This window comes from Rhizobium sp. Root1203, from assembly GCF_001424945.1.
Taxonomy (GTDB): Bacteria; Pseudomonadota; Alphaproteobacteria; order Rhizobiales; family Rhizobiaceae; genus Rhizobium.
On record NZ_LMCW01000009.1, the window covers coordinates 1 to 56,549 of the forward strand.

Genomic DNA, 56,549 nt, shown 5'->3' on the forward strand with positions numbered 1-56,549 from the left:
CCTTTGCCTTGAAAGCCGGGCTGTGGTTCCGGCGCGGTCGTCTCGTCATGGTATCTCCTGTTCCCGGCATCTAAGCCGAAGTCAGGCAGAAATTCCACTTATCCCCGCTGTCCAGATTTCCCGAGCCAGCTTTATCGTCGCATCGATTTGCGGAGGATTGAGCGATGATGGGATGTCAGACAGCTCCAGCGCAGCTTTTCTACGACTTCTGCCTTGATGATCACGTTCCGGGAGATCACCTGCTGCGCGGGATTGACCGCCATCTCCAACTCGACAGTGTCCGGGCACAGTTGAAGCCTTTCTACAGTGCCACTGGTCGCCCCTCCATTGATCCCGAGCTTATGATGCGAATGCTGATCATCGGCTATTCTATGGGTATCCGCTCGGAACGCCGACTGTGCGAGGAGGTCCATCTTAATCTCGCCTATCGCTGGTTCTGCCGCCTCGGTCTGGACGGCAAGGTCCCGGATCATTCCAGCTTCTCGAAGAACCGCCATGGCCGGTTCCGGCAAAGCGATATCCTGCGGCATATGTTCGAGACGGTAGTGGAACGCTGCCTCGCTCAAGGGTTGGTTGGCGCGGAAGGATTTGCAGTAGATGCCAGCTTGATCGCAGCGGATGCCAACAAGCAGCGTTCGGTACCAGGCGCTGAGTGGGAAGCAAAGGAAGACGCTGGCCGCTCCGTCCAAGAGTATCTGGCTGTTCTCGATGATGCCGCTTTCGGTGCTGCGTCGCCCGTTACACCGAAGTTCATCTCCCCGTCTGATCCGGCCGCCCAATGGACCGGCGCTCACAAAGGCCATGCCTTCTTCGCCTACGCGACCAACTATCTGATCGATACAGACCACGGCGTCATTCTGGATGTGGAGGCGACACGGGCAATCCGCCAGGCGGAGGTGGGTGCATCCCGCACAATGCTCGAAAGGACCGAGAGCCGCTTCGGCGTGCGGCCCGATTACCTCGCGGCCGACAGTGCATACGGTTCTGCCGACAACCTCGCCTGGCTGGTCAACGAGAAGGAGATCGCGCCGCACATTCCGGTCTTCGACAAGTCAAAGCGGACGGATGGCACCTTCTCTCGTTCCGACTTCACCTGGGAAGCCGAGAAGGGGCAATACCTCTGCCCTGCCGGAAAGGAACTGAAGCAATTCCACCGCACTTACGACCCACCCAGATCGGGGATCACGGCCGAGGGTACCCGGCTTTATCGTGCAAGCAAGAAGGACTGTGATCAGTGCGAGCTGAAGCCTCGCTGCTGCCCGAACATGCCTATGCGCAAAATACCGCGTGATCTCAACGAGGATGCACGCGATGTCGCTAGAGCAATTGCCAAGACACCGGAATATGAGCAGTCATGGCATCGTCGAAAGAAGGTCGAAATGCTCTTCGCCCACCTCAAGCGAATCCTGCGGATGGCCCGTTTAAGGCTTCGAGGGCCGTGTGGCGCGAGAGACGAATTCCTTCTTGCCGCAACGGCGCAGAACCTGAGGAGGCTGGCAAAGCTCAGGCCTCAGACGGTACCGTTACCGCCTGAGGCGGCATAAACTGATAACCTGCGCTGAGGCGCGGGGCAGAACGCGAAGTTGTGCAGCGCCCAGAACAACGAAAAGGGCGAATGGAAAACTAATCGGTCGAGTTTTTCAACGATATCCGCCAACAGCGGTCATGAGGAGCTTGCTGTCAGCGTCAGGAAGCGACAAACAAGCGGATCGGCTTCACCACAAGCTCTGAAAACTCTGTGCATGCGGCACGAAGATCATCGATGCTGAAAGAATGAAGTATGCCGTCAGGTGCTGCGCAGGCGATCACCGCGCTGCCCTTGGTCCATGGGTCTGCGTGCAACGAATAGCTGCTGTGTGCGAGAAAGTTTCGGACGCGAGCGACTTTTTCAACTGGTTCGAGAAGCTCGTGCGCTCGGTCTGGATAAGTAGCCTTTATATATGTCCGCCAGTGAGAAATCACGGGGCCCTTCAAAATCTGTTCTTGAAGTCCAGCTCGATTCAGGTGTTCTCTCATCGTATTTTCGAGAAACGACCAGCAGACCAGTACCTGTCCAATCTCGAACTTGAGATCGTTCAATGTAGGGTGGATGGGTTCTGAAGCGCTCATCTTGCCTTTCTAGCCGACATTCTGACCTCCGAAAAGTCGCCGGCGAAAAGCGGTTACAGAAATGCCAAAACCCTATTAAGCAGGGCTTTCAGATATGCAGCCGGTGTACGCACTGGGCCGTCTTCCGCTTCGCGCGAGCAGGAGACATGACCTCGACGCGGACATCTTGATTGGCGGAGCCGCAGAATCTGGAGGAAGTCGGCATGCGACGACATTTTTTCGCGGTTGCGTGTCGGACTCCGCCTCCGTCGAACGTCGTCATGACGGGGCCACAAAAAGCTCGCCCGCCACGCCGAGGAGTAACAAGATGAAGCAAGTCACTAATGCAGACGGCACCCAGAACCGCACGTCGGTCGAGCGTAGAGGAGACCGCGAACTCGTAGTGGAACGGACATTCAACACGCCTCCGACCATCGTATTCAGGGCGTGGAGCGAACCTGAGCTTTTCCAGCGCTGGTGGGTGCCTAAGTCAGCAACTGGTGTCGTGCTCGTGTCGTGTCAAATGGACGTCCGTACCGACGGTAAGTATCGGCTGGAGTTCGGTGCCGGTGGTTCGGCAACGATGGCCTTTTACGGCAAGTATCTCGAGGTCGTGTCAAATGAGCGCATTGTCTGGACCAATGACGAAGGGGAAGAGGGCGCGGTCACGACCGTGACGTTCGAGGATCAGGCCGGAAAGACGCTGTTGACCTTCCACGAAATCTATCCGTCGACGGAAGCGCTTGAGGAAGCACTGCAGGGCAGTGCGGTGGCATTGCCAGAACAGTTGGAGCAGCTAGACGAATTGTTCACCCCCGAGACCCATCTTAGCGTGCAATGATGGAGATGGCTTGATCGTACCAACGGCGAGATCGATGTGTCGAGGAACCTATATGAGTAGAGAACAATGAAGTTCACTCCGCCCGCAATATGCTACTGAGTGACATACCGGTTTCTACATTAGAACAGTGATGAGATGGGTTTGGGCCGAGCCGCCGAAACGTCTCGCCGGATTTCGCCAAAGTGGCCGTAGATGGTGACAACGCTTCTGGTCATGTTATCCTTGTCACCTGATTTTGTCGGTGTTTTGAGGAATGTCATGGCAACAGATTCTGTAAAGGGTCCTGCTTCTTATTTTCCATCTATCGAGGCCAAGTACGGTCATCCAATCGGCTATTGGAAAGACCTCATTAGCGGCCAAAGCGGGAAAAAGCATATGGAACTCGTCACTTGGTTGAAGCAGGAGCAGCTGGATCAGGCCACTGGACCTAGGGAAATTCCTCAACGGCCGGACATATGGGCGCGGCAGTCGAGTAGTATTCCAAGTCACAGACCCGATCGTTCCCGACAACTCCGGGGTTTGGTCCTTGTCGGGTGACGGCGCTGTGCGTTGCAAGCAGACGCCTACATTCCAATTGTCACTGCAGACGATCACGGAGCTCAGCTTCGGCGCGCAGTCCGCGGCCGTTCTGGCCGCCGCGGGTCGTATCGACGCGGAGAACCGGGACATTGATGCCCTGGATGAAGCCTTTGCTACGGCCGCCGTGAGGCTACACTCCGGCATTTCGTTCTAGCTTAAAACGCTTTCGGTGCGTTTGTAGACCGCTTGCCCGTAGCCCTCCGCCCTGGTTGGCGGACCCGCGGATTTTTTTCTGTCATCACTGAGAAACTGGCAACGGCTTTCTCGATAAACTCTATCTTTTTATAGGCTTCGTGGCAGACGCTGACATTGGAAGGCCGAACCAAACGGCATCTGGTCCGTTGAATGTAAGGTTTGCGCAGTATGTCCTCGGAGGCGAAATGGAAGTCCAGCACGTGATCTTCGAAAAAAGCGATTGGGTACCGAATAACCCCTCGCTGCCGGTTCTGCTATATAAGTCCGTATTCATCACGAAGAACGGCTCAGAGGAATTTGCACGTCTGTTTACATCACACGGCTGGCAAGGCGTCTGGCGAAACGGCGTTTTCGACTATCAGCACTATCACTCCGGTGCTCACGAGGTCCTTGGAGTCGGAAAAGGCCAAGCGCGACTGTTGATCGGTGGGCCAACGGGTAGTGTGTTCGAAGTGAGCGCCGGAGATTGTATCCTTCTTCCTGCCGGAACGGGCCACATGAACCTCGGCGCAAGCGGCGACTTTGAAGTGGTCGGCGCTTATCCCAATGGCCAACATGCCGACATTCAAACCAACGCCCCGTCCAAGGAAGCTTCAGCAACGATTGTTTCGCTTCCCGTCCCCGAAACCGACCCGGTCCAAGGCGCGGCGGGCGCGATGATGACGGCCTGGCGGCGGGAGATTTGAGTAGCGCTAGCCCAGGGGTATTCTAGCCGCACCATGTCCTGGGGGTTGGCGGGCATCCAGAGCCGCCGCAGATGAAGGGGACTGCTAATCCTTCCTTGATCAACGTTTGACCAACATCGCGACCGTCAACCGTCAATTTCCCACAGCTCCTGCCGTAGTTGCACTTCCTGGTGCCTTCGGTACCTGCCTTACAAGAGCAACAACCAAGGCCACGCTCGTTGAGGTTGCTGTTGCCACCAGCTCCTTTAGTCTCGCTGAGGCGCGATTGCCCAAATCAGCTTCCCGCGAGCATTTTGGTTCGAATTTTTCTGGCGTGTTAAAGCCGACCAGTCTGACCCGCGTTCCATCGTTCAATTGGATAGTGTCACCGCGGGCCGAGGAAGGTGATTATCCCGACTTCCTCAACGAGCCTTCAAAGGTCCAACCCAGCTGAGGTCGACGCACCAGGCTCGGGCGGCTGTCTCCAAGCGTCTGAATCTCTCGACATGAATGCCTGCTACGATATATAATAAAAACCTCGTGATGAACAAATTCGCCCGTTCGGTGGGCGCTTGGTATGAGCCGACTACGATAAGCATCGTCCACCCATACCAACTTGCTGCGAAGCTGGCCTTGACGCATTCGCCTGAAACTTTGCGCTGGTTCCGGGCCGATCACCACACCGGACTATCCGGCACGCCTCCGTAGGATTTGCAGCGCGGCCGCGAAGGCCGATGTAGGTTGAAGGACGATGAGAAAGTTGAATCTGATCCTACACGGCCGTGGCCACCTTATATCAATGGAAAGCTGGTTGCTCGATGGGCCAGACTGACCCTCCCGCCGCAGTCCTGCGAAACCTCGAAGCCCAAGCCGCCATATGCGATGCGCTCGGTTCGCCCTTCTCTGCCAAGGTCTGCCGCGCGCTTGCTGCGGGATTGGATCACTCGACCGCTACCGGCCGGCGCGCGCTCGGCTGGCCTGGCAACGCGACGGCCGACGCACTGGCGCTGAGGCTGCTGGGTGCCTTGCATGGACTCGTGTTGCGCGGCGCTGACGAAGCACTCGTTGCAGTGTATCCGCCGCGAGAGGTTGCCGATTCCAGGCTTCGGGAGGCGGTCACTACTGCGATACGACAGCACGACGAAGGATTGTGTCGGGCACTCGACAGCGTGCCGCAGACCAACGAGGTCGCTCGGTCGGCAATGCTGTTGCCGGGCTTCCTCTCGATAGCGCGAGAGACCGGTGTGCCGCTGGAAATTGCCGAAATCGGCGCAAGCGCCGGGCTGAACCTCAACTTCGACCGTTTCCACTATCGTTACGGCACTGCCCAATGGGGCAGCTCCACTTCGCCGGTTCGCCTCGCACCGGAGCTCCGCGGCAATGTTCCACCGCTCGATGGAGCGCTGACGGTTTCGGCGCGCTCTGGTTGTGACATCGCGCCGGTTGATCTCTCGAACGAGGCTGCACGGCTTCGCCTCAGATCGTTTATCTGGGCCGACCAGGCCTCTCGACTTCAGCGACTGGACGCAGCGACCGGGCTGGCAGTGGCAGCACCCGTCACGCTGGTTCAAGCCGACGCGGCCGATTTCTTGCTGCAAAAACTGGCTGCGCGGTCAGAAGGTTCGGTTTTCGTGATGTTTCATTCGGCTGTGTGGGACTACATGCCCCACCCAACGCGGGATGCAATCGAGGTGGCCATACGCCAAGCCGGCACTGTAGCCACGGAACGATCTCCGCTCGCCTGGCTTTCCGTAGAACCGCTCGCCGCCGGCGCGCCACATGCGGTGCTGCGGCTAACAATTTGGCCGCGAGGCGAAACCAGGCAACTCGCTGCCTGCGACCACCATGGTCGCTGGATCGAGTGGCTATAGGAACTGAGCGCCAGCGACCCGCGGCTGCTCCGCTATTGGGTCGCCCGGACGGCCCGCTGTCGGCAAAGCTCTTCGGCGATGTTGCGCGCCTCACAGGCGGGCTGCGAAGATACGACCTCGCACCACTCTCACACTGCGATGTTGGCGCAAAGCAGCCTCGGCCACCACATTTGTAATGTCCGCTTTCAGGCAATGGCGGCTACGAACTCAACGGCCGACGTGAGGGCGCAAAGCAGATCGAATCCTGTGAGAAGGTCTAGCAGCGAAAGGGCGCGGCCCCACGATGCGCAGGGCCGTTCCCCTTCAGATTTCAGTCCGCTCTGCCAGTTCCAGTGCATCCTCAATATCGACGCCGAGATACCTGACTGTGTTCTCAATCTTGGTATGGCCAAGCAGGATCTGGATCGCTCGAAGGTTACCAGTTGCCTTATAGATCATGGCAGCCTTCGTTCGCCGAAGGGAATGCGTCCCGTAGTCCTCCCAACGCAACCCAATAGCAGTGACCCACTCATCGACCAGTCGGGCGTATTGCCGAGTGCTGAGATGATCTGTGTAGTCTACTCGACTGGGAAAGGCATAGTCATCGACTGTTCCTCCTCTTCGCTGAAGCCATGCAAGCAGATTAGCTCTGACCTCGGTCGTAATCTCGAACTGCACGGGGCGTCCAGTCTTCTGCTGGACGACCATCGCACGAGTTCGAATTTCGTGGCCCGTGACGAGGGTCCCGATTTTCATTTTTACCAAATCGCAGCCGCGGAGCTTGCTGTCGATGGCAAGATCGAACAGTGCACATCTCTCATCCTTCCCTCTCGGTCGAGAAAGAAGCGGACGGCCCAAATCTGGCGCTGCTTCAGGGGCTTCTTGACGTCAACTTGCTTGCCTGCGTTCCAAGCCGGTCGATCCAGCGCAGCAGGATCATATTGTGAGATACCCATTTCAGTTCTCCTATGGCCACCATTCGCCGGAGGGAGAACGCACTGCTCTCGGTTCTATGACGGGGCCGGGAGGGGACTGTGCGCTGTTGGCATACGCAACGGGAAAGCGGACGCTTCGGCCCTCGGCGCCAAGGTCTTGGCTTAGCCGGAACGGATATCGTCACAAAATCCCATACCGTTTGAGTAGGATGTCTCTTAACCTGCACTTCAAGCTTGGCGTTGATCCTTATTTTCTCGCCAGGCTGAACACGAAGTGGCTGCCTCGGTGATAATCAATCGCGTAGATCACCGGTATGCCGGCAGCATTGAAGCAGGTTTCGGTGATCAGGAGAGCCGGGCCGAAGTCCCTTAGATCGTTGCGCTCGACAACGTCGTTCGGCAGCACGACGGCGGATACGCTCGCTGCCGACATTCGTGGCTTGTTCTTGTGCTCCTCGAGCAGCGTGAGCAGCGAACCGTTCCAGTCGATGTCGTAGAGACGGGCGGAAATGAGGCTGCGCGGCACGTAATCGACGCAGTACATGATCGGCTCATCGCGGTGGAGCCGTAGGCGTTCGATGCGGATCACGCGATCCGAGACCCGCATCTGCAATTGCCTTGCGACGAGCTCATCCGGCGCTTCTTCGGCAATGGACAGCACCTTGTTGACTATCTCATAGCCATAGTGCCGGACCATGTCGGTCACGCTCTCAAACACCGTAATCGGCCGATCGACTCGCACCGCGGACATCGGCGAGACGAAGCGGCCGCGGCCATGTTCGGCATAAATCAGGTTGTCTTGTTCGAGGAGTTTTAGAGCCTCGCGGACGACGGGACGGGAAATCCTGAAGCGCTGGGTAAGTTCGGCCTCGGTTGGCAGCTTGTCACCGGGCTTGAGGCTCGCGTCGCGGATGAGATCTAGGATCCTGTCGCGCAGCTTGATCACAAGGGTCTGTTTATCACGCAAGGGCTCGTCCAAGACCGCAATCCTCTCTACCGCCGTCGTAATGTGCTTGTCTGACATTGGCGGCGTGGTCAACAAATTTCTGGTGTCCCAACGGCGTTACATCAACCAAGGGTATTGCTAATGCCAGTGCAAATTCACGGTCCAGTTATTGACACATCTAAATCGAGATGTCAGTTGTCTTACAACATTGTCGGTGTTAGTCGCTGACACTAACGGAGGCTTGCATGCTGAATTTTGACGAACAGAGGTTTCTCCGCATCCAGTCCGGCGCGGTGGCCCTGCGCGAACGGTTGGACCGGGTGATCGTCGATTGCCTGGCCGCCGGTGCCGAAAACATCCATTTCCTTGGAACGGGCGGCGCGGCGATCCTAATGCAGCCGGCAGCCCAATTGCTGCTACGCCAGTCGCGGTTTCCCGTCTTTATCGACATGCCGGCCGAGCTGGTCCTGACCGGATCGGCAAACCTGAATGGCAAATCGATCGTCGTCATACCCTCGCTGTCGGGCACAACGAGGGAAAGCGTGGCACTCCTCGCCAAGGCGAAGGAAGCCGGCGCTACGGTGATCACTCTGGTCGGCCATGAGGAAACGCCGATCGGCAAGGGTGGCGATCATGTCTTCGTGAACTTCGCCGAGGACGATACGTCCTGCGAATCCTTCTATCTGCAATCGCTGTTCATCGCGCTTTCGATCATGCGCCATCGCGGGGAGATCGGGAACTACAATCAGATTGCGGGTGAACTCGACAGGTTGCCGGCGCTGCTACTCGAAGTGAAGCGCGCTTACGAGCCGAAGGCCGAGGCTTTTGCGAGGGTGCTGGCCGGAGCCGAATATCACATCATCACCGGTGCCGGGAATGTCTGGCCGCAAGCCTTCTATTACGGCATGTGCATTCTCGAGGAGATGCAGTGGATCCGTACTCGGCCGGTGCATGCATCCGATTTCTTCCACGGCACGCTGGAACTGGTCGAGGAGGGCGTTTCCGTCCTCCTGTTCAAGGGCGAGGATGCCTTGCGTCCACTGGCGGACCGGGTGGAGAATTTCGCACCTGAATATACCGACCGGTTGACCGTGCTCGATACGGCCGAATTAACGCTGCCCGGCATTTCACCCGAGGTCCGCGGGCTGGTCTCGCCAGCGTTGCTCGCCACGGTGCTCGAACGCATCAGCGCGCATCTCGAAGTCATGCGAAATCATCCGCTGACAACGCGACGCTATTATAAGCGGGTCAACTATTGATGCGAGTTTGACAGGGCGCCGCGAATACTCCTAGAGGCAGGCGCGGCATTGTCGGGGAAGACCTGTATGAAGAGACTTCGCATTGCAGCGGTTGGCGACAATTGCATCGACAAGTTCCTGTCGCCGTCGATCGGCGAGGCACTTGTTGGCGGCAATGCGGTAAATGTCGCAGTACATCTCGCGAAGCTTGGCCATGAGGCATTCTATCTCGGAGCCGTCGGCCCTGATGTCGATGGCCGGCGGACGCGAACTGCCCTGATCGAGAACGCCGTTGCTGTTGCGCATATGCAGGAACGGCTAGGCAAGACTGCCCATACGGACATCGAGGTCCTGCCGTCGGGCGAGCGCGTGTTTCTGTTTGAGGATTTCGGCGTCTGCGCTGGCTACCGGCCATCGGAAGAAGATATCGCCGCGCTGAAGACCATGGACCACGTCCATATCGGTTGGCTGGATGATGGCGGTGCTCTGAGACACACGCTCGCTGCAGCCGGTGTCAGTGTCTCGCAAGATGTCTCCGTCAACGCCGACCCGGCCAGTCTCGGCATTGAGGGCCTGACGATCGCCTTTGGCTCGGCGGGCGAGGACGACACGGCGGTCGAGGCGATGATCGACCGCTTTCTTTGCGCTGGTGTTCGGGTAGCAGTGGTTACGCGGGGCTCGAAGGGGTCGGTGGCGGCGACGCTTGAAGAGCGGGCCGAAACGGGCATCATGCAGGTCGAGGTCGTAGACACCACCGGCGCTGGCGATAGCTTCATCGCGGGATTTCTGTCCGTGCATGTTGGCGGTGGATCGTTGCAGGAAGCGGTCGAGGCGGGACGAGAACGGGCAGCGCTCACCTGCTGCCACGTCGGCGGCTTTCCACAGAAGCCGACGGCGCTGTGATGCCTATTTCAGTACCAGCCAGCCGGACAGAATGATGATCAGCGCGCCAGCGATCGTGTAGGGGTTGACCGGTGCCGCAAAAAGCAGCGCGCCATAGAGGCACCCCCAGATGATCTGGCTGTACTGAAACGGCGCCACGACCGATGCCTCGCCGCAAGCAGCAACATCAGCCCGACAATCGTGGTGATCAGCGTGATCTGCGGCGCCGGCAGATCGATCGCCAGCAGCTTGATCAGCGCATCGGCACCGGAAAACACCGCGAAGGCAAGAACGGCGATACCGGCGGCACGCCTATTGGAGCGTCCTGACGAAGGTGTAGCCGAGAGTTCCGGTAAGGTCTCAGCGGACATTGAAACGGCCGAACCGCTCTTCGATGCGGGATTGGGTATATTCCAGCCCAATGGAAAGCAGCCAATAGATCATGGAAGCGGTGATCAGCATTTCAATATGGCGGAACTCGGTCTGTCCCTGGGTGCGGGCGAGATACATGATCTCCCATACGCCAACGACCGACACAAGCGAGGAATCCTTCAGCATGGCAATAAACTGGTTGCCGGTCGGCGGGATGATGATGCGCATGGCTTGTGGCAGAATCACCAGGGCCATGGTCTGGCTGGGCTTGAGACCGAGCGCGGTCGCCGCTTCCGACTGGCCCCTGTCGATGCTTTCGATGCCGGCGCGGAAAATCTCGGTCATATAGGCGCCATAACAGAGCGACAGGGCAAGGATGCCCGCCGGTATCGCGCCGATGACATAGCCGACCTGCGGCAGGCCGAGATAGATGATGTAGATCTGCATGAGCAGCGGCAGGCCGCGAAAGAGCGAAGTGTAAAAGGTCGCAAGCCCATAGATCACGCCGTTGCGCGAGAGCTTGGCAATAGCACCGGCCAGCGCGATTACGGTGGCGACCGCGATTGAGATCGCCGAAATGAACAGCGTCGTTGTGACGCCCTGGGTGATGAGGAAGCCGATTTTCTTGGCGATGAAGGCGAAGGAAAGATTGAACGAATAGAAGAAGAGCATTAGCAGGACGAAGAGTTCGATCCACACGCCGATGATCTGCCAGCGGCGCGGCAGGAGCCGCAGCAGCGTCCAATTGGCTGCGAGAATCAGGGCGATCAGCAACGAGGACATAAGGCGGCTGGCGAGCGGATTATCGGTCACCCATGGCGCACTCGACGGCAGCATATACCCGAGCCAATGCGAACTGACACCAAGCTGGAACAGGCCGAGCGTAATCACCAGGATAATCAGCGCCACGCCGAGGCGCCTCACGGCATCAGGATAGGTGAGAATGAGTCGAGCCAGCATGCGCTGCGTCCCTTGGTTCAGGCAGTGCGTTCGCGCCACCAGTCCTGTGCTTGAAGTTTCCAGTAGGTGAGCTGCGCCACGGCAAGGCCGGCTACGCCTCCTGCCCAGACCAGGCCGAATGGCGCAAACAGCTTGTAACGATCGCTCTGGCCGAGGATGGCCTCGGCCACGAGTTTGCCGCCGATCGCGGTCGTATTGAGCCCGTGGCCGCCGAAGGCCGTGCAGTGCCAGACACCGGGCTCGACCTCGCCGATCTGTGGCATCAGGTGGCGGGCATAGGACATCAGGCCCGACCAGGCGAGTTCTGTCTTGAGACCCGAGAGCTGCGGATAGGTGCCGGTCATCTCGCGGCGGAGTTCAGCAACGACGCCGGCCGTGGAGGCAGCGCGTGTGGTGATCCGGCCGCCCCAGAGGATGCGTTTTCCATTGTCCACAAGGCGGTAGTAATCGCCGGCGCGGCGGTTGTCGCCGATCGCGTCGCGGGTCGCGATCGCGTTGGCGATCAGATCAGGCGCCTCCTCGCTGACCATCACATAGGTCGCGATCGGCAGGAAAGCGCGCTGGAGCCGCGGCTCCAGGCTGCCGGTGTAGCCGCCTGTCGTGAAGACCATGTGCCGGGCTCGGACTTCGCCACTGGCGGTGCGCACGCGTTTCTCCGCGCCCGAAAGGCTGGTCGAGATCGCCGCCGAACCCTCGAAGATCTTGCCGCCGAGCCGTTCGATTTCGGCCGCGATGGCGCGGAGATAATTCAGCGGATGCATGTGAAAGGCTTTGGGATTGCGGAGCGCCTGAAAATATCGTTGCGACTTCAGCACCGCCCGCACCTGCTCGGTGTCGAGATAGTCAAGTTCGTAGTCGTAGTCCTTGAGCAACTGCTCGCGGTAGGTCTTGAGCGACGCGGCATCATCATGGCGCAACACACTGGTGATGCCGGGCTGCGGCGCTGCACTCTCGATATTGAGATCGCGGATGGTGTCGCGGATGAAATCGACGCCCTCCGTCGAGAGATGGAAGAGCTTTTTGGCATCATCCTTGCCCGCCGTCCGCGCGATGTCATCGCTGCCGGTGGCGAAGCCGGGGGCTACGAAACCACCGTTGCGGCCGGACGCGCCGAAGCCCACGATCTCGGCTTCCAGCACGACCACTTTCTGGCCGGCGCGGACGAGTTGCAGCGCAGTTGTCAGACCAGCCAGCCCTGCGCCGATCACGACCGCGTCGCAATCCTCCGGCCCAGAGAGTGAAGACCGCGACCGATCTTCGGCAATAGTTCGCTTGTAATAGGTATCGGGGTAGGACATTGCACGCTCTTCGAAATGGAAAGGCACGGGCGGGCAAACCGCCCGTGCGACGCCGCAAATCAATCTGCGCTATAATCCTTGCCGTACCACTTGGTGGTCAGCGTGGCGAGCGTGCCATCCTTCTTCATCTCGGCGATGATGCCGCCGACCTTCGCGGTCCAGTCCGGGTCGACCTTTTCGGCGATCACGACGAGCGGCTCGCGGAAGGCATACTCGCCTTCGATAACGCGGACCGGATAGCCGTTCTTGATCGCGTTCTTGGCCGTCTGTTCCGGCGCGATAACGGCGGACAGGCGAACGCCGTCACCGAGGCGAAGGTCGTCGAAGGGCAGCATGGAATCGGCGAACGTGCGCACTTCACCGGGCTCGAGCTTGTATTCGATCGGTGGAACGCCCGGCGCGTCTATCTCCAGGCGCCGATTGATGAAATCCTCCGAGGTCGTCGCGGTCTCGACGCCGATCACCTTGCCGTTGAGGTCGGTGACGGTCTTGGCGGTATTGTCCTTGTGCACGACATAGACATAGGGGCTGTAGTAATAGACGCCGACGAAATCAATCACTTGCGCACGCGGTTTGGTCGGTGTCACTGAGCCGACGCCGAGATCGTAGCGGCCCTGCCAGCGACCGCCGGTGAGCGTCGCCCAATCCGGCGTTTCGAAGGTGATTTCGACGCCAAGACGCTTGGCGATCTCGCGGGAAACATCGATATCGAAGCCGACCATCTGGTTGCTGTCGTCAAGATAGCTCTGGGGCGGCCAACCACTGTTGGTGGCGACGACCATTGCCTTCTTTTCCATCACGCGATCGAGCGTCGCCCCAGCTTGAGCCTGCGTCGAAAGCGTCATTGCGGCCGCACCAAGTGCCAGCCATGTCAAAAGTCTCCTCATCGAGATCCTCCCTTTCCATCACATGAAGTATGTAAGATGTCTGACAACGTAGATGAAAGGAATGTTATGGCGCTGTCAATAGCCACTCTGCGCCACTGATACGCCAAGCAGTAATGCACGCGCTTGCCCCACTATTCCTTTCACAAGAAGCGTTACGTCGGATCGCCAGGGGCTGGCAGACAGGATGGAAGAAACGCCATGCTTAGAAATTGCGACGGAACATCGCATTCGAGGATCGACGATGGTCTGCTTTCGGTAAAAGCCCAGAAAACCTCAACGACCGATATGAGGGCGCAAAGCGGTCATTCGCGCCAAGATCGTCAAGTGGCAGCTTTGGGGCCGACAGCAGACCAATGCCCTCGGCAGCATCGCGCTAGTTTCGGTCCTTCGCCTCCAGGTAAGCTCGCAGTCGGAGGATCGAAGGCTCCGGTACTCACGGAGGACAGGAGGCATCATGGCGGCGCGTTTACGCAAGATCGCCGGCTGGTCATCGGGTCTTCGCCTCAGAACGCCCTGGTGAGTGGCGCGGGGGACTGATGTGCTCCTACCACATAAGCAGGAACTTAGCACGGCCACCTATTTCATCAGGCTGCGGGCGATCTGCACAACGGCTCCATCGCTGGCATCTGCCCCCTTCGTCTGCTTCCCAGCTTGCAACCACGACGCAGTCATGACCTCCCGGACATCTTCGTCGCATGGAGGGATGCCGGCCTCATGGAAATCCCGACGGATCGCCGCGAGTATGTCGTTGCGGTGGACGTCGAGTGCATCCCTTGCGAGACTATCAGAGTAGGCTTTCGCCTCTTCGCGACCAAGGCCCATCTTGCTGGCGGCCCACATGCCGATCAACTTGTTGCGCCGAACCATTCTCATGGCATCTGTGCCCATCGCAGCCATCGAAATCTCCTCACTTGGCCTCTAAGTAGACTAGCACAAATCTCAAGCACGGATTGCTCTTAATCGCTCCCTGGTTCCGAACTATCCGACCGCTTCGGGCCCGACAGCCGCCAACGCGTCTCGGACGGAAAGCGCCAAATGTAGTCGTCAGGATAAGCTTTCGTGTGTGGCAGCTCTCGACCCCATTTCGGTCATTTGTCGTCCAGAAGGAACGTCTACTTCGAGCCCCATACCTTCCGGCTGGCGATTTGCTAAACTGTTCGAATGATGACACCCAATCAATACAGTTTTCGCAAGGTGACGCCGGATGATCTCAATATGCTCACGGGATGGCGATCGAACGCACATGTCCGTGAATGGTGGGATTCAGATGAGCCATACGACGAAGCGGACTTGGCTGATCCCCGGGTAACGCGCTGGATTGTTTCGAATGCCGGACGCCCGTTTGCGTTCATGCAGGACTACGCAGTTCACGGGTGGGAAGAACACCATTTTGCCCATCTTCCCAAGGGCTCGCGGGGAATTGACCAATTCATCGGAGACCCCGAAATGATCGGCGTTGGGCATGGATCAGCCTTTATCACTATGAGAATGCAGGCACTCTTTGATCGGGGGACACCTGTGATCGCCACGGATCCGCATCCAAAGAACTCACGGGCGATAGCCGTTTACAAGAAGCTGGGTTTCGAGCCGTTTGGACCACCGCAGAAAACACAATGGGGTCTGATCTTGCCCATGTGCGCTAAGAAATAACCCTCGCGCAGGACACGGCAGCTCCGTCCGCAAAGCAGCCGTCCGAAAAACTGAATTACCACGGCAGCTTCCATCCCTTTTCCGATCACGCGCCCTTCCTCAGCAAAGCGAAGCAGGATGACGGCCTGGCGGCGGGAGATTTGAGTGAGCGCTAGGTCGGGGGTATACTAGCCACACCATGGCCTGGGGGTTGGTCGTGCTCGAACGGCTCTCTCCGCCAGAGCGAGTGGCGTTCGTGCTCCACGATTTGTTCAACCTTCCGTTTGAAGACATCGGGCCAATCATCGCCCGAACACCCCCCGCCGCGAGGCAGCTTGCGAGCCGGGCGCGTCGGCGCGTTCAAGGCAAACCTGAGGCCACAGCGGCAGATCGGTGCGGCATGGCGAAATTGTGGGTGCCTTTTTGGTGGCGTCACGCGACGGCGATTTCGCCGCCCTGTTAGCCATGCTCAACCCTCACGTCGGACTGAGCGCTGACACCGCGGCCATAACGGCGAGCCGTGAGCGCGTCAGCACAGCGAGGGAATACTGGCGCCCGAGATCCGAGGTTACGAACGCGTGGCGAGGTTATTTCACAAGCAAGCGCGCGCCTCGCCAAACCACGGAGCAAGCTGGTTTTCACCAATTTCCTGGATCCGCAGTGTGATCGCTTGCCGCAAACTCATCCGCCTGGCTTTGATCCAGCCTCACGTCTAGCGTCGAGTTAGTGTCATCGCGCACCGAGAAGGTAAGCGGCGCCGGCCCAATGGTGAGGCTTTGATACATTAAAAGCGCGGCCTCTTCTGGAGTATCCGCTTCGATTTCCTGCACTACAGTTACGACAAATTTGCGCATCGATTTCGGCTCTCTTCTGGTAGGTCCCGGTTCTCGATCAGCAGCCCTTTTGAAGGACTCAAGATGTCCGGCGTCGGTCCGACAGAGCATCCGGAAGGGCTCGATGCGTTCCTCGAAACAACTCCGTCATTCTTCCCGCGAGTCGACACCGCTTTGTAGTCGCGTCAACCTTGGGAACAGGCCGCTAGATTGTCATCTTGCGGCCTTGCTTGTCTAGTTAAGAACCCTTCCTAAGCGGCGGTTGCCTTAGCGCCGGTAAGGAGCTTGACGAGCGCCTGCGCTCCCGCGGTAGAAGATGCCGGGTTTTGCCCCGTGATCAACCTGCCGTCGGTAATTGCGAAGCTCTCCCAGTTTGCCTTCTTCTCATAAAGACCGCCCAGACGTTTGAGCTCGTCTTCAACGAGGAAAGGCACCACCTTCGTCAGTTGCACCTCCTCCTCCTCGCCGTTGGTGAAGCCTGTCACCCGCTTACCCTTAACGATCGGCGCGCCTTTATAGGTTACGCGATGAAACACCGCCGGCGCGTGGCAGACTGCCGCCACCGGTTTGCCGGAGTTGTAGAAGGACTCGATCAGTTTGATGGATTCCGGATTATCCACGAGGTCCCACATAGGACCATGGCCACCAGGATAGAAGACGGCGTCGAAGTCTTCGGACCGGACTTCGCTCAGCTTCCTGGTGGTCGCAAATATCTTCTGCGCGGCCTCGTCAGCTTTGAACCGCGCCATGGCGGGCGTCTGATTTTCCGGCAGATCGCTCTTTGGATCGATGGGAGGTTGACCGCCTTTGGGGGACACGAGTGTTAAGTCGACGCCTGCATCTCGGAAGACGTAGTACGGTGCAGCGCCCTCCTCCAGCCAGAAGCCAGTCTTGCGCCCTGTGCTTCCGAGGATGTCATGCGAGGTGAATACCATGAGGATCTTCATGCTAGGCTCCTTCTACTTCTCAGTTTTCGCAGCCGGTCGGCTGCGCGATTGGAAGCATGTCTAGGATTGGCGAGTTTTGCATTTGTACATTGGTATCGCCGATACCTTGGTGTTGGTGAAAGCACTGGGACCGCGGTATGGCTTTCAGAGCTCGCCTGTCAGGAACTGTGCGGTGCCCATGCCGAATGACCAGTCCTCGTCCGAGTTGATAAGCAATGAGACCATCACGTCGGATGGCGGCACGTCGCAACGAGCCTGAAGCGCGCGGGTGAGGTTTGAATAAAAAGTCACCTTCGCATCGCGAGATCTCGGACGGCTGGTGATCTCGAGCAGGATGAATTTCTCGGTCCGAGCGATGTCGAGCCCGGTGTCGAGCGCGCGAAAATGTGACGCCTGGTGTTCTTGAAGGATCTGGTAGCGGTCTCTCACCGGAACTCCGAAAGACTGCACGACGACGTCGTGAACCGTGTCAAGCAGCACATCGATCTCCTGCGACTGACGACCTTTCAGGACATGGATTTTGACGAGGGGCATTGGCGTCTCCAAATTGCCGAAAACAGTGTCGCCGAGAACTGTCCTCCTGCTAGGGGGCCAAGGCTATTGCACGATGGTATTTCCGAAGCCTCGATGGCACGGAGAAGTGATGGAGAATCCTTGCCGCGACACCTGGCGCGCCGGGTCGCTGGAAAAGCCAGCTCGTTCACAGCATGCTCCGCATCCTGTTTACCGAGCCAAGAGCTTCGGCTTCTTGCGCTCCTTTAGATCCAGTCGGTACCGAAAATGCACGCCGCCGGTGATCACCGACGGCGTGGAAGTTCTTTCCTCTGGAATACCGTGACGTCAGGCGTTGCCTCCAGCCTTCTTCTTCCGGTATTGGACGGTTGGGAGGCCGCCCCAGCCCCAGTTGTCCAAGTCGACTTCCTCAATCACCACGTAGGTCGATTCTAGCGGCTTGTTGAGGACGTCGAGCATGACCTGGCTGACGCCGGCGATGATTGCGGCTTTCTCCTCGGGAGTGACCGAGGTGCGATCAGGGGTCGTGCCTTCACGGGTTACTTGTACGGTGACGATCGGCATTTCCTATTCTCCTTGTTCGATAACCTCGTCGATCTGCTAGGCGGTAATTGCAGCGAGGTGCTTCTCAAGTTCGTCGACATGCGCATATCCGGCGCCGACCTTCCTGAGAGTTCCACCCTTCTTCAAGAACAAAGTCGGAAAGCTCGAAACACCCAGGGCGCGTACGGACGCGAAGTCTGCCGCCGCCTCTTCCACCGTGCTTCGTTTATTCCACTCTGCCAGGAATTCTTCCGAGCTGACGGGATAACCGAGTTCGGCGAGCGCGCGAGAACCGATCTCAGCCAGCACGGCGCCGTTCGTCGTATCGAGCGCGTCGACGTAGAAGCCATGCTGGAATGCTCGGAAAACGCTCAGAAGATCCGCTTCCGGCCTGAGAATGCGGGCGGTCACCACTGCACGGCACACGGGTTCGGTGTCGTACACGAAGCCTTTTCTGGCGAGAAGACCTTCTCGGTCGAACGCTACACCGCTGGCTTCCTCGACCTTGCCCCAGTGGTGCAGTCTGAACTGCTTGCCCGCGTCGTCGAGAACGTCTGTCGCGCCCGCGCGCAGTCCACCGAGGATTATCTTCAGAGATACGTCCGGACGCCGCTCAAGCAGCAGCCCCATTTGCTTGCCGAATCCATAGCACCACGAGCACATGGGATCGGCGGCCAATACGAGTTCCATTGTATTTCCTTTCAGTGTCTGTGGTGTGCGTGGCACGTTCACGCCACGCACCTGGTCCCTAATCGAGGCCTACCAGCGACCAGCGTTCTGACCACCGTCGACGTGGAGGATCTCTCCGGTGACGAAGCTAGCGCCCTCAAGATAAATGACCGCGTCGACGATATCGCTGATCTCGCCCATGTGGCCAACGGGATGAAGGGCCGACAGGAACTCGTGGGTCTCTGGAGCATGCATCGGCGTCTTGATGATGCCAGGAGACACGGCATTCACCCGGACGCCTGTCTTGGCGAACTCGATCGCCAGTTCCTTCGTGACGGCGTTAAGACCGCCCTTGGTAAGCGAAGCAAGGGCCGTGGGGACGCTCGACACCGGCTGGTTTACAAGGCTGGTCGTAATGCTGACGATGTGGCCGGAGCCCTGCTTAAGCATCTCCCTCGCAGCCCGCTGGGTGATGTGGAAGAAGCCCGAAACGTTCACGCCGAAGTTCAGATCGTAATCTTCCTGAGTGAAGTCGACGAACGGCTTGGCAGTGAACACGCCGGCGTTGTTCACCAACGTGTCGATCCGACCGAAACGGTCAATCGCCTCGCGGACGACGCGCTCTGCAGTCGCGGAATCGGAGATGTCACCCGCCACGGCATGGACGCCGTCGTCGGACCCTTGCTTGATTGAACGCGAGGTGGCGACGACGTGGTAGTTCCGCGCGCGGTAGGCGCGCACCAAACCTTCGCCAATGCCCTGCGATGCACCGGTGATGACGGCGACCTTCTGCTGATTGCTCATGATATACATCCTTTCAATTGCATCGGTCCTTTGGGGGCCGCCCGTCGCCCTCGGCGTCGGTACTAATGATTTAGATGCTTTCGACCATCGGGAGAATTGCTAGGCAGCGGCATTCACTCAACCGTTTTCCGGCATGACCGTGAGCGCGCTCGTCCTTGGCGGTGGACAGGGTCGCTATCCCCACACTGCCTTAGTTAGCTCCCCCTTGCGCCCAGGCAGGTGGGTCGTGATTTCCTGAACAGTCCACTGGTTTCCATCCGGGTCATTAGAAAGAAATACGATGCATAGCTTTTCCGCTCCGGATTCAGTCCAGCCGTGATGCCCACGCCGTTGGAGTGATGAAAAATTCCGCCAACGTCATGGAATGGTTCGCTCGTTTCGACGCCTCGGGATGCGAGGTCGGCACATGCTGCCGGTAGATCCAAAACAACCAGGTGCAATCCCCGCGATGAACCGGCGGGGGCCGTGGTTATGTTCTGCCCGAACACTACGGAGCATCCAGATCCAGGCGGAGTGAACTGCACGATGCGGTAGTCGTCGCCTTGAAAATCAATATCGAAACGCCATCCGAGAGCTGCGTAAAAAAGTTTGCTTCGGTCGACGTCGGAGACGGCGATCACCGCAAGCTCGAGTGTCATCGCAACACCCGAGAGGGTCTGCGGGGCTGCCTTGCTGGATGGTCCCTCATTCGCTATCCATATCAGTGCTCCTTGGAGATGATCGCCGACGGATCCTAAAGGTGGCGACCCGGCCCAAGCTTATAAACTCGCACCACACCCGCCATTGCACTTAGGTATCGCCGGCTGGGAGCAAGCAGGACGCCGTTGGTTGGATGTACGACATCATCGTACCGTAGCACCGTTGAGCCGATGAAATCATTGTAAGCCTCCGTCGCGTTAGCCCAAGGCTGCGGCGAAATCCAACGGTCATCCCAGAACGGGCGTGTCAAATGGCAAATACGACAACCGTAGCCGAACCTTCCGAGCCCCGCTCGGCACCGCAGGAGAACTGCACGAACGAGGCAGGCACTCGACCTTGCGATAGAGGCCTTCGTACCAAGGTCAAAAACAGGGAAGCCACGGGCTGGTTTGCTTACAAGCACGAAAGTGCACGTGGGCCACAGCGGCTCGCTTCCTAAAGCTGGTCGAGCATACACGACCGTGGCCGTGGCCAGCGAAGGTCCAATACCAAAGTGCACTTATGGGGGCTGCGCGGACGGGTTAGCTTTACTCATCGCCCACCCCTCCTGGGCGATAAGCTCTCAAGAGCACTGCGCTCCAGCACTCCTCCCCTCTGCCGGAGCGCGCGGATCCGCCAAGGTCCGCCAAGGCCGTCTCCACCCGCCCGGAGACGGCCTTTTTTTGAAGCCACACTTCCTTAGCAGGCGGCGCGCACGTTCACGGGGATCTGGCAATCAATATCCAGCGATGAAGGAACTATCATGAAGAACAAACGTCCGGACGGTATCAAACGTTACGACCACCCGGCCGGCGGCTGGGACGCGCTTAAGGCCGTCGCGAAGACGCTTGCCCACCAACAGATCGTCGCGCAAGGCAGTAAAACTCTACTCAAGGCCAACCAGCCGGAGGGATTCGACTGCCCAGGCTGTGCATGGCCCGACCCTAAGCACACGTCGTCGTTCGAATTCTGCGAAAACGGCGCCAAGGCGATTGCGTGGGAGTCCACCGCGAAGCGGACCGACGCCGAGTTCTTCAAGCAGCATAGCGTTTCCGAGCTCTGGAAGTGGACGGATCATGAGCTCGAAGACGCCGGCCGCCTGACTCTGCCATTGCTGTACGACCCAGGCACCGATCATTTCGAACAGATCGCGTGGGACGCGGCCTTCGCGCTGATCGGAGTCGAGTTGAACAAGCTCGACGATCCGGACCAAGCCGAGTTCTACACCTCCGGCCGTGCCTCGAACGAAGCAGCGTTCCTCTATCAGCTATTCGTTCGCGCCTATGGCACCAACAATTTTCCCGATTGTTCCAACATGTGTCACGAGGCCACCAGCGTGGGGCTTCCAAAATCCATCGGCGTTGGCAAGGGAACGGTCACGCTCGAAGACTTCGATCATGCGGACGCGATCTTCAGCTTTGGGCACAATCCGGGCACGAACCATCCGCGCATGATGTCGACATTGCATGAGGCGGCGCGCCGAGGCGTTCCAATCATCGTCTTCAACCCCCTGAAGGAGCGCGCGCTTGAGCGGTTCGCCGCACCTCAAGATCCGGTCGAGATGGTCACCCTGTCCTCAACGCCGATCGCTTCGGCCTACCACCAAGTCCGTGTCGGCGGGGATCTGGCCGTTTTGAAAGGTATAATGAAGGCGGTGCTCGAACGAGACGTAGCAAGTCTCGCCGCGGGCGGCGCCGGCATACTTGATCGGCCCTTCATCGATGAACACACCTCAGGGTTCGACATCCTACGTGCGGATATCGATGCTACCACTTGGCAAGAGATAGTCGCTGTTAGTGGCCTAACCCGGCAGGCCATCGAGAGCGCGGCCGACGTCTACGCGAATGCGAGGAATGTAATTGTCTGTTATGGCATGGGCATTACACAGCACGCCAAGGGCACGTACAACGTCCAGCAAATCGCGAACCTCCTGATGCTGCGGGGAAACATTGGTCGAGAGGGTGCGGGAATCGCGCCCATCCGAGGCCATTCCAATGTGCAAGGAGATCGGACGGTAGGAATAACCGAAATCCCCAACAAAGCGCTTCTCGATGGCATGGAACGCGCCTTTGGTTTTCGCCCGCCGAGCGACAAAGGCCACAACGCGATCGAGGCGGTGGAGGCCGCCATCGATGGCCGAGCGAAGGCGCTGATCTGTCTTGGCGGGAACCTCGCGGTCGCGATGTCCGATTCCGGGGCCACTTTTTCGGGCATGCGGAACCTTGATCTGGCGGTCCATATCGCAACGAAGCTCAACCGCTCCCATCTGCTGACGGCAAAGACCACTCTCGTTCTGCCATGTCTAGGACGGACGGACCTCGATATCCAGGCATCCGGCCGCCAAGCGGTCACCGTCGAGGATTCGATGTCCATGGTTCACGCTTCGCGAGGGTTTCTTCACCCACCTGGCGAACTTGTCCGATCCGAGCCGGCGATCATCGGAGGGATCGCAAGAGCTACGCTTGGTGACCGATATGGCATAGACTGGGAGGGTATGGTAGCGGACTACGACCGCATCCGCGACAAGATCGAGGAGGTGTTTCCCGAATTCCAAGAGTTCAATACTCGCGTGCGCAAACCAGGTGGCTTTAGACTTGACGTCGCTGCCTCATTTCGGCGGTGGAACACGCCTGGGCGAAAGGCGAACTTCCTTCCGTCTCCCGATCTCTCCGAGGATACGCTCGTCGACAGCGAAGGCGTCTTGATGCTGACCACTATTCGAAGTCACGATCAATATAACACCACCATCTACGGATTGGACGATCGTTATCGCGGCGTATTTGGTCGGCGCGACGTGGTTTTTATGAATGCGGAAGATCTCGAGGGACGAGGCCTTAGGGACGGCGATCGTATCGAGGTTCAAGGGCTGATTGGCGCGGTCGCTGACAGGCATCTCGTTAGCGGTTTCACGGCGGTCGCCTATGACATTCCGAAGGGCTCCATCGCGGGCTACTATCCGGAGATGAATGTCGTCATGTCGATCCGACACTTCGATCGCCAGTCCGGTACGCCGTCCTACAAGGGAGTGCCAGTCAGGGTGAAACTCGCGGATTGACAAACAGCGGGACGGCTAGAGGGCGTCAGTTGCTATACGGGTAGGCCTCAAGACCTGAGGATCACGCTGACGGCGAGTAGGTGCCTGAGCCTCTCTTGGTCGGTCACCCCGTTCTTGTACCAAGAAAGAAGGCCCCTCGCCGCATCCTCGGCTTCTGCGCTCTGTCTATGGTACTGTCGGTTCTCGCAATGCTCTTTGAGCAGACCACGCATCATGGACACTTGCTCCGAGCTCAGCACTACCCCGCACGTGCTGTGACGCAGCTTCATTGTATCGGCGCCTTTGGTGCTGTTCATACAGGATTCGACGGATTGCAGCCGGCCCACACCGGCGAGCACATAGAGAGCGATTGTTCCCCGCCTAAATGGGATTCATCGGATTGGGCTGGCACCCACACCCGGATCGGAGTCGATGGCCGTTGTATCGACACCAGGGCGCCAACCAGAACTGCCATTGCAAATAAGATTACGACGCCGGGAAAGACACTGCCCGACGGCCTGGGACTTCTGTAAGACATAGCGTTCTCCTGACGCCCGCCAACAAACGGCATGGCTAGAAGCTCACTATGGCAACCAGTAAAGTGGGAAGCTGTTGCACATAGGTATTGGCAATACTTTCGTATTCCCCGGCTTCGTCCGTCTGGAGGGAATAAGGTGGCCGGGCAGATTAGAAGCCTCTTGGAGCATCAGTGAAGCTCATGGCTTTGCTTCAAGCAATCTCTTCGCCTGCAAAAGTCGAGGAGTAGAGAGTCCCTCGCGGAACCGCTGGTAGACGGGAAGAAGGATTTCTTGTGCGGCTCGAAGGTCACCGCGGCTGGCCAGATATTCCGCGTAGCTAATGCCCGCTGTAAGTTCCCAATACAGACCGCCTTGAACCGATGCTCTTAGGCCGGCTTCCCGAAATAGGTCTACGGCTAAGCTCTCATTCGCCCCTTGTGCTGCGATGATCTCGCCTTTCTTTCGTAGAAGTTCGGGCATTATCCAGAGGTAGCTTTTTTCCAGTGAAAACGTTTGCGCCTTGTCGATCTCCAAGAGCGCCTCGTCCAAACGCCCGGCCGCCTTCAACGCGGTTGCGAGTTCAGACATGAAAAACGGATAGAACAGCAGATACGAGGAATCTTGCATGTCTCGAAGGCCGGCTCGAAGAGCTTCGATCCCCTCGACGGGCGAGCCAGAACGTGATGCCAGGCTTCCTTGGACGCATATGCCAACTGCGTAGAACGGTTTTAGACCATGCTGCAGTGCATGTGCAGTGAGTTCTTCGCCCCACTGGCGTGCTCGCGCCGCGTTGTCCAGACTGAGTGACACGAAGGCGGACGCCCAGGCCAACGCGACGCAAGATACGAACGGTTGGTTGGTTGCACGGGCTTCGTCGACTGAATCTTCGGCCACACGAGATGCCACTTCCAATCGACCCAACGAGAGCAAGTTGACGGTATCATGAGCCATGGAGGACGTCCGAATGTCCGCTCCGAGCCTGAGCATATCCGTACGACGACTGCTGGATGGCGAATTACCCGCCGCCCAATCAAGTCGCTCATGAGCATCGAGGTGGTGGGCCTGATAGGTGTGCGGGATGCCCGACAGCCAAGCTGCCGTCGCGCGGGACCTCGCATCGCCCCCGCCAGCGCCTCTCTCGTATTCCTGCGCGTAAACGAGCGCATCATCCAGCTCGACCGAGCGAGCGCTAAAAAGCCACAGGGCGCATGTTACCCGTTGCCGATAGTCCTGGTCATCCAACTTCTCAGCGAGCATCAGGGCGCGTGCAAGCACCGCCCTACCTTGCTCGCTCATGCCCTGCGTATAAATCATGGCGAATCCCAGAGCGCACTGCAGGACGAGTTCCGTACGTCCCCCCTCCTCTTCTTTCAGGTAGGAGAGCGCCTTTTTAGCCCATTCGCCTGCCTCGGACACGAGCGAGGTCGCGGTCCAGAAATCGGAGGCAACTGCGGCGAGGTCTGCTCCGAGATTTCCATCTCCCTCTGGAGAAAGCGCCCAAGTCAAACAGGCTCGAAGATTGTCGATCTCTCGGCGGTACCGCCCCAGACCATCGATTGCCAACCGCAGCGAGTCTTCACTCGAAAATGGCCGGAATAACGAATGGAAAAAGGCCGTTGTACGCCTCATCGTCATTCGATACTCGGTGCCCCCTCCAAGCTTTTCTAGCGAATAGACCCGCACCGTCTCCAGAAGACGCCACCGGGGGGCTGCCTCCGTTCCGTCGAAGGTCACCAATGATTTCGTGACAAGGTTCGAGAGCCCTAGTGCCGTCTCTTCCTCGTCCTCCCCGCTGGCTGCCATCGCGGCCTCCAAGGTAAACCCCGCGGGATATACGGACAGACTGCGTAGGAGGCGCCGCTCTCCTTCGGGCAACAATTCATAGCTCCAATCGAGTGCAGCCCGAAGCGTGCGGTGTCGAGGCAATGCAGTACGGCGTCCGCCGGTCAGAAGAACGAAACGGTCATCCAATCGGCCGGCGATCTGTTGAAGCCCCAACGTGGCGGCACGGGCGGCGGCGAACTCTATCGCTAGGGGAATTCCATCCAGATGTCGGCAAATACCTGCGATAATCGAGACTCTGTCCCCGCTAGCCGTGAAATCGGACTGCAACGCCCGTGTTCGGGCGACAAACAACTGAACCGCACTGTGAGTTAAAGGATCACCAACCTTTTCGTTCGCGGGCACATCAAGCGGGGGAACACGATATGTGAACTCCCCTTCGATACGGAGAAGTTCCCGACTTGTTGCGAGAACCGAAACGTTCGGGCAGGTGCGCAGCATGGCCTCGACCATCTCGGCAGCGGCATCTACGACATGTTCGCAGTTGTCGATCAGAAGCAACATTTTCCGGTTACCAATTGCCCGCGCAACGAGCTCGGCAGAAACGTCGTCGCCTTGAAGGCGCAGATCGAGAGCCTGTGCAAGTGTCGTGGGAACAAGATTTGGATCCGAGAGGGAAACCAGCTCCACGAAGAATGCATCCCCATCTATCGTCGGCTGCAGGCGGCGCGCGACTTCGGACGCGAGTACGGTTTTTCCGATCCCACCGGGTCCCGTCAGGGTTACAATTCGATAGGCCGACATGAGCGTCACGATATGAGAAATTGCAGCCTGGCGGCCGATGAGCTCGGACGCCGCCGAGGGGATGTTAGTAACAAAACCCGCTCGTTCGCTTGACCGCACGAGAGTAGCAAGCGTCGGACCGGCAAACCGCTTTTCGGGTTCCGTCCACTCGCCGAGTAGTCGATATCCTCGACCAGACACGGTGCGCAGCAGGTCTCGGTCCTTTCCAAGGGCACGCCTTATTGCAGAGATATGAACCTGGAGCGTGTTGTCCTCGACGACCATTCCAGGCCAGACGCGCTTCATCAGCTCGTCTTTCGTGACTATCCCACCCGAAGAAATAGCAAGTGTTTCGAGGATTTCGAATGCGCGACTGCCGAGCGGGACCGGAGCGCCCATCGCACGCAGCTCTCGTTTTTCGAGATCGAGCTCCCATCCGGAGTGCTCGAAGAGGCCTATCTCAATCTGTCCCAAAGCGACCCGAATCTATCTGGTTCAATACGCATCGTATAAAATCACAGAGGGGCAGATTGCGCCAAGGGCGCTTCAACAACTGCTAAGGGAATATTTCAGCTTTTTTCAGGATCTCTCACACCACTTAAGTCGCGAACGGCTGGGTGCTGGTTTAAAAACGCGGAGCGCCTTCACTACAAGGTGCAAGCATCATAACACCTCCCAGCCGCAGCACCTCCGTGCACGATCAATGAGAGCGAATGGCATGTACCGGACGGAAAATCCTACTGATCCTTCGACAATGGCGACAACACTCTCGAGCGATGCTTTGGTCGCCGTTTTGGATAACGGCACCGAATTCGATCCCGATTTGCATCGATATATTTCGGGTATGAGCTGGCGACTTGAACGGTTCACCTCAGCGCGCGACTTGCTTAACGGCGCCCAAGCTGGATGTTTCAACTGTATCCTTGTCGATGCGAGCTTGGCGGATCTGCCGGTATCAGATCTAGCGCGGTTGATTTGCTCCTTCGCGGTGCACTGCCCAATCGTCGTCGTCACCCCGCGGGGCAGTCCGGCCACGTCTGTTTCCACAACGAGATTCCGGGTGGCCTTCCTCCCCAAGCAGGACAATCCCGCCGTAATCGCAGAGGAGGTGAACGCATCGATACGTGCGTTCAACGAGGCAAACCGTTTGGAAGCCTATTTCCTCACCCTTACCCCGCGAGAACGTCAAGTCATGAAGTTTGTGGTAGAAGGCTTGCTGAACAAGCAGGTGGCCTTCAAGTTGAATATTAGTGAGATCACCGTCAAGGCTCATCGCGGCCGGCTCATGCGGAAGATGAACGCCAGAACACTTCCCGACCTTTTGTATATGGCCGCAAGACTTGGGCGCGCGTCGGGCTCCGTCCCGAATGAGCTTTCGGCGTTCTGAGGGGCCGCTGCGCCTCCATGTTTAAGCACTCCTGTAGCTGACCGACACCATTGGACAGTAGCGCATTTCTGCCACCTGTCTGAAATGGACTCGCAAGTTCCTGTCGTGCGGCAGGCGCTCAACAAGCGATCTTTGGAGACACAGCCATGAGCAACTCAAACAACGCGACCTGGACACGCCGCTCCTTCGGCGGAGTGGCACTCGGGCTGACGGCCGCAGGAATCCTCGCAGGGCGCGTCGAAGGTGCCGAGCAAAGCAAAAGGCCGGTACGGCAAAAGAATATGGATCTGGTTGCCGACAAGCGTATCGACGCCGGCGACCTGAATGTCGGATACGCCGAGCTCGGCCCTGAAGACGGCTCCCCGGTTTTGTTGTTCCACGGCTGGCCCTACGACATCAACGCCTTCGCCGAGGTGGCGCCTTTGCTCGCGAAGCGGGGTCACCGTGTGATCGTCCCGCATCTGCGCGGATACGGCAGCACTAGGTTCCTGTCCGAGGACACTTTTCGTAACGGCCAACAGTCGGCGCTTGCTGTCGACGCCATCAAGCTGATGGACGCCTTGAAGATTGAAAAGGCAACGGTCGCCGGGTTCGACTGGGGTGCGCGGACGGCCGACATCGTGGCCGCGCTTTGGCCAGAACGATGCAGGGGATTGGTATCAGTCAGCGGCTACCTCATAGGGAACCAAGCTGCTGGAAAGGCGCCTTTGCCCCCGGCCGCGGAATTTCAGTGGTGGTATCAGTTCTACTTCGCGACGGACCGCGGTCGCGACGGCTATGAAAAATATACGAACGACTTCGCCAAACTCATCTGGCGTCTTGCCTCGCCGCAGTGGAAGTTCGACGACTCGACCTTCGAACGGAGTGCAGAGGCATTTGCCAATCCCGATCACGTCTCGATCGTCGTTCATAACTACCGCTGGCGTCTGGGCCTGACGCAAGGTGAAAAGCGGTTCGACGAATTCGAGACCAAACTTGCGGTCGGTCCCGAGATCCATGTGCCAACGATCACGATGGAGGGCGACGCCAACGGAGCGCCTCATCCTGATCCCAAGGCCTACGCGTCAAAGTTCAAGGCGAAATACGAACATCGTCTCGCAGCCGGAGGGATCGGCCACAATTTGCCGCAGGAGGCGCCCGAGGCGTTCGCCAAGGCGGTAAGAGATGTCGATTCGTGGGCATGAGCAGCCGGGGTCCCGACGCGCTCAATTATCGAAAAAATCGATGACCTTCATCCGAAAAACCAGACTGGCGCGGCATCGCCTCGTCATGAGATGGGAAGCGCTTCGGCCTGTAAGGCGTCAGACACCAAGGCTCCGGCTGCGAGCCCATTGAAAGGATTCAACAGTGGAAATCGGTATCGATAGTTTTGCGATGCTCTTGCCCAAACCTGATACGGGTCGTCTGCAGTCGGCGGTCGATCGTATGGAGAGCGTACTTTCCGAGGTGGAGCTGGCGGACCAGGTTGGTCTGGACGTCTTCGGAATGGGCGAACACCACAGGGAAAACGCGCTTGATTCCGCGCCCGCCGTGATACTTGCCGCAGCGGCGGCGCGAACCAATTCGATAAGGCTAACGAGCGCCGTCGCAGTGCTTAGCGCCTCCGATCCTGTGCGCCTTTTTCAAGAGTTCGCAACGCTGGACCTTATATCCCGCGGACGAGCGGAGATCGTGGTCGGTCGTGGCTCTTCCGTGGAGGCCTATCCCCTGTTTGGCTTCGACCTGAGGGACTACGATGCGCTCTTTGCGGAAAAGCTGGACCTACTGCTCAAGATCAGGGAGCAGCCCAGCATCAAGTGGCAGGGCCGGTTTCGTCCTGCAATCAATGGCGAAGGCGTCTTTCCTCGTCCGCATCAGTCCAAATTGCCGATATGGCTCGGCGTCGGCGGCACGCCCGAATCCTTCGTCCGCGCCGGGACGCTGGGCCTCCCTCTGATGGTGGCCATCATCGGAGGAAGCTTCGAGCGCTTTTTGCCGCTGGTCGAGCTCTATCGCCGAGCGTGGCTCGCCAGCGGGCATCCCGCTGAAAACCAGCGGGTAGGCGTCCATGCTCTTGGATTTGTCGGAGAGACCGACGAGGCGGCAAAGAAAGCGTTTTTCCCCGGCTGGTTCCAAATGTTCACCGACGCTGGGAGAGAGCGAGGCTGGCCGCCGCCGACCAAGGCCCAGTTCGAGCATATGTGCGGGCCGGGTGGCGCGTTCCTTGTCGGCAGCCCACAGACGGTGGCTGCCAAGATATCTCATGTTAACACAACGTTGGGAGGCATTGCTCGCATCACCTTTCAGATGAGCACGGCCGCGCTCGACGCGGAAGCGATGCGTCGTTCGATCGAGCTGCTGGGAACCGACGTCGCGCCTTTGGTGCGGGGACAGCCGCGCGACTAGCTGCGCGCCGCGGGGAGCGCCGACGTTTGCCGGCGCCCATTTCTTCAGCCGAAGATCATTTTCTGATAGGCAGCCAGCATCTGCGGATCCTCGACAGACCCATGGTTTCTTCAGCCGAAGATCATTTTCTGATAGGCAGCCAGCATCTGCGGATCCTCGACAGACCCATGGTGATGAAGCTGTCGCCAACCGCCTTCCTTGCGTACAAACCACCGGGTCGTCCGGAAGGCGACGTCGAGCGTCTCAGTAGCCGTCCTGCAGATTCCACGTTCACGGCCGACGAACAGATGCCATTCGTCGCCGCCCTGGCTCGTGAAGTCGTGGAAGGTCACCTGGACCTTCGTTCCTCCCTTGAAGAGCTTTGAATAACCGTCAGCGATCTGGTCCCAACCGCGGCGGATGCCGCCGATCGGATTATCCATGCTGGGATCCGAGCCACCAAGCCAGACCTCTTCCAGCCCTTTGAGATCGCCAGCGTTGAAGGCTCGATAGAACCGTATCAAAGCATCCAAGGCGCTTCCATCGTCCTGCGCGGTCTCGCCGCCGCTGACTTCCGTGAGATGCCGGTCCATTGCTTTTCTCCGTACTTCCTAAAAGGTGGCTGACGCAATTGGAAAGCCTGTAACTCTCGTCGTGCGGGCCGACTTGGTTTATCCGGCTCGTCGTCAGTGCAGCATGCGCAATCGATCCCGACCCATCTATTGTACGATGGTGTCGCCCAGAATTTGGAGATAGGCGACGATCGCATCGGAGGAGATCGAAGCGGGTAGTTTTCAAGTGGATCGAACCGAGCGCTCTACGATCTTTGCCTTCCGCTCGCAAGGAAACAGCAGGATCATCGCAACATAGATCGCGGCGCCGACTACGAGCGCGATGCTGGCGACGGCAAGCGCGAGATCGAACCCGGCGTCTACGTTCACCTCGTGCCTCATGATCACTCCCACGGCAGGCGGCCCCATGATCTGTCCGATCGCGAACACCGCCGTCAGCAGTCCCATGTAACGCGCGTGGTGGCTCGATCTGATCCGCCTGACTTCGTTCATGGCGAAGTAGCTGATCGCAGTGAAGGGCAGGCCCACAAGCGCGCTGCTGAGGGCAAGACCGAAAGCGTCCTGCCAGATCACCGACAGCCCCACTCCGACTGCCTGCACAAGGTACGCGGCAGTCAGATGGAGCCGCACGTCGGCGCTATGCCTCACGCGCGCCGCCAGGAGTGACCCGACGACTGCCGCGGCTCCGAAAAGCGGCCAGAAGACGGTGAGCAACGGTGAACCGGGAACGCTGTTCTTCGCGATCACCGGAAGATACGTCGCAGTGATGATGTAGCCGAAGCCGGCCAGCCCGTAAGCCACGGCAAAAAGAGGCATTTCCGATTTTGGCACCTTGCCGGAGGCGCGCGTCGGCGCGCCCACCGAATAGGCGTCGGACGGTTTCGCGCTCTCGCCGAATGTCTTCCAGATGATCCCGCTAATGATCGCCGAAATCGCCGCGAACACCAGCCAGGCCGTGTGCCCGCTCAGCCCAAGAATGGTCATCCCGCTGGCGGCTAGCCCGGACACGGCGATGCCTGCGCCGGGTCCCGTGAATATGGCGCTTCCGATCGAGCTGCCGGATCCCGAAAGCTGGGCGAGACACCAACCGGAGGTGAAGACGAATCCGACCGCCGAAGCCACGCCCGCCAAGAACCGGAGAGCGACCCAGGCCTCGGCATAAGGCGCAGACATCAGAGCCGTGAGCAGGACCGTGGACCCCAGTGTCAGGCGTATGATGAAGGTATGATCCCACCTTCTGGGTACTGCCATCGCCGCCAATGCGCCGACGAGGTAGCCGACATAGTTGGCAGTGGCGAGTCCTCCGGCTTGCGAAAGATCAAGGACGCCGTCGTGCAGCATCATCGGCAGGATTGGAGTGAATGCGAACCGACCGACGCCCATGGCGATGGCGAGGGACGCCGATCCAGCGAGCACGACCACATATGGGCTGGGGCGGTGTTTAGACATGACGCTGTCCTTCGTTCGATTGGAGATATGTCGCCACGAACTCGCGCGACGGCTCCCCTTCAGTTAGATTGGTCGACGTCTGCGTGAACCGTCAGTCTGCGGCAGGCTGTCTGCCGAGATGCGGAAGGATCTTCGGGACGCCGTCAGGCAGGACTGCGGCGTGCGATGACGTCCAACGCGGAATGATAGAGCTCTCGCGTCAATTCCTCGGCACCAACTTTCAGAGCAAGACGGGAGGCCTGACCCGACCAGAGGTTCGTAAAATCGTTCCTCGACTCCGCCTCGGCTTTTGCTCTGATGGGAACGAGAGCTCCTCCGGCAGTTGGAAATGCAGGCACGGCATCTGAGATTGGACCCAGATCGCGCATCAGGCGGTTTACGACGCCTCTCGCTGGGCGGCCGGTAAAAACGTTCGTTATCGCGGTGCTGTCATCTCGGGCGGAAGCCAGCGCCTCTGCCTGAACAGCGGGAATCCTCGCCTCAGGGCAGAACAGGTATGCCGTCCCGACCTGGACGGCGGAAGCTCCGAGCATAAGGGCGGCGGCGACACCCCGTCCGTCGGCGATCCCGCCGGCGGCGATGACTGGCACCCGCACCGCGTCGACCACCTGCGGCAGGAGCGCCATGATCCCAACCTGTGTCGTCATGTCCTGGCTCAAAAAGTTCCCACGATGTCCGCCGGCCTCGAAACCCATGGCGATGACTGCGTCGACGCCGTTTTTTTCGAGCCAGACGGCCTCGGCCACGGTCGTCGCGGATGATATGATCTTCGCGCCGGTCGCCTTCACACGCTGGACCAGCGACTTTTCGGGCAGCCCGAAATGAAAGCTCACGACCTCCGGTTTCAACTCCTCGACCACCTCGCAGAACGAAGAGTCGAACGGTGCTCGGCCCGCCGCGGCGAGCGGCGCAGCAGGGTCAAGTCCTGCGTCTACGAAGTAGGGCGCGAGCAGAGCTCTCCATCGCATCTGCGCTGCCGGATCTTCGGCGGGGGAAACATGTGAGAAGAAATTCACGTTCACAGGCGTGCGAGTAGCGCCGCGAATCTCATGGAGTGCCTGTCGCAGCCCGTCGACGTTTAACTGAGCGCTTGGGAGAGACCCCAGACCGCCGGCCTTGGCCGCGGCGACGACCATTTCGACCGTCGTCGCGCCGGCCATCGGCGCCTGGATGATGGGAAGCTCGATTCCAAACAGGTCGAGAATTCGGCGATCCGGCCAGCGGGTCATGTGGGCTCCTTGTCATGCGTGACGTTGCAACGCTGATACCCCCCGGCCACGACCCGCGTCTATTGGACCTTGGTGTCCTGGAGAGCGACCAATCCGAAGGTATCGGGAACACCTTGGTACAATATCGGGTCCGGATTTTCGGCGCGATTATCGTGGCAGAGCGGACGACGGCGCGGACCGCCGGGAAGCTCCCGGCCAATTTGCTGGATCAACGCATCACACGAGGAACAAAGCGACGACCGCCACCCGGCGGACGAAGGTTACCGGCGTCGCTGGAACGGAGGCAGGCATGAGCGTGCACAAGACTGTTGTGATCACTGGCGCGTCGCAAGGGATCGGAGCCGGACTCGTCAAAACGTTCCTGGACAAGGGCTGGAACGTCGTCGGCACTTCCCGCAACATCAGCGAGAGCACGCTGTTCGATCGCGCAGGCCGGCTGGAGCTGATCAGCGGCGACGTCGCGGATCCAGAAACGGCCGAGCGGGTGGCGACGGCCGCGGTGGAGAAATTCGGTTCGATCGATGCGCTCGTTAACAATGCCGGGGTCTTCTTCACCAAACCGTTCCTCGAATACACCATCGAAGACTTCCGCCGCCTGTGCGCGACGAACGTCGAAGGATTTCTCCATTTCACGCAGCGCGCCATCGAACAGATGCTGCGCCAGAAATCCGGCGGGAGCGTCGTGACGATCACTTCGTCGCTGACGGACCATCCGATTGCCAGCGTGACCGCGTCGCTTCCAATGGTTACCAAGGGCGGTCTCAACGCGATTACGAAGAGCCTCGCGCTTGAGTTCGCCAAGGACAATATCCGCGTGAACGCGCTCTCGCCAGGCGTTGTCGACACCCCTCTTCACGCGAAAAACCCGCGGGCCTTCCTCGAATCCTTGTCGCCGATGGGGACTATCACCGCGGTTCAGGAGATCGTCGACGGCGTCGTCTATCTGACGGAGTCCTCCAACATCACCGGGGAGGTGCTGCACGTAGACAACGGCGCACATCTCGGCAAATGGTAGTCGCGAGCGCTGAGGCGCGCATCAAGGAACTGGCGATATGCCTCCCGAAGGCGCCCACGCCGTTTGGCGCGTACGTCGAAGCGTTCCAATCCGGCTCGCTGCTGTTCCTAAGCGGCATGCTGCCGGTCGCCGGACATGTGCCACTTTATACTGGCCTTGTCGGCCGCGAGCTGTCGGTGGCTGAAGGTTACGACGCGGCGAGAGCGGCCTGCCTGAGTGGGCTGGCCGCCGCGCAGTCGCAGCTAGGAACGCTGGATAGAATTCGATCGGTCGCCAAGCTCGCCGTCTATATCGCCTGCCCCGCCGATTTCCGTGAACACCCCAAAGTCGCCGATGGAGCGTCAGAGCTGTTGCTCGACGTGTTCGGCCCGGCCCGGCTCCCTCCCCGCGTCGTCCTCGGCGTTTCCAGCATACCGCTTGGAATGCCCGTCGAGATCGAACTGGTCTTCGAGATCGGGCCAGCGTTTGCATCCCAAACCCAAGAACGGAGCCAGCCATGAATGTCAGACAACCAACCAGGACAAGCGCCATCGCGATGTCGTCGAAAGCCCTGACTGCGGCGGCGCTATTGCTGCTTCCGGCGCTCGCCCTATCCGGTCAGACGAAGGTCGCCGAAAAGGTGGATCGTGGTGCAGAGGTCAAGGCCGACCCAGGTCAGAAACATGCGCAGATCAAGGTGGACAAGCGCACGCCCGCCTACTGGCGTGTCACCTTCGACAATCCGCCCTTCAACATCTTCGGACCGGAGACGATCCCTCAGATGGAAAAAGTGGTGGCCGCAATCGAAAGCGATCCCAAGCTTAGGGTCGTTGTCTTCGACAGCGATGTGCCTGGGTTCTTCCTCACTCACTACAACTTTACGCCGCCTCTCGCCGAATCCACCGGCCTCCCCTCTGGCCCCACAGGCTTGCACCCCCTGCCCGACATGCTGGTCCGCATCAGCAAGTCGCCGGTCGTCTCCATCGCGCTCCTCCGCGGCCGCGCGACGGGCGTCGGAAGCGAGCTTGCTCTCGCCAGCGACATGCGCTTCGCCAGCCGTCAGAAGGCTATTCTCTCCCAATGGGAGGTGGGCGCGGCGCTCGTTCCCGGAGGCGGCCCGATGGCAAGGCTACCGCGGCTGATGGGGCGCGGCCGCGCGCTGGAGGTCCTGCTTGGATCCGACGACATCAACGGTGATCTTGCGGAGAAGTACGGATACGTCAATCGATCCTTCGATGACGACAAGCTCGATCCGTTCGTTGACGCCCTCGCGACCCGAATCTCCGGCTTCGATCGCCAGGCGATCGCCGACACCAAACGCCTGGTCGATTTCGCGAGCCTTCCGAGCGATCCCGAGATCGCCGCTGGCTGGGACGCCTTCATTACTTCGGTCCAACGGCCGGCGGCGCAGAAGAACATCGGACGGCTGATGGACATAGGGCTGCAGAAGGACCCGGACGTCGAGGCCAGGCTCGGACACTACACCCAAACTCTGGCCGACAAGTAGGCCGAGGCGGTGCCCGCGCAAGGACTCGGCAGGTCGCGCGGGCATCAACACCCTTCAACGCAGTCAACGACAATGGAGAAGTCTCATGCACAGCCTTGAAAACCAGATCGTCGATTCCAGCTTTTCGGCCATCATCAACGCGCCGATCGAGAAGATTGATATTCCGACATGGTGCTTTAACCTGCCCGAAAAGGAGTACCAGGGATGCTCGCCTGCCCACATCGCAGCGGGCTTCACGACGGCGGACGACGGCACGCGGATGTCGATAAATGTCGAGACAATCGGCGGCAGCCTGATGGTCCAGCATTACCATGAGACACTCGGCGAAAAGCATCATCTCATCCTCGACTCCGATTCAGACGTCTTCACGCCGAATGGCCGGGTCACCATCCACGTCACCTGGGAACTGAGTGTGAAGAAGCTGGATGCGAACCGCTGCGAATTCACCAACCGCGTCCAATCCTACGCGACCGACGAGATGATGGCGTTCCTCGATCGCCAAGGCATCCCGTTCGAACTCTTCCGTACGCAGCGTCAGCCGATGTCTATTGCCCACAACAAGGGCGAGACGCCGCTGTTCGCGGCGAGCATCGAGCGCGCGGCCCTGAAGAACTCCGCGACGAAGGCGGCCTGAACCGGCCAAGGAGCACACCATGACTGAACTATCCTTCGATAGGAGCAATACCGGACTCCTCGTGGTCGATCCGTACAACGACTTCATTTCCGAGGGTGGCAAGATCTGGCCGCGGATCAAGGAGGTCGCCGAGGCGAACAACTGCGTGCCGCACATGCTCGAAGTGCTGACCGCCGCACGCGAAGCCAAGCTTCGGGTCTTTTTCGCGATGCATCATCGCTATCGGGCTGGAGACTACGAGAACTGGAAGTTCGTGGCGCCGATCCAGCGTGCGGCCTGGCACCGCAAGAGCTTCGAATTCGGCACGTGGGGCGGCGAGTTCCGTGCCGAATTCGTCCCCGTGGCCGGTGAGGTCGTGGCATCCGAGCATTGGTGCTCCAGCGGCTTTGCCAACACCGATCTCGATCTCGAACTGAAACGGCATGGCATCCAGCGTGTCATCGTGATCGGTCTGGTAGCCCATACATGCATCGAAGCCACCGTGCGATACGCCGCCGAACTTGGATACGACGTCACCGTCGTCAAGGACGCGGTCGCCGATTACTCGCCGGAAATGATGCACGCGGCGCTCGAGGTCAATCTGCCGAGCTATGCCAGCGCCATCGTCGACACCAAGGAGACCGTGGCGGCGATCGCCCTCACTCAGGTGGCGTAAGCCGCAATCTTGCGACCACTTGCATCCGGCGGGCTTGGCCCGCCGGATGCAGCTCCCTTTAAAAAGTAATACTATTTGCATTTCCAGGCTTGGCATGCCTCGCGCCGACGCCTATCTGAGGTCGAAAGCCAACCGGCAACGGTTCGCGTCGAGCCTCCAAGTAAGTGGAGGACGGTATCGGCTCTTCGTTTCGAAAGGATCCATGATGACACTCTCCGGCGACCTCCTTATCGGTGGCACGAACGTGCGCGGCTCGGCCGCAACATTCTCCGCGATCAATCCCGCCAACGGCAGCCCCATGGAACCAAGTTTCGCGGGCGCCACCAAGGAGCAGGTCGAGCAAGCCGCGTCTTTGGCCTGGGCCGCCTTCCCGGTCTACAAGGAAACATCGCTCGAGGATCGGGCGCTCTTCCTGGAAGCGATCGCGGAAGGAATTCTGGCCATCGGGGACGAACTCGTCCTGCGAGCGATCGACGAGACGGGACTGCCGCGCGGCCGCATCGAAGGAGAGCGTGCCCGAACGGTCGGACAGCTCCGGCTCTTCGCGAAGGAAGTCCGCGACGGCGCTTTCCAGGAATTGCGTTTCGATCCCGCAGACGCCGACCGCAAGCCGATGGCGAAGCCTGACCTTCGGCTTCGCAACATCGCTCTCGGACCGGTCGCGGTGTTTGGGGCATCGAACTTCCCCCTAGCTTTTTCTGTCGCTGGTGGCGACACTGCCTCGGCCCTCGCCGCCGGCTGTCCGGTGATCGTCAAGGCGCACTCCGCCCATCCCGGAACCTCCGCGATCGTTGGCAAGGCCGTCGTCGACGCCGTCGCGGCATGCGGGCTCCCGTCGGGGACTTTTGCGCTTTTGTTCGACGCAGGATTCGAGGTCGGCCAGACCCTGGTCGCCGACCACAGGGTTCGCGCAGTTGGTTTCACAGGCTCGCGCCGGGGCGGCACCGCGTTGATGAAGATCGCGTCGGAGCGGAAGCAGCCGATACCCGTCTACGCCGAAATGAGCAGCATCAATCCCGTCATCCTCTATCCAAATGCATTGCTGGTCCGGGGCGCGGAGATCGGGAAATCGTTCGCGGCCTCACTGACCCTCGGGGCCGGTCAATTCTGCACCAATCCTGGTCTGATCATCGCAATTGACGGTGCGGGCCTCGACGCCTTCATCGAGAGTGCGGCGGCAGCGCTGGGGGAAGCGCCGGCTCAGACCATGCTGACAGGCGGTATCTGCGAGGCGTATCGAAAGGGCGTGGCAAGGCTGTCGGCGGTATCATCGGTCTCGCAAATCGCTTCGGGGAAGAACGGAACTGCACATCAGGCCTCGGCTGCGCTTTTTCAGACGACGGCTGCTGCCTTTCTCGCCAATCCAGAGCTTCAGGAAGAAGTCTTCGGTGCGGCGGGACTGATCGTTCGCTGCCGTGACGACGACGAGTTGCGTAAGGTCGTCGAATCCTTGGAAGGTCAGTTGACCATCGCGCTACACGTAGATGCCGAGGACCTCACCGCCGCCTCCCAGATGGTCCCGCAGTTGGAACTTCTCGCCGGACGGCTCCTCGTTAACGGCTTCGGGACGGGCGTCGAGGTCTCCCCGGCGATGGTCCATGGCGGACCTTATCCGGCGACGTCGGACGGAAGATCGACGTCGGTAGGCACGTTGGCGATCTACCGTTTCCTGCGCCCGGTGTCCTACCAGGACTTCCCGGCAGACCTGCTTCCAACCCCGCTCAAGGATTTTTATGTCGCCCGTCGCGTGTAGACGATAAAACTGGAGCGGGGCGGCTAACGCCCCCGCTCCTTGTCTTGCAGAGGTTAGACCTCTGAAGCCTTCGCAGCAATCGTGGCCTTCGCCCACCAGACCAGCGCGTCCAGCGCAGTCTTCGCCGACGGCAGCAGGTTGGCTTCGATCTCTTCGATCGGCTTGTTGCCGCCCATCGAGAACATGGCGAAGAAGTCGCTGCCGCCGATATGAACGGCCGCATGCGTGGAAACCATCTGCAGCTCGACGCCGATTCCGCGCAGATGCTCGAGTGCGCGAGACCCGCCCGCGGTGCCATAGGCGATCGCGGTGAACGGCTTGCGGGCCCATTCTACGTATGACTGGTCGAGGGCGTTCTTCAGCACGCCGGTGATCGAGCGATTGTATTCCGGGACGACGCAATCCAAATTCGTTGCTGTAACCTCAAATCCCGGAGGCCATTTTGGCAAGGGGAGCGCTCAGGTTTCAGCCGCATACTCGCCCCAACAAGCCTCTGAGAGCTTTTCGTGGTACCTTGGGAAGACACGCGCCGCCTGGTCCTCGCGCGGGACGGCCTGGATCGGAATGCTTCGACGAAGCCGAGAAGACTGGCGACGGATTTCGGCGGCTCCGATAATAGACGTGATACCCTTGGAAGATCGGGCACCACTCCCGAAGCAAACGGCTTAGCTCTCCATAGTTCATAGTTCGGCATGCCCCAGGACGAGGCCAGTCGGGTACGCCAGCCCGATCCCATCCAGTGCGGCGTCAACTGTCAGCCCGGTAATTGGGAGGGGCTCGGGTCGGACTCTTGCCAAATGTTTCGAAAAATGCACAGCCCGACGGTCACCCATTCGGTACCTAAGTGCGATTAACTGTCTCCCGAGGTTTAGCTAACGTCCCTCCGTCACCTCGGACCCCGTGAACCTTCCCACGGCATCTCGAATATTCCGACCGCCGCGTTTGCGCCGGGCGGCCACAACACCTCTATGCTGCCAGATCGGAGACAGATAATGAAACCGCGTTTTACAATCACCCAAGTCATTTGGCTCGCGCTGTTCGCAACAGCACACGCCCCGCAATTGTCAGCGACGGAAGAAAAAAATCCCGGCGCAACGATCGATCGGCTTTATCGAGTCGACTGCGGCCATTCCCTGGCGAACGACGAGTCTGTATGGACGCCCGGCGAGAATAAGGGCAAGTCCATCGAATTCTCCTCGACATGCTATCTCATCCAGCATGGGAGCGAGTACATCATGTGGGATACTGGGGTACCCGAGACAGCGATCGGCGATCCGAAGGGCTGGTCGACACTTCCCAGTCTGATCGTCTATCATCTCGACAGGACGATCTCCTCGCAGCTTGCTCAAATCGGACTAAAGCCGTCCGATATCGACTACGTCCTCGTGTCGCATACGCACGGTGATCATATCGGAAACGTCGGTCTTTTTCCGGACGCGACAGTCGTGATGCAGCAGGCGGAGTACGAATGGATCAATTCGCCCCCACCTTCAGATCCGAACCTCAACACTCTGGTTCAACTCGCTCGGAAGCTCCTCGGACATCCTCGCCGTCTCGAGCTTGTTACCGGAGACGTCGATCTGTTTCGCGACGGCAGCGTGAGATTGCTGTCCACCCCGGGGCATACCCCAGGCAGCCAGTCGCTGATGGTCCATCTGGGCAAGACTGGCTACGTCATCCTGTCCGGGGATGTAGCCCATCTAGAGGACAACTTCGAGAGAGACATCGTCCCCGCGCTGAATGTCGATAAGCCCGAATCCATCTCCTCCATGGACCGCATCAAGCAAATCATGACCGAATACGATGCGCAGCTATTTATCAACCACGACAAGCACCAAGCAGACGAACTCAAGCTTCTGCCCGATTTCTACCATTGAGACAGAATTGAGAATTTGACCTGGCGGCGCGAACGCTTCTCCGGGCGTCCCTCGGCGAGCGACAGGCGAAGAAGAAGCTACCGTTGCCCTGCCAGTGCGTTCGTTTCGGGGTTGCTGAGATAGCACTCCCCGGCCCATCCACCTCCGCCGGTGCGCGCGGTTACTTCGCGTCCGCGTAGGACCGTCTCCAATTCGCCCGGAGACGGCCCTTTTGCTTCGGATGCCATGCCTGGTGGGCGCAATACCTTCGTGCAATAGGATTAGCCTCTCGCCCGCGATTAGATACCCGCCCAGCAGAGCCGCGAGGTAGTCTAAATGCGAACCCAGATCGAATTGAACATGCCAGCACCAGGTTTCTGGCAGGCAACATTCAGCAATCCTCCCATAAACCTTGTCGACCCCACCACGATCGTGGAACTCTCACAACTGATCGAGAAGCTTGAAAGCGAGCCCGATGTCAAAGTAATCGTGTTCCAAAGCTCGGATCCGGATTTTTTTCTTGCCCACTATGACGTTCTCGTCGACAAAGCTCGAACAGCAGCGATGGTCCGAGGGCCTACAGGCATGCATCCCTGGCTCGACGTGCTTGTGCGGCTATCTCGCGCTCCCGTCGTTTCAATTGCATCTATTCGTGGCCGCGCCCGGGGCGCAGGCAGCGAGTTCGCTCTGTCCTGCGATATCCGCTTCGCTAGCGCCGAGAAGGCGGTTCTCGGTCAATTCGAGGTCGGCGTTGGCGCGGTGCCGGGCGGCAACCCAATGGCAAGGCTTGCAGGCCTTATGGGACGCGGCCGCGCGATCGAAGTCGTGCTCGGCGCCGATGACTTTCCAGGCGCCTTGGCGGAACGGTATGGATACGTAAATCGAGCAATTCCGGATGCGGACCTCGACGCCTTCGTCGACGGCTTTGCCAGACGGATCGCGGGATTCGACAAAGAGGCGATCGCAGACGCAAAACGATTCATCGACGAAACTTCCCTTCCCGATGACGATCTCTTCCCGCCCGCGCTCGATCAGTTCTTCATCTCCACCAAACGTCCGGCAACGAGGGCGCGAATGGCGAAGCTTTTGGAAGCGGGGCTGCAGAAACGTTCAGACATGGAGCTAAATCTTGGCCAACGTCTCGCCTCCGACGGGGTCGGCGAACCGTAGTAACGCTTCATAGGTCAGAGAGCAGAGGTCAACGCACCCAGCAAACCTGCTCCTCGCGCAACCACAACAGGGCACTGCATGTCAGCGAAGAGGATGCGCTCGTGGCTCGTTGCGTCGTGCAAGAACCGATCGATCCCTCCAGAGTTTTTCGAAATCGCGCCTGGACGTTCTCGATCCACTTACCGCCTCCGCGGCACAGCATACCTTGGTGTCTGCGATACCAAGGTTCAGTAGCGGTCCGGTCGCTTCGGCCGCAAGCTTCACCCATTCAACTCGACTTAACCTGACTAAGGAACCGTAGAATGGACCTGCTTGCTCTGGCAAAGGATATCGCCGAACGCGTGGAGGCGGAATCGTTCACTACTAAGGTGCCGGTAACCGTCACCGTCATCGACGTTCATGGGAATTCGGTACTACAGCACAGGATGAATGGCGCACTAGCCTTCTCGATGCTGATCTCCCACCGCAAGGCCTACACCGCCGCGCTCACACAGCGACGAACAGCCGACCTGTTCGATCTCGTGCAGCCTGGAAAAGAGCTCTTCCATTTGATGTCGCAAGACAGCTTCTGCGCCATGGGAGGAGGCGCGCCTCTTGTTCACGAGGGCGTGTTCGTCGGCGGCGTCGGAATAAGCGGCGGGACCGTCGCTCAGGACGTCAGCATCCTCGAGGCTGCACTTCAGCGAGATCCCTCTGAGGCACCTGCCAACCACTCTGCCCCGCAGCAGGGTAAAGACGATTCAGATGCTCGCCAGCCGTTCCACAGCTCGTCCAAGCTCGTGCGATCAACAAGCGCAACGCAGGAAGCCTCGCGTGTCTCGAAACGAAGGGCGCGATCTTCAGAAACCTGAATTCGCCGTTCGGCGTGATCGACAACGAACCAAAAATAGGCCGCGGGCGCGGCCAATTTTCGCGAGATCGAAGGAGTCCTCGATACGCGCGTTGGGCACGCAACGGGAACAGACGGCTCGACGCATCCCGGTCGCATAGAGGTCGTTCAGGTCGATTTCGATCCATCCCTCGTCAGCTACGCCAAGCTGATCGATCTGTTCTGGTTGGGCCACGATCCGCTGTCCTTCGACCGGCAGGGTGACGAGACCGGCGAAGGCGTGAGATCGGCCATCTTTTTTCACACACCAGAACAGGAAGAGGCGGCCAAAAACCTAAGGGCGACTTTCAATTCGACGTCCCCCTCCCCGGCCACCACCCAAATCATTCCATATGACGGCCTCGAGCTGGCTGACGGAAAACATCAGCGCTAGGTCGAAAAGAATGCACTACCTCGCCAAACCACGGAGCAATGCAATGAGACCATCACGTCGGATGGCAGCACGTCGCAACGAGCCTGAAGTGCGCGGGTGAGGTTTGAATAAAAAGTCACCTTCGCATCGCGAGATCTCGGACGGCTGGTGATCTGGCTGCCGAAACTATCGTGGCTCTCCAAGGATCCCGCGTGCAGGTGAGGAAGGACGTGGCCAATACCAAGGTGTCGGGCATACCTTCGGACAATATCAGTCTCGAACCCAACCTCGGTAGGCTCAGGTCGCCGCCCAGAGTTCCCGAGGCGGGTAACAATAGGAGCTGAAATGACCGACGCCACGCTGCAATCGAACCCTCCGGCCAGAACATCAGACACATGCCCGACCAGCATGAACCTCGAACTCGTCGTGATCCCGGTGTCCGACGTGGATCGTGCCAGAAAGTTCTATGAAAGCTTGGGCTGGCGGCTGGACATTGACCACGCCACGGGCGACGACTATCGCATCGTCCAGTTTACCCCGGCTGGCTCGGGAGGCTCGGTGATGTTCGGGCAGAACATCTCCACCGCGTCGCCCGGCTCCGCCCAGGGCATGCATCTCGTCGTGTCCGACGTCCTTGCCGCGCGCGACGACCTCGTACGACGCGGCGTGAAAGTCAGCGACCCGTTCCATGACGTGGGCGGAATATTCCATCATTCCAACGGCAAGGGAATTGCCAAGGGACCGAATCCCGAAAGGAAGAGCTACGCCTCGTATGTCACGTTCGAGGACCCCGATGGCAACGGATGGACGTTGCAGGAAGTGACAGCACGTCTACCTGGAGCGCCCACCGACACGAGCTTCACGACGCAGCTTCACGAGGCCGTCTGGGGATCAGCCACGTGAATGGCCGCGCTCCCGCTCGCGTGTCTTGCCACCACCTATCCGGCAGATCGCGAAACCAGTTTGACAAGCCGGTACACCGCTTCTCCGGTGACCGGCTTGACTGAACGTGGTTCGTCCTCTCCATTGCGTTTCCAGACGACCGGCGCGGTGATGGTACGATTGGGGCGACCACCGGCTAATTCGGTGAGGCCATGATACTTGCCGCAATGACGATGCACCGCGTTTTCGGCCGAACCCTCTATCACAAAGCCCCAGCCGGATAAATTCTGGGGAATGGTGGCCTCCATGTAGGTCGGCGCTGCTCGATCAAGTGGCGCCGGCTGGTCTGGGTCCGGCTGTTCAGGATGCCCCAGACAGGCTGCTGTATTGGGAGATTCGGGCGTCCGACGCGTCATGGTGACGGTCTTCGCCGCAATCAGGTGCGCCCAGAAGTAGGCGCGATGCCAGACGGCCTCGTTCTCCGAGCCGATCTTCGAGGCAGGCCCTACAATTCGCCAATGGCGCCCCTATGAGTGTTCGTGGAGCGCCCAGCATGTTTCCTTGGCCATTACCGCAAGAATTCCTCTCGCAATCGTAATTTCAACGCAGTCAATGTGCTGAGACGGCCGAAGGCCAAGAGGCGGACTGGCACGCCCGCGTAGAGCCCCGACACCTTTGTATACTCGACCTCCAGCACTTTTCAGCGCAAGGTCCCTGTCACTGGCTTCTCGACGTCCGCCGAGGGAGATATCAGGATGCTTGCGCTTGTTTCTAATTTTGATGCTAGATCACTCTTCATGTCGCCCACCACGCCAACCGTGTTCATTGTCGATGACGACCCTTCCGTGCGAGAGTCACTGGAAGCGCTCGTGGAATACGCCGGCTGGCGCTGCGAGACGTTCGCGACGGCCCGCGATTTTCTATCGGCGCCCCCGGCCCCAGGGCCGAGCTGCCTGCTTCTCGACGTCGGCCTTCCCGATCTGAACGGGCTTGAGCTGCAGGAAAGGATCGGGAGCGACCGATCCGACATGCCAATCATCTTCATCACGGGCAACGGCGACATACCGGTCACGGTGAAGGCAATGAAGGCAGGCGCTGTCGAGTTTCTGGTAAAGCCATTGAGTCAGGAAGCCCTCCTGATCGCGATGCGAAGCGCCTTCGCCCGCAGTACGGCGCAACGCGACCTTGATGCGGCTGACGCCGTCCTTCGGGCTCGATACGCGTCGCTTACCAGCCGGGAGCGGGAAGTCATGGAGTTGGTCACGGCTGGCATGCTGAACAAGCAGGTAGGTGGCGAGCTCGGCATTACCGAGATCACTGTGAAGGCCCACCGTGGACGCGTGATGCAGAAGATGCAGGCGCGATCGCTGGCCGATCTCGTGAAAATGACCTGGGCCCTCAACCTTGCGCCTTTGGAGCGACAGGGCGACCATGAACAAGAAGACTAGTGTGAAAAGGAAAGGGGCTGAGAAGAGGCCCGAAGTTGTGATCTCCATCATCGACGACGACGAGTCCGTACGGGAGGGATTAGCTGGCCTCATGCAATTTCTGGAGTTCGATGTGGCAATCTTTGCTTCCGCAGCAGAATTCCTGGCATCGACGGTGCTCGACAAATGCGCCTGCATCGTGTCGGACGTGCAGATGCCGCAGATGACGGGCTTCGAGCTGCACGGTCATCTTCTCGCGATTGGCCGCGACATCCCCACGATTCTTATCACGGCCTATCCGAACGACGACGCGAAAGCTCGCGCATTGTCCTCTGGCATCGTCTGCTATCTCCGCAAGCCGTTCGACACAAAAGTACTCATCGAGTGCATCCGATCCGCTATCGCACCGGAAACGGCGTGACGGTCCATGTTGCCCAATCGGCCCGGTCGGAGCGGAGGGACATAGTCGCAGCACTTGTCTCGATCGGAGGGCACGCCGGCAGAAACTGCTGCTCTCTTGGAAAATTGAAGGAAGGCAGCCAATGGAGTCAAGGGTGGCCTGAGGTGCCGGGGCAAGCGTGAATGGCTGACGCACTCCCCAAGGTGCTGCCGTTCAGTTCACTGTCGCCATCGATGGCGGACGATCCGCATCGCGCGATAAAGGCCAAGGAGCGCCAGAGATTTCGGTCCGACCAGCGGAGTACCGCCTAGTCTAATGCAATTCGGCATCGGACGAGCCGCCGGCTGGGATCGAAAACGCAAAGGTCGCTCCATGCGCGTTGTTCGGCTCCGCCCACAATCGTCCATTGTGACTCTCGACGATTGCACGACTGACAGATAGACCCACGCCCATGCCGTTCGCCTTCGTGGTAAAGAAAGGGCTGAACAGCTTCTCGGAAATACCTGGATCGAAACCCACGCCAGCGTCCTTGACGGCCAGGCGGACGTGATCGGGTTCCTCCCGCATGGTGGAGATTTCCAGATCCTTCGAACGACCTACGACCCCGTTCATGGCTTCGGTGCTGTTTTTGATGAAGTTGAAGATGACTTGCTGCAACTGGATGCGGTCGCCTCTGATCGCCGGCAGATCTGCCGCGAGACGTGTTCGCAGGCTGACGCCATTCTTGCGCAGGTCGCCGTGCGCGAACCCGATGACTTCCTGAGCGATGGCGTTCAGGTCCACCACCTCCACTACGGGATCCTTTTTGCTGTACATCGCGCGAAGTCGCTCGGTGACGTCCGAAGCTCGGTTCGCATCTCTGAGCGTCCGCCTGACCGTCTCCTGCGCGGCCTCAATGTTCGGCGGTTCCGCACTCAACATCTCCATGCCCGCGCTGGCGTTGGCCACGATCCCGAAAAGTGGCTGGGCGAGTTCGTGGGCGATAGCAGCCGTGAGCTGGCCCATGCCCATAACGCGCGTCATGTGGGAGAGCTCCGTCTGCGCCTCGCGCAGTTCGTCCTGGGCGAGCTTCCAATCGTGTATGTCGACGTTGATCCCGAACCACTTCACATCACCGGACTCATCGACAAGAGGATTGCCGCGGCACAGAAACCAACGGTATTCGCCGTCGAAGCGGCGCAATCTTGCCTCGACCTCTCCGGCCTCCACTCGTTCCGCCATGACACGCCACGCCTCCATCATGTCAGGGAGATCCTCGGGATGGACAGCCGTCGCCCATCCCCAGTTCCGAGCTTCTTCCATGGACAGACCAAGGTAGGTGCGGAAATGGCTATTGGCGAAGTCACCTCCTCCGTCGGAGAGGGCTGACCAGACCATGCCTGGTATCGTGTCGATGATGAGCTGCAGCCTGTTCTCGCTGGCGGCCATGTCCTCCTGCGCCGTTTTACGATCATGGATGTCGATGAGACTGCCGTACCACATCAGAATCGCGCCATTTTCGTCGCGCATCGGCAACGCCCTTACGTCGGCCCATCGATAGTCTTTGCTGGCGGGAGGCCTATACAGAACCTCCACCTGATAAGGCTCACCTGTGGCGATCGAGTGCCGCCACGTTCCAATGACCGCCTCAACCTGATCCGGATGGAGCCCATCGGCCCACCAGGTTCCTTCCGTGAGATCTTCCGTTTCCACCCCCATGAATGTCAGACCTCTTTTGTTAAGATATCCGATTATTCCGTCAGGGGTGGCGCTCCATAGCGCCTGCGGGATTGTTTCGGTGAGTTGCCGAAGGTGGAACTCGCTCGCTCCCAGAGCATCCGCGGCGCGCTTCCGTTCGTCGATATCAATGTTCAGCCCGTACCACCGCACCAACGCGCCCGATCTGTCGAGCAATGGGTTGGTGCGAAAAAGGAACCAGCGATATTGGCCGTCCGAGCGACGCATCCTCGCCTCAGCCTCGCCTCCCCGACGCTCGGACAACATCCGAAGCCATGCAGCAGTCAGGCCATCGATGTCGTCTGGATGCACCGTCACCGTCCATCCGACGCCGCGAAGCTGGTCGGTGCTCATCCCAACGTAGCTCAGATAGTGGTCGTTGAAGTATTCGGCGGAACCGTCAGGAGCCGCCGACCACGCGAGGCCCGGGAGAGAGTTCACCACTTCGGCAAGATCGGCCGTGTTCACAGACTGAGAGGCGTCGCTCTGGTCGATTGCCGCCCGCCCGTACTCCAGCCCGATCATCGCCTGCAGCACGGCTTGGGACAGTACCTTACGCTCGTCGTCAATCGGAAAATCCCGTCGAGTGGATCCGACGAACAATGTTCGAGAGATTTCCCCCTCGTCGATAGAGGCCGTGTGAAGTGCTATCGTCGTGCCGGCGATCGTCACGGTATCCACGAACTCGCCCGTATCTGTGGAACGCAGACGTCTGATACCGGCCTTCACGTCATCCGCCGAAAACTCCTGCGAAGTCCGCACCATCTCGATGGCCTGGTTGGGAGTTCCTTCGTTGAAAAGGATGCCAGCGAAATCAACCTTCAACCCACCAAGAAGCGCGTCGAGCAATGTCTTGAGAACCAGGATTTCGTAACTCATGTCCGATGCAATCCCCGACTCGGTGCTCTGCGCAGCCGCCTAATATTTCGCTAAACCTACAGTCCAAATGCTTGTAAATCCATAGCATTCCTATGGTTGGGGCGGCCGCGTAGAAAGCACCTTCAGGTAGGTCAGGACCACAGGTTGCGTGGCGAGAGCGCTTCACCTCTACCGGCGGATGGAGAGGCTCGCATCCGCCTATGGATTTCAGCCCCTATCCCATACCGCAAATACTCGCGGCGACGGATACAAACCGTTGATCAGTTGTCGAGCCAGCGATAGTCCGCGATCGACGCCTTTCCGGACTTCTTGTCGTAGAGGCGAATTAGGTCCAATTTCACCTTGGAGCCGGCCGGACTGTCCCCTAAACAGCAGGGCGATCTCCCTGTCGCATCGTCGAAAGCCGCCGGAGGGGACGCTTCCGGTGTCTTCAGCCACGACTTGCCTATGCAGGTTCCGTTCGCCTTGCCACCACGCACCATCGCTCGATGCGGACGCATCATAGCAGAGGCAGACCGAAACGGCGGCTGCGAGAGCCATCCGTTTCATCATCAATAATCACTTTTACATGGAGCAGCTTCCCTGCTGCGGGCGGTGCTCGTTATCCGAGAGCAAGACCAAACCATGACGGGACGATACCAAAGTCCACTTACGCCGGGGCGGCGTCGGGTCTAGCGTCTACACGTCGCCTTTGTCTCCCACAGGGCGACATGCTGCAAGCAGCGAGGCGTTCCTGCGCCCCCCTCAGCCGGAGCGCGCGGATCGAGCCAAGATCCGCCTTAGGCCGTCTCCTTCCGCTAGGAGACGGCCTCTTTCAAAACCGGAGACGCAGGCGTTGCACTGGCCTCGCCAGACAATCCTTCGTCCGCGCGGGGACCCTCGGCCTCCCGCTGAGGTGGCCATCATCGGAGGGAGCTTCGAGCGCTTTCTGCCCCTGGTCGAACTCTATCGTCGCGCATGGCTGGCAGCCGGGCATCCCGCTGAAAACCAGAGAGTAGGCGTCCACGCTCTCGGCTTTGTCGGGGAGACCGACGAAGCGGCAAGGAATGCATTCTTCCCTGGCTGGTTTCAAATGTTCACCGACGCCGGAAGGGGTGAGGCTGGCCGCCGCCGACCAAGACCCAGTTCGAGCACATGTGCGGGCCGGGTGGCGCGTTCCTCGTCGGCAGCCCACAGACTGTGGCCGCCAAGATATCTCATGTTAACAGAACGTTGCGAGGGATTGCTCGCATCACCTTTCAAATGAGCACCGCCGCCCTCGATGCAAAAGCGATTCGTCGTTCGATCGAGCTGCTGGGAACCGACGTGCGCGCCTTTGGTGCGGGGACAGCCGCGCGACTAGCTGGTGCGCGTCGCGGGGAGCGCCGACGTTTGCCGGCGCCCATTTCTTCAGCCGAAGATCATTTTCTGATAGGCAGCCAGCATCTGCGGATCCTCGACAGACCCATGGTNCCGCGGGGAGCGCCGACGTTTGCCGGCGCCCATTTCTTCAGCCGAAGATCATTTTCTGATAGGCAGCCAGCATCTGCGGATCCTCGACAGACCCATGGTGATGAAGCTGTCGCCAACCGCCTTCCTTGCGTACGAACCATCGGGTCGTCCGGAAGGCGACGTCGAGCGTCTCAGTAGCCGTCCTGCAGATTCCACGTTCACGGCCGACGAACAGATGCCAGTCTTCGCCGCCCTGGCTCGTGAAGTCGTGGAAAGTGACGTGGACCTTCGCGTGGCCCTCGAACAGCTTCGAGTAGCCTTCGGCAATCTGCCCCCAGCCGGGGCAGATCCCACCAATGGGGTTGTGCCCGGTTCCGAACCTGCTAGCCAGACAGCTTCCAGACCAGTTAGATCGCCGTGTTGAAGGCCTGGTAGAATGCGATCCAAGGACTCGAGGGGACTGCCGTCCCCCGTTTTGTCTCGTCGCCGTGCACTTCAGAAAGATGCCAGTTCATCGCTGTTGTCCTTGCAAGTTTGCGGAAGTTCAGCCTGATGTTCGTCACAAGAGCATATCATCCTCGACGGACGGGACATCCGATACTGATCCTGCCGAGTCCTGCAGCATGCTCAGACGCGACGACGGGTTCTATTCTACGACGGTGTCGTCGGCATGCTTTGCAGATGAGAACACGCGATACTATCGTCCAATGGAATTCCGCGCGCGATGCTGCAACGTCTCTGCGGCGGCGGGCGGTGCGCCACATTCGATGCCTTCCGCATTTGAACGTGATATATTGGGCCGAAAAGGGGAAGAACTTGGCGTTTTCTACGAAATCACACGTTTAAGAGATGTCGCCGATGACTGACACGATGCGACCATCCTTCGGCTCCTCCCCGCCGCCTGTCGTCTACGTGGTGGACGACGATTTATCCGTCAGGGAATCGCTCGAAATGCTGATCACTGCTGCGGGCTGGCGACCAGCGATCTTCGATACGGCCGATTCTTTTTTGAAGGCGCCTCCGGCCCCGACGCCGAGCTGCCTTCTGCTGGACGTAAACATGCCAGATTTGAATGGTCTCGATCTGCAGCGCATGGTCACGACGAGCGGCAACCGGATGCCGATCATCTTCATCTCAGGGTACCGGGACGTGCCGGCGACCGTCAGGGCCTTGAAGGCAGGGGCCATGGACTTCCTCACGAAGCCGATCAATTCGGCGGGGCTGCTCGCGGCGATCCGGTCGGCCCTTGCTCGCAGTGACGAACTCAGGCAGGAGGACGATGCTCAAGCGCGGTTGCAGCGGCTATACGACGCTCTGACCCCGAGGGAGCGCGAAATCATGGTGCGCATGACCAAGGGCCTCCTGAACAAACAGATCGCCTACGAGCTGGGGATCAGTGAAATAACGGTGAAGGCCCATCGCGGACGTCTCATGAAAAAGACGGGTGCCCGCTCCTTGCCTGAACTAATGACGATGGCAGCGCGCTTTCGTATCGACGGCGATCCGGACACATGACGTTCAGTTCTGCCGAACCCTACGTCCGAGTCTTCGGGCACTGCGTTCGACAGGAAAGAGCATCATCGCAACATAGATCGCGGCACCGACTACGGGCGCGACGCTGGCGACGGCGAGGTCGTCGCATCCGAGCATTGGTGCTCGAGCGGCTTTGCCACCACCGATCTCGATCTCGAGCTGAAGCGCCATGGCATCCAGCGTGTCATCGTGATCGGATTGGTGGCCCACACCTTGATCGAAGCAACCGTGCGATACGCCGCCGAACTTGGATACGACGTCACCGTCGTCAAGGACGCCGTCGCCGACTATTCGCCGGAAATGATGCACGCTGCCTTTGAGGTCAATCTGCCTAGCTATGCCTGCGCCATCGTCGACACCAAGGAGACGGTCGCAGCGATCTCCCTCGCCCACTCGGCATAAGGGCAACCGAACGGACGGGAACATCCGGAGCGCTCGTGCGCATGCCGGATGTCCGCGTCATCTCCAACGATCTGACAGCCTCAATTCGCCGGGCCGCAGCGCGATCGTATCGTCACGCCGCGACCATACGCGATGAGCGGCAGACGCGAGGCCCGCCCGACACCTAAGTATAATATCGACCCTTCGGTTCCATGGTCCATTCTTCGTTTGCATCCAGGGAGATGTCGATCGAAAGTCTGGACAGGTCGTCGAGGTGTTTCCAAAGCTTCGTTTCTTGGCAATTTCGCGCTAACATTTCCCGGAACGTTGTGCTCTGCTTGGGGACCCGAAAGCAGTCTGCCTGTGTAAGCGCATACCGAAAGCACGGGTAGCGCTTGGCGTAACCGACAAGGATTTCGGAATGGACCTGTCAGGTTACATGTTAGAAGCGCTTTGTCGCGAAGGTGCGTTTGAGCTGTTTAGGGGATACAACCGTAACGCCTCCGCTTCGGATCCGCCGACGATACTTGTCTTGGTTCCCACCTTTGAACGCCCCCGGTTCGATTACGTCGGGATGTTGGAACGCGAGTTCGCCCTCCGCACCGAACTTGACCCCGACTGGGCGGCTTTGCCCAGGGAGGTCGCACGGCTTCAAGGCAGCAAGGTGTTGTTGCTCGATGATCCGGGAGGACGACCTCTCCAACAGCTTCTCGAAGCGCCAGTCGTCTCGAGCGAACTCAAGCTCGATGTCGCAGCCTTCTTGAAAGTCGCTATCGGCATTTCCCGTTCCGTCGGAGAGATGCATGGGCGCGGGATAGTCCACAAGGACCTCAAGCCCGCACACCTCCTCCTCGATCCCGAAACCGCTAAGATATGGCTGACGGGTTTCGGGATCGCTTCGCAGAGCCGCCGAGAACGTCAGATCCCGGCGCCTCCCGAAACCATCGCCGGCACGTTGGCCTACATGGCACCCGAGCAGACGGGTTGCATGAACCGATCCATCGATTCCCGGTCCGATCTCTATGCACTGGGCGTCGTGCTCTACGAGATGCTCACGCGGGCGCTGCCATTCGTGGCCACCGAACCGATGGAGTGGGTGCACTCTCACGTGGCGCGCAGGCCGACGCCGCCGCGCGAACGAAACAGCGAAGTTCCAGTTCCGATTTCCAATATTGTCATGAAGCTGCTCGCGAAGAGCGCGGAGGATCGTTACCAGACCGCGTCCGGCCTCGAACATGACCTGCGCGTCTGCCTGCGGCAGCTCGATGCCGTGCGGACTATTGAAGATTTTGAGCTGGGGGCATTCGACCGACCAAATCGTATGTTCGTACCCGAGCGGTTATTTGGGCGGGACCGAGAGACCGCGGCGATTACAGCCGCTTTTAACCGTGTAGCAACAAGCGGAACGCCGGAAGTGATCTTAGTTTCCGGATATTCCGGAATCGGCAAATCTGCAGTCGTCAGCGAGTTGCAGAAGGGGCTGATACTCCGGCAAGGGCTTTTCGCGACCGGAAAGTTCGACCAGTTGAAGCGCGACGTTCCATACCTCACCTTGTGCCACGCCTTTCAACGGATGGTTTTCGCCCTCTTGATCGAAAGCGATGTCGAACTTGATCGTTGGCGTGACGCATTCAGAAATGCGCTGGGATCCGATGGCGGGCTCATCGTCGATTTAATTCCGCCACTGAAGATCGTCATCGGGGAACAGCCGCCGGTTCCCGAACTGCCACCGAACGACGCCAAGCGGCGATTTCATTCGGTGTTCAGCCGTTTCCTCATGGTCTTCGCTCAGGAGCAACATCCCCTTACGATCTTCTTGGACGACCTTCAGTGGGCGGATCTGGCAACGCTCGACCTCATCGAGAGCCTGCTCTTGGAACCCGAGGTTCGGCACCTCCTTCTGCTGGGAGCGTATCGTGACAACGAAGTCGATCCACTCCATCCGGTTGTCCGTTCGTTTGACCGCATCCGAAGTGGCATCGTGACGGTACGGGATATCGTGCTGCAGCCTTTGAGCCGCCGTGATACCGGTCTGCTCGTGGCGAACTCTCTCAATTGCGAAGTGACGTACGCCACCGAGCTGTCTAACTTGATCCATTCGAAAACAGCGGGCAATCCGTTTTTTCTCATTCAGTTGCTAACGACCCTAACGGACGATGGATTGCTCTTCCTCGACGATCAGAGGAGATGGCGCTGGGATCTGGCTGGTATCGACGAGAAGGGTTACACGGAAAACGTCATAGACCTTATGGCGGCCAAGCTAAGCCGCCTGCCCCTTGGAACCCAACGAGTTTTTCAATTGCTTGCGTGTCTAGGCAGCACCAGTTCCAGCAGGCTTCTCCAACTCGTCGGCTCGACGCCCGGCACCGAGTTGCAACTGGACCTGAAGGAGGTCTTGAAGACGGAACTCGTTCTCTTCCTCGAAGGTTCCTACCGATTCCTTCATGACCGCGTCCAGGAAGCTGCATATCGCCTGCTCTCCGGCGAGAACCGCGTGAACGAGCACCTTCGGATCGGCAGACTCATGATGACGCTGATGTCGGCGGAAGAGCGAAAGGAGGCGGTCTTCGAGATCGTCAATCAGTTCAATCAGGCCATAGATCTCGTCGTTCTACGGGACGAAAAGCTGCAACTGGCTGAACTAAATCTTATCGCCGGCGATCGCGCCAAAGCCTCCACGGCCATTTCCTCGGCGCTGGCCTACTACGCTTCTGGATCCGCTCTTATTGCTGCTGAAGAATGGCCTCGCGTCCCTGACCTGGCATTCGCGTTGGAACTCAAGCGCGCCGAATGCGAGTTTCTAACAGGCGATCTTGTGGCCGCCGAAGAGCGCCTATCGCATCTGGTTTCCCGCGCCGACACAATCCTCGACCACCGAGCACTCGCCTGCTTGCGGATCGATCTTTACACGACGCTTGGTCATATCGACGTCGCAATCGAAATCGGCCTCACCTTCCTTGGCCAATATGATCAGGACTGGCGAGTTCAACCGACCGACGACGATGTAAAGAATGAGTATGACAGAACGTGGGAACTCATAGGCACTCGGACGGCTGACGAACTCATCGAATTGCCACTGATGAGCGATCCAGCGTCCCTTGCGGTCGTCGACGTGCTGACGCAGGTTGCGACGCCCGCGCTGCTAACAAACGAAAACCTGTACTCGGTGCTGATCTGCCGCACCATCAATCTGAGCCTTCAACACGGGAATACGGATGCTTCCGCCCATGCCTACGTGCATCTGGGAGCGATGGCGGGACGACGTTTTGGGAATTATCGAACAGGCTTCGATTTAGGCAGCGTTGGCTTCGAGTTGCTTGACCGGGGTCTCCAGCGTTTCAGGGCGCGCACGCTGTTGTCATTCGGAGGGCTGGTGATGACGTGGACCCACCCGTTTGCTGCCGGGCGCGATTTGATGCGGCAAGCCTTCGACGATGCGTGCAGATTGGGAGACCTGACCTTCGCTGGGTACTGCTGCAACAACCTGGTCTCGAACCTTCTGGCGGCGGGCGAATCACTCGCCGAAATCCAGCGAGAAACCGAAGTCTTCATGGAGTTCGCTCGAAAGGCACGGTTTGGCCTCGTGACGGACTTCCTAAGATCCCAGTATGCTTTCGTTTGTACGATGAGAGGAATAACCGAACCTCTCGGCCGGCTCCACGTCGACCACCTCGACGAACAGGCATTGGAAGAGCATCTGGCCGACGACCCTCGGCTGGCGATCGCCAAGCGCTGGTACTGGATCAAGAAACTTCAGGCACGGTATTTTGCCGCGGATTACCGGAGCGCGCTGGAAGCATCAGCGAATGCGCTTCGGTCGATCGCTCCACAGATGTCTTTCATCGAAGCTGCCGAAGCTCATTTCTTCAGCGCACTCACTCTTGCAGCTTTGTGCAATAATACGGCGTCCGTCGAAGGTCAGGATCATTTCAGGTCTCTCACGGAGCATTCTCATCAGCTAGCGGTCTGGGCGGGAAGCTGCCCGGAGAACTTCCAAGGCCGGGCCATTATCGTCCGGGCGGAGATCGCGCGCATCGAGGGACGGCAACTGGACGCCCAGCGTCTCTACGAGGAGGCCGTGCAATCGGCGCGGACCAGCGGGTTCCCTCACAACGAAGCGATCGCCAACGAACTCGCCGCAAGGTTCTACGCGTCATGCGGTCTGGAAACGAGTTCACACGCATATTTGCGAAACGCACATCAGGCGTATTTGCACTGGGGTGCGGATGGAAAGGCACGGCAGCTCGACCTGCTCTACCCAGATGTCAAATTGGGTCTTCGGCCTCGCGTCTCGTCCGGCACGGTGGAAGCCCTCGTTGAACAGCTCGACCTTACGACGGTGCTTAAGGTCTCCCAGGCGATCCAGGGCGAGATGCGGTTCGACAGTATCCTCGACGTCGTGATGCGCACGGCCATAGAACACGCGGGCGCGGAACGCGCTCTCCTGTTTTTTTCAGGGGATACGGGTCTTCGAACAGTTGCGGAAGCGACGACGGTCCCCCACGCCATCGACGTACAGTTGCTGGACGAGCCTATGGACGCCCACACCGTGTCGGAGCACGTTCTGAGATATGTCCTGCATTCGCGGGAAGTGGTGATCCTGGACGACGCCGCCGCACC

At 59.2% G+C, this 56,549-nt stretch carries 51 protein-coding genes and 7 pseudogenes (1 of these 58 running past the window's edge); 33 read left to right on the top strand and 25 right to left on the bottom strand.

From position 1 onward, the window contains the following. The first annotated feature begins 164 nt into the window (after positions 1–164). Positions 165–1,544 carry an IS1182 family transposase gene (locus ASC97_RS08910; protein WP_057468006.1) on the top strand — a complete coding sequence of 460 codons (1,380 nt, stop codon included), beginning with the start codon at positions 165–167 and terminating at the stop codon, positions 1,542–1,544. A gap of 142 nt (positions 1,545–1,686) precedes the next feature. Here the strand turns inward: ASC97_RS08910 and ASC97_RS08915 are convergent, their stop codons facing one another. Then, positions 1,687–2,109 (bottom strand): hypothetical protein, encoded by a 423-nt coding sequence (locus ASC97_RS08915; RefSeq protein ID WP_156390328.1) that lies wholly within the window; start codon positions 2,107–2,109, stop codon positions 1,687–1,689. Between the two features lie 307 nt (positions 2,110–2,416). Here ASC97_RS08915 and ASC97_RS08920 point away from each other — a divergent pair, with 307 nt between their 5' ends. The 5 genes from ASC97_RS08920 (at position 2,417) to ASC97_RS08930 (ending at position 6,239) form a co-directional block, all read left to right on the top strand. Beyond that, the gene (locus ASC97_RS08920; RefSeq protein ID WP_057468008.1) at positions 2,417–2,929 is read left to right on the top strand and encodes an SRPBCC family protein; all 513 of its coding nucleotides are present in this window, start codon (positions 2,417–2,419) and stop codon (positions 2,927–2,929) included. Positions 2,930–3,187: 258 nt separating this feature from the next. Then, positions 3,188–3,466, top strand: coding sequence for a DUF4287 domain-containing protein (locus ASC97_RS32700; RefSeq protein ID WP_082529925.1), 279 nt, complete (start codon positions 3,188–3,190; stop codon positions 3,464–3,466). After that, positions 3,351–3,662 (top strand): sterol carrier protein domain-containing protein, encoded by a 312-nt coding sequence (locus tag ASC97_RS36205; RefSeq protein ID WP_156390334.1) that lies wholly within the window; start codon positions 3,351–3,353, stop codon positions 3,660–3,662. The genes ASC97_RS32700 and ASC97_RS36205 overlap by 116 nt, the downstream gene beginning before the upstream one ends. Positions 3,663–3,888: 226 nt before the next feature. Next, positions 3,889–4,389: a cupin gene (locus ASC97_RS08925; RefSeq protein ID WP_057468009.1), complete on the top strand. Its 501-nt coding sequence runs from the start codon at positions 3,889–3,891 to the stop codon at positions 4,387–4,389. Positions 4,390–5,186: 797 nt separating this feature from the next. Next, a complete protein-coding gene (locus ASC97_RS08930) occupies positions 5,187–6,239 on the top strand; it encodes a DUF2332 domain-containing protein (RefSeq protein ID WP_057468010.1) in 1,053 nt (350 codons plus the stop codon). 303 nt (positions 6,240–6,542) lie between these two features. Here ASC97_RS08930 and ASC97_RS08935 read toward each other — a convergent pair. Together ASC97_RS08935 and ASC97_RS08940 are read right to left on the bottom strand one after the other, a co-directional pair. Continuing rightward, positions 6,543–7,174, bottom strand: a pseudogene (locus ASC97_RS08935) (tyrosine-type recombinase/integrase). A gap of 226 nt (positions 7,175–7,400) precedes the next feature. Then, entirely contained in the window at positions 7,401–8,132 is a 732-nt protein-coding gene (locus ASC97_RS08940) for a GntR family transcriptional regulator (RefSeq protein WP_057468091.1), read from the bottom strand. Positions 8,133–8,344: 212 nt separating this feature from the next. On the opposite strand from ASC97_RS08940, the gene ASC97_RS08945 reads away from it, so the two are divergent. Together ASC97_RS08945 and ASC97_RS08950 are read left to right on the top strand one after the other, a co-directional pair. After that, a complete protein-coding gene (locus ASC97_RS08945; protein ID WP_057468011.1) occupies positions 8,345–9,358 on the top strand; it encodes an SIS domain-containing protein in 1,014 nt (337 codons plus the stop codon). A 66-nt stretch (positions 9,359–9,424) separates the two neighbouring features. Next, positions 9,425–10,240, top strand: coding sequence for a PfkB family carbohydrate kinase (locus ASC97_RS08950; RefSeq protein ID WP_057468012.1), 816 nt, complete (start codon positions 9,425–9,427; stop codon positions 10,238–10,240). A gap of 3 nt (positions 10,241–10,243) precedes the next feature. Here the strand turns inward: ASC97_RS08950 and ASC97_RS35900 are convergent. Beyond that, positions 10,244–10,393, bottom strand: a pseudogene (locus ASC97_RS35900) (DMT family transporter); the annotation flags it as partial. On the opposite strand from ASC97_RS35900, the gene ASC97_RS33850 reads away from it, so the two are divergent. After that, complete coding sequence (locus ASC97_RS33850; RefSeq protein ID WP_156390329.1) at positions 10,384–10,548, top strand: hypothetical protein; 165 nt, start codon at positions 10,384–10,386, stop codon at positions 10,546–10,548. The pseudogene ASC97_RS35900 and the gene ASC97_RS33850 sit on opposite strands and share 10 nt — an antisense overlap. 31 nt (positions 10,549–10,579) lie before the next feature. Here the strand turns inward: ASC97_RS33850 and ASC97_RS08955 are convergent, their stop codons facing one another. The 4 genes from ASC97_RS08955 to ASC97_RS08970 form a co-directional block, all read right to left on the bottom strand. Beyond that, entirely contained in the window at positions 10,580–11,551 is a 972-nt protein-coding gene (locus ASC97_RS08955) for an amino acid ABC transporter permease (protein ID WP_057468092.1), read from the bottom strand. Between the two features lie 17 nt (positions 11,552–11,568). Continuing rightward, positions 11,569–12,849 (bottom strand): NAD(P)/FAD-dependent oxidoreductase, encoded by a 1,281-nt coding sequence (locus tag ASC97_RS08960; RefSeq protein WP_057468013.1) that lies wholly within the window; start codon positions 12,847–12,849, stop codon positions 11,569–11,571. A 59-nt stretch (positions 12,850–12,908) separates the two neighbouring features. Next, complete coding sequence (locus ASC97_RS08965) at positions 12,909–13,736, bottom strand: transporter substrate-binding domain-containing protein (protein WP_057468014.1); 828 nt, start codon at positions 13,734–13,736, stop codon at positions 12,909–12,911. 576 nt (positions 13,737–14,312) lie between these two features. Continuing rightward, positions 14,313–14,633 (bottom strand): ATPase inhibitor subunit zeta, encoded by a 321-nt coding sequence (locus ASC97_RS08970; RefSeq protein WP_244481422.1) that lies wholly within the window; start codon positions 14,631–14,633, stop codon positions 14,313–14,315. Between the two features lie 264 nt (positions 14,634–14,897). On the opposite strand from ASC97_RS08970, the gene ASC97_RS08975 reads away from it, so the two are divergent. Continuing rightward, the gene (locus ASC97_RS08975) at positions 14,898–15,386 is read left to right on the top strand and encodes a GNAT family N-acetyltransferase (protein WP_057468015.1); all 489 of its coding nucleotides are present in this window, start codon (positions 14,898–14,900) and stop codon (positions 15,384–15,386) included. A 178-nt stretch (positions 15,387–15,564) separates the two neighbouring features. Then, positions 15,565–15,828, top strand: coding sequence for a sigma factor-like helix-turn-helix DNA-binding protein (locus ASC97_RS35135; RefSeq protein WP_443216735.1), 264 nt, complete (start codon positions 15,565–15,567; stop codon positions 15,826–15,828). A gap of 175 nt (positions 15,829–16,003) precedes the next feature. On the opposite strand, the gene ASC97_RS08980 is transcribed toward ASC97_RS35135, so the two are convergent. The 7 genes from ASC97_RS08980 to ASC97_RS09010 all read right to left on the bottom strand — a co-directional run bounded on the left by ASC97_RS08980 (position 16,004) and on the right by ASC97_RS09010 (position 20,312). Further along, positions 16,004–16,219 carry a hypothetical protein gene (locus ASC97_RS08980; protein ID WP_057468016.1) on the bottom strand — a complete coding sequence of 72 codons (216 nt, stop codon included), beginning with the start codon at positions 16,217–16,219 and terminating at the stop codon, positions 16,004–16,006. Positions 16,220–16,449: 230 nt separating this feature from the next. Continuing rightward, complete coding sequence (locus tag ASC97_RS08985) at positions 16,450–17,145, bottom strand: type 1 glutamine amidotransferase domain-containing protein (protein ID WP_057468017.1); 696 nt, start codon at positions 17,143–17,145, stop codon at positions 16,450–16,452. A 144-nt stretch (positions 17,146–17,289) separates the two neighbouring features. Further along, positions 17,290–17,679: a tautomerase family protein gene (locus ASC97_RS08990; RefSeq protein ID WP_057468018.1), complete on the bottom strand. Its 390-nt coding sequence runs from the start codon at positions 17,677–17,679 to the stop codon at positions 17,290–17,292. Between the two features lie 306 nt (positions 17,680–17,985). Continuing rightward, positions 17,986–18,222, bottom strand: coding sequence for a tautomerase family protein (locus ASC97_RS08995; protein ID WP_057468019.1), 237 nt, complete (start codon positions 18,220–18,222; stop codon positions 17,986–17,988). Between the two features lie 36 nt (positions 18,223–18,258). Continuing rightward, on the bottom strand, positions 18,259–18,891 hold the full coding sequence (locus ASC97_RS09000; protein ID WP_057468020.1) for a DsbA family protein: 633 nt from the start codon (positions 18,889–18,891) through the stop codon (positions 18,259–18,261). 69 nt (positions 18,892–18,960) lie between these two features. After that, positions 18,961–19,674 carry an SDR family NAD(P)-dependent oxidoreductase gene (locus ASC97_RS09005; RefSeq protein WP_057468095.1) on the bottom strand — a complete coding sequence of 238 codons (714 nt, stop codon included), beginning with the start codon at positions 19,672–19,674 and terminating at the stop codon, positions 18,961–18,963. 194 nt (positions 19,675–19,868) lie between these two features. Further along, complete coding sequence (locus tag ASC97_RS09010; RefSeq protein ID WP_244481423.1) at positions 19,869–20,312, bottom strand: VOC family protein; 444 nt, start codon at positions 20,310–20,312, stop codon at positions 19,869–19,871. A gap of 803 nt (positions 20,313–21,115) precedes the next feature. Between ASC97_RS09010 and ASC97_RS09015 the strand changes: the two genes are divergently transcribed. Then, the gene (locus ASC97_RS09015) at positions 21,116–23,407 is read left to right on the top strand and encodes an FdhF/YdeP family oxidoreductase (protein WP_057468021.1); all 2,292 of its coding nucleotides are present in this window, start codon (positions 21,116–21,118) and stop codon (positions 23,405–23,407) included. 695 nt (positions 23,408–24,102) lie between these two features. On the opposite strand, the gene ASC97_RS09025 is transcribed toward ASC97_RS09015, so the two are convergent. Next, positions 24,103–26,943 carry an ATP-binding protein gene (locus ASC97_RS09025; RefSeq protein ID WP_057468023.1) on the bottom strand — a complete coding sequence of 947 codons (2,841 nt, stop codon included), beginning with the start codon at positions 26,941–26,943 and terminating at the stop codon, positions 24,103–24,105. A 244-nt stretch (positions 26,944–27,187) separates the two neighbouring features. On the opposite strand from ASC97_RS09025, the gene ASC97_RS09030 reads away from it, so the two are divergent. The 3 genes from ASC97_RS09030 to ASC97_RS09040 all read left to right on the top strand — a co-directional run bounded on the left by ASC97_RS09030 (position 27,188) and on the right by ASC97_RS09040 (position 30,241). Beyond that, positions 27,188–27,856 (top strand): response regulator transcription factor, encoded by a 669-nt coding sequence (locus ASC97_RS09030; protein WP_057468024.1) that lies wholly within the window; start codon positions 27,188–27,190, stop codon positions 27,854–27,856. A 146-nt stretch (positions 27,857–28,002) separates the two neighbouring features. Further along, complete coding sequence (locus ASC97_RS09035) at positions 28,003–29,040, top strand: alpha/beta fold hydrolase (protein ID WP_057468025.1); 1,038 nt, start codon at positions 28,003–28,005, stop codon at positions 29,038–29,040. Positions 29,041–29,203: 163 nt separating this feature from the next. After that, entirely contained in the window at positions 29,204–30,241 is a 1,038-nt protein-coding gene (locus ASC97_RS09040; protein ID WP_057468026.1) for an LLM class flavin-dependent oxidoreductase, read from the top strand. Positions 30,242–30,351: 110 nt separating this feature from the next. Here the strand turns inward: ASC97_RS09040 and ASC97_RS09045 are convergent, their stop codons facing one another. From ASC97_RS09045 to ASC97_RS09055, 3 genes are all read right to left on the bottom strand, one after another. Continuing rightward, on the bottom strand, positions 30,352–30,813 hold the full coding sequence (locus tag ASC97_RS09045; RefSeq protein WP_057468027.1) for a YybH family protein: 462 nt from the start codon (positions 30,811–30,813) through the stop codon (positions 30,352–30,354). Positions 30,814–31,014: 201 nt separating this feature from the next. Then, complete coding sequence (locus ASC97_RS09050) at positions 31,015–32,241, bottom strand: YbfB/YjiJ family MFS transporter (RefSeq protein WP_057468028.1); 1,227 nt, start codon at positions 32,239–32,241, stop codon at positions 31,015–31,017. 143 nt (positions 32,242–32,384) lie between these two features. Then, positions 32,385–33,470, bottom strand: coding sequence for an NAD(P)H-dependent flavin oxidoreductase (locus tag ASC97_RS09055; protein WP_057468029.1), 1,086 nt, complete (start codon positions 33,468–33,470; stop codon positions 32,385–32,387). Positions 33,471–33,759: 289 nt separating this feature from the next. On the opposite strand from ASC97_RS09055, the gene ASC97_RS09060 reads away from it, so the two are divergent. The 6 genes from ASC97_RS09060 (at position 33,760) to ASC97_RS09085 (ending at position 39,013) form a co-directional block, all read left to right on the top strand. After that, positions 33,760–34,485, top strand: a complete 726-nt coding sequence (locus tag ASC97_RS09060) for an SDR family NAD(P)-dependent oxidoreductase (RefSeq protein ID WP_057468030.1) — start codon at positions 33,760–33,762, stop codon at positions 34,483–34,485. Beyond that, positions 34,479–34,985: a RidA family protein gene (locus ASC97_RS09065; RefSeq protein WP_057468031.1), complete on the top strand. Its 507-nt coding sequence runs from the start codon at positions 34,479–34,481 to the stop codon at positions 34,983–34,985. The genes ASC97_RS09060 and ASC97_RS09065 overlap by 7 nt, the downstream gene beginning before the upstream one ends. After that, positions 34,982–35,971, top strand: a complete 990-nt coding sequence (locus ASC97_RS09070; protein WP_057468032.1) for an enoyl-CoA hydratase/isomerase family protein — start codon at positions 34,982–34,984, stop codon at positions 35,969–35,971. Before ASC97_RS09065 ends, ASC97_RS09070 begins: the two co-directional genes overlap by 4 nt. An 85-nt stretch (positions 35,972–36,056) precedes the next feature. Next, a complete protein-coding gene (locus tag ASC97_RS09075; RefSeq protein WP_057468033.1) occupies positions 36,057–36,605 on the top strand; it encodes a hypothetical protein in 549 nt (182 codons plus the stop codon). A gap of 19 nt (positions 36,606–36,624) precedes the next feature. Further along, complete coding sequence (locus ASC97_RS09080; RefSeq protein WP_057468034.1) at positions 36,625–37,260, top strand: isochorismatase family cysteine hydrolase; 636 nt, start codon at positions 36,625–36,627, stop codon at positions 37,258–37,260. 205 nt (positions 37,261–37,465) lie between these two features. After that, positions 37,466–39,013 carry an aldehyde dehydrogenase (NADP(+)) gene (locus ASC97_RS09085; RefSeq protein ID WP_057468096.1) on the top strand — a complete coding sequence of 516 codons (1,548 nt, stop codon included), beginning with the start codon at positions 37,466–37,468 and terminating at the stop codon, positions 39,011–39,013. Positions 39,014–39,066: 53 nt separating this feature from the next. Here ASC97_RS09085 and ASC97_RS09090 read toward each other — a convergent pair. Beyond that, positions 39,067–39,411: pseudogene (locus ASC97_RS09090) on the bottom strand (NADPH-dependent FMN reductase); the annotation flags it as partial. A 594-nt stretch (positions 39,412–40,005) separates the two neighbouring features. On the opposite strand from ASC97_RS09090, the gene ASC97_RS09095 reads away from it, so the two are divergent. The 4 genes and pseudogenes from ASC97_RS09095 to ASC97_RS32730 all read left to right on the top strand — a co-directional run. After that, positions 40,006–40,890 carry an N-acyl homoserine lactonase family protein gene (locus tag ASC97_RS09095; RefSeq protein WP_244481425.1) on the top strand — a complete coding sequence of 295 codons (885 nt, stop codon included), beginning with the start codon at positions 40,006–40,008 and terminating at the stop codon, positions 40,888–40,890. 315 nt (positions 40,891–41,205) lie between these two features. Continuing rightward, complete coding sequence (locus tag ASC97_RS09100; RefSeq protein WP_057468036.1) at positions 41,206–42,039, top strand: enoyl-CoA hydratase/isomerase family protein; 834 nt, start codon at positions 41,206–41,208, stop codon at positions 42,037–42,039. A gap of 302 nt (positions 42,040–42,341) precedes the next feature. Next, entirely contained in the window at positions 42,342–42,890 is a 549-nt protein-coding gene (locus ASC97_RS09105) for a GlcG/HbpS family heme-binding protein (RefSeq protein ID WP_082529929.1), read from the top strand. Between the two features lie 63 nt (positions 42,891–42,953). Further along, positions 42,954–43,301, top strand: a pseudogene (locus ASC97_RS32730) (peptide-methionine (S)-S-oxide reductase); the annotation flags it as partial. Here the strand turns inward: ASC97_RS32730 and ASC97_RS35140 are convergent. Then, a complete protein-coding gene (locus ASC97_RS35140; protein WP_244481426.1) occupies positions 43,298–43,690 on the bottom strand; it encodes a tautomerase family protein in 393 nt (130 codons plus the stop codon). The pseudogene ASC97_RS32730 and the gene ASC97_RS35140 overlap by 4 nt on opposite strands. Here ASC97_RS35140 and ASC97_RS09110 point away from each other — a divergent pair. Continuing rightward, positions 43,626–44,183, top strand: a complete 558-nt coding sequence (locus tag ASC97_RS09110) for a VOC family protein (RefSeq protein WP_082529931.1) — start codon at positions 43,626–43,628, stop codon at positions 44,181–44,183. The two genes, ASC97_RS35140 and ASC97_RS09110, sit on opposite strands and share 65 nt — an antisense overlap. A gap of 35 nt (positions 44,184–44,218) precedes the next feature. On the opposite strand, the gene ASC97_RS09115 is transcribed toward ASC97_RS09110, so the two are convergent. Next, positions 44,219–44,578 (bottom strand): hypothetical protein, encoded by a 360-nt coding sequence (locus ASC97_RS09115; protein WP_156390330.1) that lies wholly within the window; start codon positions 44,576–44,578, stop codon positions 44,219–44,221. Between the two features lie 381 nt (positions 44,579–44,959). Here ASC97_RS09115 and ASC97_RS09120 point away from each other — a divergent pair, with 381 nt between their 5' ends. The 3 genes from ASC97_RS09120 to ASC97_RS35905 all read left to right on the top strand — a co-directional run bounded on the left by ASC97_RS09120 (position 44,960) and on the right by ASC97_RS35905 (position 46,300). Continuing rightward, a complete protein-coding gene (locus ASC97_RS09120; protein ID WP_057468098.1) occupies positions 44,960–45,610 on the top strand; it encodes a response regulator transcription factor in 651 nt (216 codons plus the stop codon). Continuing rightward, complete coding sequence (locus ASC97_RS09125) at positions 45,594–46,010, top strand: response regulator transcription factor (protein ID WP_057468038.1); 417 nt, start codon at positions 45,594–45,596, stop codon at positions 46,008–46,010. The genes ASC97_RS09120 and ASC97_RS09125 overlap by 17 nt, the downstream gene beginning before the upstream one ends. Positions 46,011–46,171: 161 nt before the next feature. Beyond that, complete coding sequence (locus ASC97_RS35905) at positions 46,172–46,300, top strand: hypothetical protein (RefSeq protein ID WP_274534146.1); 129 nt, start codon at positions 46,172–46,174, stop codon at positions 46,298–46,300. Position 46,301: 1 nt separating this feature from the next. Here ASC97_RS35905 and ASC97_RS09130 read toward each other — a convergent pair whose 3' ends face one another. Both ASC97_RS09130 and ASC97_RS09135 read right to left on the bottom strand, forming a co-directional pair. Beyond that, positions 46,302–48,584, bottom strand: coding sequence for a PAS domain-containing sensor histidine kinase (locus ASC97_RS09130; protein ID WP_057468039.1), 2,283 nt, complete (start codon positions 48,582–48,584; stop codon positions 46,302–46,304). Positions 48,585–48,844: 260 nt separating this feature from the next. Further along, complete coding sequence (locus ASC97_RS09135) at positions 48,845–49,087, bottom strand: hypothetical protein (RefSeq protein ID WP_244481427.1); 243 nt, start codon at positions 49,085–49,087, stop codon at positions 48,845–48,847. Between the two features lie 351 nt (positions 49,088–49,438). On the opposite strand from ASC97_RS09135, the pseudogene ASC97_RS35145 reads away from it, so the two are divergent. Beyond that, positions 49,439–49,926, top strand: a pseudogene (locus ASC97_RS35145) (LLM class flavin-dependent oxidoreductase); the annotation flags it as partial. A gap of 147 nt (positions 49,927–50,073) precedes the next feature. Here ASC97_RS35145 and ASC97_RS09140 read toward each other — a convergent pair. Beyond that, positions 50,074–50,530: pseudogene (locus ASC97_RS09140) on the bottom strand (YybH family protein). A gap of 334 nt (positions 50,531–50,864) precedes the next feature. Between ASC97_RS09140 and ASC97_RS09145 the strand changes: the two are divergent. From ASC97_RS09145 to ASC97_RS09165, 3 genes and pseudogenes are all read left to right on the top strand, one after another. After that, positions 50,865–51,530, top strand: a complete 666-nt coding sequence (locus ASC97_RS09145; RefSeq protein ID WP_057468040.1) for a response regulator transcription factor — start codon at positions 50,865–50,867, stop codon at positions 51,528–51,530. Positions 51,531–51,641: 111 nt separating this feature from the next. Then, a pseudogene (locus ASC97_RS09155) lies at positions 51,642–51,950 on the top strand (isochorismatase family protein); the annotation flags it as partial. 511 nt (positions 51,951–52,461) lie between these two features. Then, positions 52,462–56,549, top strand: partial view of a trifunctional serine/threonine-protein kinase/ATP-binding protein/sensor histidine kinase gene (locus ASC97_RS09165; RefSeq protein WP_162246683.1) — the 5' portion only. Its footprint extends 1,309 nt past the window's final position; only the first 4,088 of its 5,397 coding nucleotides appear in the window; its start codon is at positions 52,462–52,464; its stop codon lies off the right edge, out of view.

Bases quoted from the DNA above. Each gene is read 5' to 3' on its own strand.
- ASC97_RS09110 (WP_082529931.1), top strand. From the start codon at position 43,626: ATGACCGACGCCACGCTGCAATCGAACCCTCCGGCCAGAACATCAGAC.
- ASC97_RS09105 (WP_082529929.1), top strand. From the start codon at position 42,342: ATGGACCTGCTTGCTCTGGCAAAGGATATCGCCGAACGCGTGGAGGCG.
- ASC97_RS08915 (WP_156390328.1), bottom strand. From the start codon at position 2,109: ATGAGCGCTTCAGAACCCATCCACCCTACATTGAACGATCTCAAGTTC.
- ASC97_RS09145 (WP_057468040.1), top strand. From the start codon at position 50,865: ATGTCGCCGATGACTGACACGATGCGACCATCCTTCGGCTCCTCCCCG.
- ASC97_RS09060 (WP_057468030.1), top strand. From the start codon at position 33,760: ATGAGCGTGCACAAGACTGTTGTGATCACTGGCGCGTCGCAAGGGATC.
- ASC97_RS09045 (WP_057468027.1), bottom strand. From the start codon at position 30,813: ATGGACCGGCATCTCACGGAAGTCAGCGGCGGCGAGACCGCGCAGGAC.
- ASC97_RS08920 (WP_057468008.1), top strand. From the start codon at position 2,417: ATGAAGCAAGTCACTAATGCAGACGGCACCCAGAACCGCACGTCGGTC.
- ASC97_RS09005 (WP_057468095.1), bottom strand. From the start codon at position 19,674: ATGAGCAATCAGCAGAAGGTCGCCGTCATCACCGGTGCATCGCAGGGC.
- ASC97_RS09100 (WP_057468036.1), top strand. From the start codon at position 41,206: ATGCGAACCCAGATCGAATTGAACATGCCAGCACCAGGTTTCTGGCAG.
- ASC97_RS08955 (WP_057468092.1), bottom strand. From the start codon at position 11,551: ATGCTGGCTCGACTCATTCTCACCTATCCTGATGCCGTGAGGCGCCTC.
- ASC97_RS35135 (WP_443216735.1), top strand. From the start codon at position 15,565: ATGGCCTGGGGGTTGGTCGTGCTCGAACGGCTCTCTCCGCCAGAGCGA.
- ASC97_RS09030 (WP_057468024.1), top strand. From the start codon at position 27,188: ATGTACCGGACGGAAAATCCTACTGATCCTTCGACAATGGCGACAACA.
- ASC97_RS09135 (WP_244481427.1), bottom strand. From the start codon at position 49,087: ATGATGCGTCCGCATCGAGCGATGGTGCGTGGTGGCAAGGCGAACGGA.
- ASC97_RS08960 (WP_057468013.1), bottom strand. From the start codon at position 12,849: ATGTCCTACCCCGATACCTATTACAAGCGAACTATTGCCGAAGATCGG.
- ASC97_RS09115 (WP_156390330.1), bottom strand. From the start codon at position 44,578: ATGACGCGTCGGACGCCCGAATCTCCCAATACAGCAGCCTGTCTGGGG.
- ASC97_RS08985 (WP_057468017.1), bottom strand. From the start codon at position 17,145: ATGAAGATCCTCATGGTATTCACCTCGCATGACATCCTCGGAAGCACA.
- ASC97_RS08950 (WP_057468012.1), top strand. From the start codon at position 9,425: ATGAAGAGACTTCGCATTGCAGCGGTTGGCGACAATTGCATCGACAAG.
- ASC97_RS09120 (WP_057468098.1), top strand. From the start codon at position 44,960: ATGTCGCCCACCACGCCAACCGTGTTCATTGTCGATGACGACCCTTCC.
- ASC97_RS09010 (WP_244481423.1), bottom strand. From the start codon at position 20,312: ATGACACTCGAGCTTGCGGTGATCGCCGTCTCCGACGTCGACCGAAGC.
- ASC97_RS08980 (WP_057468016.1), bottom strand. From the start codon at position 16,219: ATGCGCAAATTTGTCGTAACTGTAGTGCAGGAAATCGAAGCGGATACT.
- ASC97_RS09055 (WP_057468029.1), bottom strand. From the start codon at position 33,470: ATGACCCGCTGGCCGGATCGCCGAATTCTCGACCTGTTTGGAATCGAG.
- ASC97_RS35905 (WP_274534146.1), top strand. From the start codon at position 46,172: ATGGCTGACGCACTCCCCAAGGTGCTGCCGTTCAGTTCACTGTCGCCA.
- ASC97_RS09065 (WP_057468031.1), top strand. From the start codon at position 34,479: ATGGTAGTCGCGAGCGCTGAGGCGCGCATCAAGGAACTGGCGATATGC.
- ASC97_RS09080 (WP_057468034.1), top strand. From the start codon at position 36,625: ATGACTGAACTATCCTTCGATAGGAGCAATACCGGACTCCTCGTGGTC.
- ASC97_RS09035 (WP_057468025.1), top strand. From the start codon at position 28,003: ATGAGCAACTCAAACAACGCGACCTGGACACGCCGCTCCTTCGGCGGA.
- ASC97_RS08965 (WP_057468014.1), bottom strand. From the start codon at position 13,736: ATGAGGAGACTTTTGACATGGCTGGCACTTGGTGCGGCCGCAATGACG.
- ASC97_RS08910 (WP_057468006.1), top strand. From the start codon at position 165: ATGATGGGATGTCAGACAGCTCCAGCGCAGCTTTTCTACGACTTCTGC.
- ASC97_RS08945 (WP_057468011.1), top strand. From the start codon at position 8,345: ATGCTGAATTTTGACGAACAGAGGTTTCTCCGCATCCAGTCCGGCGCG.
- ASC97_RS09095 (WP_244481425.1), top strand. From the start codon at position 40,006: ATGAAACCGCGTTTTACAATCACCCAAGTCATTTGGCTCGCGCTGTTC.
- ASC97_RS08975 (WP_057468015.1), top strand. From the start codon at position 14,898: ATGATGACACCCAATCAATACAGTTTTCGCAAGGTGACGCCGGATGAT.
- ASC97_RS08995 (WP_057468019.1), bottom strand. From the start codon at position 18,222: ATGCCGATCGTCACCGTACAAGTAACCCGTGAAGGCACGACCCCTGAT.
- ASC97_RS09130 (WP_057468039.1), bottom strand. From the start codon at position 48,584: ATGAGTTACGAAATCCTGGTTCTCAAGACATTGCTCGACGCGCTTCTT.
- ASC97_RS09075 (WP_057468033.1), top strand. From the start codon at position 36,057: ATGCACAGCCTTGAAAACCAGATCGTCGATTCCAGCTTTTCGGCCATC.
- ASC97_RS35140 (WP_244481426.1), bottom strand. From the start codon at position 43,690: ATGCTGGTCGGGCATGTGTCTGATGTTCTGGCCGGAGGGTTCGATTGC.
- ASC97_RS09050 (WP_057468028.1), bottom strand. From the start codon at position 32,241: ATGTCTAAACACCGCCCCAGCCCATATGTGGTCGTGCTCGCTGGATCG.
- ASC97_RS09085 (WP_057468096.1), top strand. From the start codon at position 37,466: ATGACACTCTCCGGCGACCTCCTTATCGGTGGCACGAACGTGCGCGGC.
- ASC97_RS08990 (WP_057468018.1), bottom strand. From the start codon at position 17,679: ATGCCCCTCGTCAAAATCCATGTCCTGAAAGGTCGTCAGTCGCAGGAG.
- ASC97_RS08970 (WP_244481422.1), bottom strand. From the start codon at position 14,633: ATGGCTGCGATGGGCACAGATGCCATGAGAATGGTTCGGCGCAACAAG.
- ASC97_RS08930 (WP_057468010.1), top strand. From the start codon at position 5,187: ATGGGCCAGACTGACCCTCCCGCCGCAGTCCTGCGAAACCTCGAAGCC.
- ASC97_RS09015 (WP_057468021.1), top strand. From the start codon at position 21,116: ATGAAGAACAAACGTCCGGACGGTATCAAACGTTACGACCACCCGGCC.
- ASC97_RS32700 (WP_082529925.1), top strand. From the start codon at position 3,188: ATGGCAACAGATTCTGTAAAGGGTCCTGCTTCTTATTTTCCATCTATC.
- ASC97_RS09000 (WP_057468020.1), bottom strand. From the start codon at position 18,891: ATGGAACTCGTATTGGCCGCCGATCCCATGTGCTCGTGGTGCTATGGA.
- ASC97_RS09125 (WP_057468038.1), top strand. From the start codon at position 45,594: ATGAACAAGAAGACTAGTGTGAAAAGGAAAGGGGCTGAGAAGAGGCCC.
- ASC97_RS08925 (WP_057468009.1), top strand. From the start codon at position 3,889: ATGGAAGTCCAGCACGTGATCTTCGAAAAAAGCGATTGGGTACCGAAT.
- ASC97_RS09070 (WP_057468032.1), top strand. From the start codon at position 34,982: ATGAATGTCAGACAACCAACCAGGACAAGCGCCATCGCGATGTCGTCG.
- ASC97_RS33850 (WP_156390329.1), top strand. From the start codon at position 10,384: ATGCCTCGCCGCAAGCAGCAACATCAGCCCGACAATCGTGGTGATCAG.